A 57,006-nucleotide genomic window follows, 5' to 3' on the forward strand; every position below is an offset into this window, starting at 1 on the left:
ATCCGTCCGTGCCCTTCGAGGAGGTGAAGCGCGCCGCGCGCGATTTTCGCGCTCTGCTGGAGGCGGCGGGGCTCGCGAGCTTCGCGCTGCTCACCGGCGGCAAGGGGCTGCATGTCGTCGCGCCGCTGGATGACGCGCTCGACTGGCCGACCTTCACCGGTTTCGCCAGAGGCGTCGCCAGCCGCCTCGCCGCGGATGATCCGGCGCGCTTCACCGCAATGGCGACCAAGGCGCGGCGCCACGGCCGCATCTATATCGATTATCGACGCAATGATCGCGGCGCGAGCGCGGTGGCGCCTTTCTCGCCGCGCGCGCGGGAGACGCCTTCCGTGGCGACGCCCGTCTCCTGGGACGAGCTCGGCCGCATCGAGCGCGCCGACTTCTATTGCCTCGACAAGGTGGAGCGCCGCCTCGCCGCGCTGCGCGCCGATCCCTGGGCCGGCTATTTCGATCTGCGACAAGGCGTCTCGCCGGCGGCGCTGCGCATGTTCGCCGGAGCGCGAGTATAATTGTGAAGTTCCGCTATTCGGGAAGGCCGGCGCATGGAGACGACCGAATTGTTCCGCCGCCTGACGGTGGCGCTGGCGATCGGGCTTTTGATCGGCCTAGAGCGCGGCTGGCAGGCGCGCGAGGACGAGGAGGGCGAGCGCGCCGCGGGCTTTCGCACCCATGCGCTGGCGGCTTTGCTCGGCGCCGTCTGGGGCGCGATCTGCAATCAGACCGGCATTGGCGGCGCCGTCTCGCTCGGCCTCGCCTTCATGGCTTTCGCTGGCGCGATCGTCTTGTTTCGCTATCGCGAGATCGTCCATGACGAGACCTTCGGCGCGACCACGGTCGTCGCGGCGATGCTGGCCTTCGCGCTCGGCGCTTTCGCCGTCGTCGGCGATGTCGAGGCCGCGGCCGCGGCGGGCGTCGCCACTGCGGGATTGCTGGCGCTGAAATCCGTGAGCCATGGCTGGCTGCGGCGCCTCAGCTGGGAGGAGCTGCGCTCCGGCCTGACGCTCGCCGCCATGACGGTCATTCTGCTGCCGCTGCTGCCGGACCGCGCCGTCGATCCGTGGAATTCGGTCAATCCGCATGAGATCTGGCTGCTGACCGTGCTGATCGCGGTCATCAACTTCCTCGGCTATGTGGCGATGAAGGCGGCCGGCGGCGCCGGCGGCGTGGCGCTGACGGGGATAGCCGGCGGCCTCGTCTCTTCCACCGCGACGACGATGACGTTGGCGCGCCTCTCGCGCGAGCAGCGGGATGCGGCGCCGCTCTTCGCCGCCGGCGCTCTTTTCGCCAACGCCACAATGGCGCTCCGCGTGCTAGCGGTCGTCGCGCTGATCGACATCGAGCTCCTCGGCGTTCTCGCGCCGCCTTTCGCAGCCGGCGGCGTCGTCATGCTCGCCTTCGCGCTCTTCTTCATGCGCCGCGCCGTCGCCTCTTCGACCGATGTGAGCCATGCGTCGCAGAACCCTCTCGATCTCGGCGCGGTGCTCCAATTCGGCGCGCTGCTCACAGTCGTCGCGATACTGGCGCGTCTCGCCACCCGAATGGCGGGCGGGGCCGGCGCGCTGGCTGTCGCGGCGATCTCCGGCGTCGTCGATGTCGACGCCATAACATTGTCCGTCGCGCGGCTCGATCGCGCGACGCTCGCGCTCGATATCGCTGCGGCGTCGATCGGCCTCGCCGTCGCCGTCAACACGCTCTCCAAGGCGGCGCTGACATGGTGGATCGGCGGCGCCGGCCTCGGCTTTCGCGTCATGGCCGCTTCCGCGCTCGCGCTCGCCTGCGGCCTCGCGGTCGCGCTGCTCGCGCGCTGAAAAGCGCGGAACCTTCGCCGGCCCCGCAAGTTTCCAGGGAAAACACGGAGTCGAACGATGAAGATCAAGGACATCATGACGCGCGAGGTCTGTCTCGTCGAGCCCGATCAGACGATCCGCGACGCCGCCAAACGAATGGCCGATCTCGACATCGGCCTTTTGCCGGTCGGCGAGAACGATCGTCTCGTCGGCATGATCAGCGATCGCGACATCGCCTTGCGCGCCATCGCGGCCGGCAAGAGCGCGGAGACGAAGATACGCGACGTCATGACCAGAGACGTTCGCTATTGCTATGAGGATCACGACGTCGAGGACGTCGCGCAGAACATGGCCGAGCAGCAGCTGCGTCGGCTGCCCGTGCTCGATCGTGGCAAGCGCCTCGTCGGCATCGTCTCGCTCGCCGATCTCGCAATGGATCGCGACGCCGGCCTCAGCGGCGCGACATTGCGCGGCGTCTCCCAGCCCGGCGGCCACCATTGCCAGAGCGCGCGCGCCGCCTGAGCGGCGAGAAAAGCAAATCCGCCTATTGGTCGGCCGAGGTCGGGCGCAAGAGCAATGCGCTGGACCTCGAGCCCGACGTCTTCACGCAGGACGATCCCCGCGCCATAGCGCGCTCGCTGAAGCGCTCGGCGGAAAAGAGCCAGCGCCGCAAGAGCGCGCCCTTCCGCTCGGCGATGTCCATGCTGACTTTCTACATCAATCGCGCCGGCCGCGGCCTGCCGGCGGAGCGCCGCCGCATATTGGAAAAGGCCAAGACAGAGCTGCGCCGGCTCTTCGGCCGCGTCTGAAGCGTCGCCGCATTATCGCCACGCCCGCGCTGTTAAACACATTGTAGAAAAACTTCATACACGAAACGGCAAATCTATTGCTGGCCCGCGCAGCCGCCTCTAGCCTGCCGGATCGAGCGCAACAGCGTTGGAATTGAATCCATGACGGATATTCTCCAGGACGCCGGCGACATTCTCGCTTATCGCTCCTCGTCGCAATCTCGCGCGCAATCGACGCGTCTGCGCCTGCGGGAGCTCGATGGCTTGCGCGGCTGGGCGGCTTTCTCCGTTCTGCTGTTCCATTCCATCTGGCAGACCTTCGGCGAGAATTTTCCGATGTTGCGCAATGGCTGGACGGCGGGGCTCATCGACGGCCCGCTCGACGTCAGCGTCTTCTTCGTCGTCTCCGGCGCCGCGCTCAGCGCGCCCTTTTTCTCGGGCGGCGGCGGCGACTATATTCTCTCGGCGGCGCTACGCCGCTACATCCGCCTGACGACGCCGATCGTCGCGACCGTGCTCCTGCTCGTCGCCGCGGAGCGCTGCGGTTTCGTGCGGCTCGGCGAGGCCGCGCAATTCGCGCCGGGCCTCACCGCCATCGCCGGCGAGACCGGGCTGAGCTTCGCGCAGGCGTTGAAATGGTCGCTCAGCAATGTCTACACCAAGCCCTCCGAATGGGGGCCGGTGCTGCCCTTTCTCTGGACCATGCCTTGGGAGATGGTCGGCTCGCTGGCGCTGTTCGTGCTGCTCGCCTGCTATCCGTCCATGAAGCGGCCGGAGCGCTCGATCGCCATCGGCGCGTCATTCCTGATGCTGCTGTTTCCCTATCTCGCGGCGTTTCTCTTCGGCGCGCTGATCGGCAAGGCGAAGCTCATCGGCGCGCTCACCGCGCCGGCGCCGGGGCGTCTGGCTCTGCTCGATTCGTCGCCGGCAAAAATAATCGCGGCCGCGACCCTCTATGCGCTCGCCTGCTGGACCATGACGGCCGGCGCCGTGTCACATGTCCACGTCATCCTCGCCGTCGCGATCGTCGCTCTGGCGCTGCGCTGGCGCGGTCCGTCGCGCTTCCTCTCCGAAAGCGTCGTCTCGCGCTTTCTCGCGAAAATCTCTTTTTCGCTCTATCTCGTCCATTATGTGGTGATCGTGACAGCGAGTTCCGCGGCGATCACGCTTATCGGCGACAGGCTCTCACTGCCGCTCGCTCTGGCGATTTCGGCGGCGACGATCCTGCTCTCGATCGTCGCGGCCATGCTCTTCGCGCCGGTCGAGCGCTTCGCCCATGCGGCGAGCCGGCGCTTCGCCGTGCTGGTTCTGGGGTGATGCGGCTCAGCCGGGAAACGGGCCGAGCGCGGCTCTGATCTTCTCCGCCTGCGCCTTCAGCTTCTCGCCATCGGCCATGGTTCCCGGCGGGCGCAGCGCGACGCCCTCGAAGCGCGGCAGAATATGGAAATGCAGGTGGAAGATCACCTGTCCGCCGGCGCTCTCGTTGAACTGCTGCAAGGTGAGGCCATCGGCGCCGAAGGCGTCCTTGGCCGCCTTGGCGACATGCTGAACGCGCGGAATGAGCGCCGCGAGCGCCGCAGGGTCGATGTCCAGCAGATTGCGTGCGGGAACCTTGGGGATCACCAGCACATGGCCCTCGGCGCGCGGCATGATGTCCATGATCGCCAGCGCCACGTCATCCTCATAGACCTTATGCGCCGGGATTTCTCCGCGCAGGATTTTGGCGAACACATTGTCATTGTCATAGGCTGCGGCCATGGGCTTCTCCCGTCTGAAAATGTCCTGCTGTCCTACGGTTTCCAGGATGATCGAGCCGTGCGGCTTCTCCCTCTCCACGCTTGCGGGGAGAGGGCCGGCTGAAATCGCGCGTCGCTAATCGCCATACTCGAATGGACGCTTGTTCTCGAGGCGGAACCGATGCGCCGGATAGACGCCGATGATCTCCAGCTCCTTGGAGAAGAAGCGCAGCTCGTCGAGCGCGCGGGCGAGCGGCGGCTCCTCGGGATGGCCGTCGACATCGGCGAGGAAGCGCGTCGCCGCGAACTCGCCGTCGACCATATAGCTCTCGAGCTTGGTCATGTTCACGCCGTTGGTGGCGAATCCGCCGAGCGCCTTGTAGAGCGCCGCCGGCACATTGCGCACGCGGAAGACGAAGCTCGTCATCGTCGGTCCATTGCCCGGCGTCGCCCATTTCGCGGTCTTGGACAGAATGACGAAGCGCGTCGTGTTATGCGCGGCGTCCTCGACATTCTCGGCGAGAATGTCGAGACCGTAAATGTCCGCGGCGAGGCGCGGCGCGAGGGCCGCTTTGCTCTTGTCCTTCCACTCGGCGACTTCCCGCGCGGCGCCGGCGGTGTCGCCCGCCGTATGGGCAGTGAGGCCGAGCTCGCGAATGATCCGGCGGCACTGGCCGAGCGCATGCACATGGCTGTAGACGCCGCGCAGCGTCTCGCGCGTCGCGCCGCGCGGCGCCATCAGCTGAAAATGGATCGGCAGAAAATATTCGCCGATGATGTAGAGCCCGGCGTTGGGCAGGAAATGATGGATATCCGCCACGCGGCCGGCGATCGAATTCTCTATCGGGATCATGCCCAGCGCCGCGACGCCTTCGGTCACCGCCGCGAATGCGTCCTCGAAGCTGGCGCAGGGCAGGGGCTCGCAGTCGGGGTAGGCGTCCCGGCAGGCGATGTCGGAATTGGCGCCGGGCTCGCCCTGATAGGCGATTTTCGGCCGCTCGCTCATCGACGGCTCCGTTCGTCTTTGTCCTGCGCCGCGCGCAGTCGTTGCAGATCGGCGCTGGTATCCACCCCACGGGCGGCTTTGTCCAGGATCATGGCGTCGATGCGCATCCCGGCCTCCAGCGCCCTCAGCTGCTCCAGCCGCTCGCGCAGCTCGAGCGGGGAGGGCGGCAAAGCGATGAAGCGCGCCAGCGCCGTCCGGCGAAAAGCGTAGACGCCGATATGATGATAGTCCGGCCCCTCGCCATGCGGGGCCGGGGCGCGGGTGAAATAGAGCGCGCGCATCCGCCGCGGCGTGATCTCGGCGCCGATCAGCTTGACGACATTGGGGTCGTCGCGCTCGCCAGCCGCGGCCGGAGCCGCGAGAGTCGCGATATCGACCGAAGGGTCCGCCATCGGCGCCAGCGCGGCCGCCAGCGCGTCTGGATCGATGTCCGGCTGGTCGCCCTGCAAATTGACGATGACGTCATGGGCGCCTTCGGGATCGAGCGTCGGGAGCGCCTCGCCTATGCGGTCGCTGCCGCAGGCGTGGTCGCCGCGCGTAACGGCCACGCGCCCGCCGGCCGCCGAGACGACGCGCGCGATCTCGTCCGAATCCGTCGCCACCGCGACCGGGCCGATGGCGGCGGCGAGCGCCTTCTCCAGCACATGCAGGATCATCGGACGGCCCGCGATGGGCGCCAGCGCCTTGCCCGGAAGGCGCGAGGAGCCCATCCGGGCGGGAATCACGACGAGCGGGCGGCTCAATAAGCGTTCTGGTCTTCGCCGACCCAGCCCTTGTCGGATCGCACGAAATGGAGCGTGCCCTCGGCCTTCAGCACCTCGCCTTTCTGGAAGCTCTGGCTCGCCGCCAGGCCGAGATAGGCGCAGCGTCCGCGCTCGCGCTCATTCGAGCAATCGGCCTCATAGGCCTCCGGGAACTGCACCTCGGCCTCATAGAGGAATTCGTAAGCCTCGGCGCTCGGCGTCTTCAACGCGCGGCCGTCGATCTTCTTGAAGGAGATCAGCTTGCCGTTGACGCCCTGCTTGGAGAGCAGATTGCGCAGCACCTTGGCGCCGACGGCGTCATTGGGCTCGCGGCCGCCGCTGCAGGCGGCCAGCGCCAGCGCCGCCGCGCCGGCGAGCGCCAATCCGAGACCTCGAAACTTCATCGATTTTCCTCCCGCGCCGCTGACGGCGCTTCTGCTTGGCGGCGGATGGCGCATCCATTCCGACGGCCCCCGGCCGGGTGGGTTTGCCACAAAGCTCGATCCCGAGCAAAGGCGTCGTGGAAGGCGGCGCTGGCCAAGCGCGGGGCGGTGTCGGGGCTATTCCGTAATAGGCTGTTTTTATGGGCGTATTTTGAAACTTGTAGAAAATTTTGCCAGATGGTTGCATTTTTATGCAGCTGAGCTAACCTCAGCCATGCCAAAACGTGGTGCGCGTCAGGCAGCGTCGGGGGCAAAGAAGAAAAAGAACCCAAGGCGTGCTTTTGCGTTGGATGCGTATCGGCAGACAACTTCGAATACCCTGCGGAGTGCTCAGGTCCGCCGCATCTCCTGGGTCCGTGGGGTTGGCCGGCTGGCGTTGGTTGGAGTGGCCTCCTTAAAGCCAGCGCCAGTCGGCCGCCTTCGTTTCGGGGGAAACGAAGGCGGCCGCAGCCGGCAGGCGTGACGATCGAGGAATAATCTTCTCTCCGCCTGAAACGAAACGAGCCCGGAACGGAGAAATCCGTTTCCGGGCTCGTTTCGTTTCGGAAGCGTCCGAAAGTTTCGGGCGTCTTCGAGCTTCAAAGCCGCGGCGGCGGTCTCGCCCGGCGGCGGAAGAGGCGGGCTGGCCCGCCTCGCCTCACTTGATCTTGGTTTCCTTGAACTCGACATGCTTGCGCACGACGGGATCGTATTTCTTGAACACGAGCTTCTCGGTCTTGGTGCGGGCGTTCTTCTTCGTCACATAGAAGGTGCCCGTGTCGGCCGTCGAGAGAAGCTTGATCTTTATCATGGCGGATTTGGCCATTGCCGTCAGTCCTGAACTGGTGAGGGGACACTCTCGCTCCGGTCCCGATCCTCACGAACCCGGCGGCGAATTGGCCGGCACCATAAGGACGCAGGCGCCTTTGTCAAGGCGGGCGGCGGCGCGCGATCTCGCCAAATTCACTCGTTATGGGGCATTTCGGTTCATATTCGGCGATAATTTCGGCTTCGGAGACGCAAATGCCCGATATTTCGATTTCGACCGAAGCGCTGGACAAGCTCTTCCGAACCTTCGACGCGCTGGTCGGGGTCGGGCGCGCCGACTCCGGCGGCGCCATTCCCGCCCTTCTTTGGGCGAGTCGCTGCTATTCGACGACGGCCGCTGGCGAGACCATCGAGCATGGCGCGGGATTCCATATGCATTGCGCCGAGTCGGACGATGATCGGATGGTGTTCGTCGAAACCGTGCGGGGGCGTGTCGGCGTCGGTCCGGCGCGCTTGTTCGGACAGGGCGTCCATCACATTTTCTTCATCGATGGGCGCTTCGGATGGCTTTCGGAATGATCACCGCCCCGGACAGCCGCCGCCCGCGCGCCAGCGTCTCAGGCAGGCGCTGTCCTGCCGCTGCGTGAGCGGGACGAACCATTGCGCCTGCTGGCCGGCGATCAGCTGGCTCTGATCGATCCAGGTCCCGACCGCCGGAATCTCCGTCTGATGGCGCACATCCGCAGCGCCCGGCGCGGCGGTGAGCGTCGGTGTGGAGACGACAGGCTCCGGCCCATAGATTCCGGCCGCAGTGGCGTCGCCCGCGCGGCGGCCGCCGCTCACCAGCCACAGCTGATTCTGCTTGGCGGCGGCATAGGGGAAGAAATCCGCGCGGCCGGTCGGCGGATCGGCGACGCTGAACAGCGCCGAATCGATCTCGACCTTCAGCGGTGACGGCGCGCCGGCCGGGGCGGCGAGAATGTCTGTCCGCTGGACGGCGTAGAGCGCGCCCAGCTCCGGCGTCGCCAGCTCCTCCGCCGTGGCGAGGCCGATGCGGCCGAGCGGCGTCTCTATGACGGCGATCTCGTCGCCCGGCGTCACCCATCCGCTCGGCGCGGGATGCGTCGCGCGGTAGCGGCCGAGAATGGCGCCGTCCGGTCCGGCGAGCGCGACCGTATGAAAGACGCGCTCGCCGGCGCGCTCGGGATAGCTCCCCGCCACATAGGCTTTGCGGGCGCGGGCGAGGGCGCCGAGGGCGCGCTCGAACGGGCCGTCTCGCTCTTCGGCGCGGGATTTTATCTCCTCCGCCGGCAGGCCGGAGGGGAGAGCGGACAGCTCGGGAAGCACCGTCAGCGCGCCTTTCGGCGGCTTCGTCCGGTCCATCAGCGACGGTCCCTCCGGCCATTGCGCCGCGATCAGCGTCGCCTTGCGCCGCGTCTTTGTGGCGTTGGCGTCGTCGGGGCTGCGGTGCAGCGCCAGCCAGGGCGCATAGAGCTGCGGCCGGCGCAGGGCGAGCCGCTCGGCGCGGGGCGCATCGGCGTCCGTCGGCGCGATCTCAGCGCTATAGACGCCGTGAAGCCCCGGCGGCAGCTCCTCCGGCGGAACGACGGGCGCCTGAACGAGCTTATGGCCTTGCGGCGACCAAATGCTCGAGCCGCCATTGTAATAGAGCCGGCCGCCGGTGAGCGGATTGGTCTCGACGCCGCTGCGGGTAGCCGCGATGACGAAGACGCCGTTCTGCGCGCTCATATATTGGACGTTGGAGACGGTCGAGTGATCGCCCTTGGATTGCGCGGCGGGCGTTCCCGGCATCACGCGATCGGAGACGGAATGCCAGGCGATGATCTGCGCGCCCCGCAGCGCCGCGAGCCGCGCATATTGCCAATAAGTGTCGTCATAGCAGATCAGCAGCGCGATGCGGCCGATCGGAGTGTCGAAGACCGGCACGCCCGTATCGCCGGGCGCGAAGACTTTCTGATCCTGCGGATTGAGCCCGTTCTTGCGATATTTGCCGATTATGCCCTGCGGCCCCAGCAGCACGGCGGCGTTATAGGCGAGGCCGGTCTCGGCGTCGCGCTCTGCGATGCCGACGCTCATATAGAGTCCCGTTCTCGCCAGCACGGGAAGCAGCGCTTTCGTCGTGTCGCCGGGGATGGTGTCGAGATAGGGCGCGATCTGCGAGGGATCGCTGAACAAATAGCCGCTGATCGCGGTCTCCGGGAAAACCGCGAAGCCGACGCCCTGCCGCGCGACCTCCTCCGCCGCATCGGCGAGACGACGAATATTGGCGTCGAGCGAGCCCCAGGCGGGAATGAAATCCACCGCCGCGACCTTGACGGTGCGCGCGGGCGGCGTCTGCGCGGCGGCGGCGCCCGCGCAGAAGAGAGCGAATAGAATAGCGACGAGATTCCTCCACCTCATGCGCATCCCCGAAGATGTGACCGGCCGCGACGGCTGGTCCTGCGCATGAAATATCGGGCGCTATCGCGCTGCGACCGCTGGCGATCTCGCTCGAGGCGAAATTTTCGTCAGCGGCCCGTCCGCCTTATTTGCGGCGCTTCTGCTTCGCGCGCTCGACGCGGCCGCGGCCAGAGAGGCGGCCGCTCTTCATCGGCGCTCCGCGCCGCGAGCCGCTGGCCACCTCGAAGCGCAGGGCGCCGGCGATCGGCGTCGCCTCGACCAGCCGCGCCTCTATGATGTCGCCGAGGCGAAAGCTCTCGCCCGAGCCGCTGGTCAGCGCATGGCCGGCCTCGTCATAGCGGAAATATTCGCGTCCCAGCGTCGCCGCCGGAATGAATCCGTCCGCGCCCGTGTCGAGCAGCCGCACGAACAGCCCGGCGCGCGTGACGCCGGAAATGCGCGCCGGAAAACGCGCGCCGATCTGCTCGGCGAGATGGGCGGCGATGAGACGATCGATGGTCTCGCGCTCCGCCGCCATGGCGCGCCGCTCGGCGCCGGAGATGCGCGCGGCGATCTCAGCCAGCTCGCCGGCGGAGATTTCGGGCATGGCGCCGGGGCCGAATTTCAGCGCGCGAATGAGCGCGCGATGCACGACGAGATCTGCATAGCGGCGAATGGGCGAGGTGAAATGCGCATAACGGCGCAGATTGAGGCCGAAATGGCCGTAATTCTCATGCGTATATTCGGCCTGCGCCTGTGTGCGCAGAATGATCTCATTGACGATATTCTCGTGCTCCTTGCCGCGCACGCGCGCGAGGATGACGTTGAAATGCGAGGGCCGCAGCACCTGGCCCTTGGCGAGCTTCACGCCGATCGTCGCGAGAAACTCGGAGAGCGCCGCCACCTTCTCGCGCGAGGGCTCGTCATGGGCGCGATAGATGAGCTGCTGCCGGTTCTCCTCGAGGACTTCCGCCGCCGCCACATTGGCGAGGATCATGAACTCCTCGATCAAGCGGTGCGTCGAGAGGCGCGGCGGCACGACGATACGATCGACCGTGCCGTCCGCCTTCAGCAGGATTTTGCGCTCGGGCAGCTCCAGCTCCAGCGGGGCGCGCAATTCACGCGCCTGATCCGCTGATTTATAGGCGCGAAACAGCGGCTCCAGCACGCGGTCCATCAGCGGCGCGCATATCTCGTCCGGGCGTCCGTCGAGCGCCTCCTGCGCCTGCGCATAATTGAGCTTGGCCTTGGAGCGCATCATCACGCGATGAAACGTGTGGCCGAGCTTATGGCCCTTGTCGCTGATGCGCATGCGCACGGCGAGCGCCGGCCGATCCTCGTTCGGCTTCAGCGAGCAGAGGTCGTTGGAGATGCGCTCCGGCAGCATGGGCACGACGCGATCGGGGAAATAGACCGAATTGCCGCGCTCCAGCGCGTCCTTGTCGAGCGCCGAATGCGGGCGAACGTAATAGGCGACATCGGCGATGGCGACGGTGACGATATGCCCGCCGGGATTGTCGGACGCGGTGTCCGGCTCGGCGAAGACGGCGTCGTCATGGTCCTTGGCGTCGGGCGGATCGATGGTGACGAGCGGCAGCTCGCGCCAATCCTCGCGATGCGCCTCGAGCCGCGCGGGCAGAGCGGAGGCGGCCTCCGCCACGGCCTCGGCGCGGAACTCGTCGGGAACGCCATGGACGCGTAGAGCGATCATGCTGATCGCCTTCTCGGTGGCGAGCGAGCCGAGCGTCTCGCGCACGCGGGCGCGCGGCGCGCCGAGCCGCGTCTTGCCGATGAGATCGACGGAGACGAGATCGCCGTCCTTGGCCTCGCCGCGATCCTCCGCCGCTATGACCATCTCGCGTCCGGCCTGCTTCTTCTCGACGGGCTCGATATGCGCCACGCCATTGGCGGCGACGCGCAGCACGCCGACGATGCGCGCCCGGGCCTTGGACAAGAGCTTCACCACACGCCCGGCGTAGGGCGGATCATTCGGGCCGGCGTCGCGGTCCGGCTCGGCGCGCACCAGAGCGCGGTCGCCGACGCCGGGCAGGGGCTCGCCGGGCTTGGGCCGACGCGGCGCCGAGATGCGGATGCGCGGCGGCGCGCCGAGCTCGTCGGAATCCCATTCCGCCGGCGCGGCGATCAGCTCGCCGTCGCGGTCGCGGCCCACAATGTCGGCCAGCACCACGGCGGGCAGCGCGCCAAGCTTGGCCAGCCTCTTGCCGCGCCGCTCCACCGCGCCCTCGGCTTCCAGCTCGGCCAATATTCGCTTCAGCCCGATTCGATCGGCGCCTTTGACGCCGAAAGCGCGCGCGATCTCGCGCTTGCCGATTTTTCCCGCATTGCCGGCGCGGCTCATCGCCTCGCGCTCTCGCGCGATGAAGGCGAGAATGTCCTCGCGGGAGGGAAGGGCGGCGGGAGGCGCGCCGAGGTCGCGGATTTTTTTCGTCAAAGTCGATCTCGAAGGCCGCGGAATTGTCCGGGCGGCCGGCGCCGGCATGTCGTCATATACACTCCAATAGGCCCCGCGTCGCCGAAAGCGCGTCGAGCGTCGCCGCCTCCATTCGGCTCCGTTTACGCTTTCTCGAGGTTATCGAACGTCAATTGCAATCATTCGGTTCGGTTTAGAGCCGAATGAGAAATTTGCCGTAAGCGTAGCCAATCTGATTTCCACACGAACCTCGAGAGTTTCAAATGCGGCCAATATGGACGTCGGGGCGGTCGGCTCTCGCCTTCTCGCGCGATCAGCGCGGCAATGTCGCCATCGTGCTCGGTCTGACCTTCGTGCCGGTGGTCATGATGATCGGCGCCGGCATCGATTACGGCCGCATCGCCGCGGCGCGCGGCTCGCTGCAGCAGGCGGCGGATGCGGCCGTGCTCGCGGTCGCCAAAGGCATTGTCAGCTCCACCACGGACCAGCAGGCGCGCAGCCAGGCGCAGGTCTATCTCACCACCAATTATCGCAACGCCACGGCGACAGTGACGTCGGCGTCCATCGCCACCGATCGGCTGTCGCTCTGCATCTCGGCGCAGGCGCAGGTCGCGACCACGATCATGCACATCACCGGGCAGGCCTCCATGTCGACGCAGGTGACCTCCTGCGCCGCGCTGCAAGGCGGCGTCAGCCCGACCGACACCTACGAGATATCGCTGGTGCTGGACAATTCCGGCTCCATGACCCGCAGCACCAGCGGCACGACGAAGATTCAAGCGCTGCAATCGGCCGCGACCAGCTTCGTCAACACAATGTTCACCAAGGCGCCGAACCGCGTGAAATTCGCCATCACGCCCTTCGCCGCGGCGGTCGTCGCCGTCGATCCGACCAGCGTCTCGACGCGCAATGTGGCCTGGGTCGACAAGAAAGGGGCCAATTCTCAACATTGGATCGCCTTCGGCGGGCAGACGGCGGCGACGGCTGCGGGATTCAGCAGCCGCTTCGATATCTTCACCAAGCTCAAGGCGATCAATTCATATTGGGATTGGGGCGGATGCTTCGAGCAGCCGGTGTATCCGCTGAATGTCTTCGACACGACGCCCAATCCTTCGGATCCCGAGACGCTCTTCGTTCCCTATCTCGCGCCCGATGAGCCGGATGCGGGATATGATAACGACTATATCGATGACGACGGCTCGGTGACGACGACGACGCGAACGACCACCAGCAAGGGCAAGGGCAAGAAGACGACGACGACCACCACCACCTGCTCGGATGTGGCGAGCGGCGACTGGAACGAGCTCACCCATGTCTGCAAATACAATGTCGCGGCCGCCGCGGGCGGCGGCGACGGGCCGAACAGCTATTGCCCGGATTATACGACGCAGACCGTCATGCAGCTGACCTCGACGCAGTCCACAGTGACGTCGAAGATCAGCAACCTCGTCGCCAATGGCAACACCAATCTCCATGAAGGCTTCATGTGGGGCTGGCGCACGATATCGCCCAGCCAGCCTTTCGCCAGCGGACGCCCCTATTCTGTGGCCAATAATCACAAGGTCATCGTGTTCATGACCGACGGCTTCAACAATTGGGCGAGCGCGCCGGGAACCGTCACCGGCTCCGATTATGAGGCGGCGGGCTACTACAGCTACAACGGTGTGAAGAACAAGCGCTTTCCCGACGGATCGAAGGGCAATGGCGTCGATTATCAGACCGCTCTCAACGCCGCTTCCGGCAGCTGGTCGGATTATCACGACAAATCGCGCGAGATGCAGGACGAGCTGACGCTCGAGGCCTGCACCAACGCCAAGGCGGCGGGCATAGAGATCTTCACTATCGGCTTCTCGATCCCGAACGACCCGATCGACGACGAGGGCCTGACGCTGCTGAAGAATTGCGCGACCAACAAGGATCACTATTTCGCCGCGACCGATGCGGCGAGCCTCAACCTCGCCTTCTCGACGATCGGCACAGGGCTCGGCTCGCTCAGGCTGACGCAGTGAGATCGGCGCGGCCGCCGTTTCGGCGGCCGCCTCCCGCTCACTTCCCCGAGGCGGCCTTTTTCGTGGGCTTCTTGGCCGGCGCCTTGGCGGCGGCGGCTTTTTTCGCCGGTTTCGAATCCGCGAAGGGAACCTCGTCGCTCTCTTCTATGTCCTTCTTGGCGGCGGCTTTTTTCGCTGGAGCCTTGGAGGCGGGGGCTTTGGCCTTGGCGGCGGGGGCCTTTTTGGCCGGCGCCTTCTTGGCCTTCACCGGGCCGCCCTTCTCCTCGATCAGGCGGATCGCCTCTTCCAGCGTCACATCCTCCGGGCTCATATTCTTCGGCAGAGTGGCGTTGACCTTGCCGAGATTCACATAAGGCCCATAGCGGCCGTCGCGCAGCGTGATCGCGCCGCCTTGCGGATGCTCGCCGAGCACGCGGCCGCCGCCCGAGGGCGCGCCATTGGCCTTGGCGGCCAAAAGATCGACCGCCTGCTGCACCGTCAGGCTCTCGGGATCGGTTCCCTTGGGAAGAGTGGCGTTGACCTTGCCCCAATTCACATAGGGGCCGAAGCGCCCGCTCTTCACCGAGATCGCGCCGCCCTGCGGATGGTCGCCGAGGGCGCGGCCGGGGTCGGAGGCGCGGCCGAAGCGCGATCCGCCGCCGCCGCTCTCCTTGGTGACGATGAGATCGATGGCGCGATTGCCGCCGATCGTCAGAATATCGTCGTCGCGGCCGATATTGGCGTAGGTCTTCCCGTGCTGGACGTAAGGCCCGAAGCGGCCGATGCCGGCGACGATCGGCTCGCCGCTCTCGGGATGCTTGGCCACCTCGCGCGGCAGCGACAGCAACCGGATCGCCTGCTCGAGGGTCAGCTCGTCGGGCTTAATGCTCTTGGGGATGGAGGAGCGCTTGGGCTTCTCGCCGTCCTCGGTCGCCTCGCCCTCCTGCACATAGTCGCCGAAGCGCCCGCCGCGCAGCGTGATCTCGGCGCCGCTCTCCGGGTCCTGGCCCAGCACCTTCACGCCTGGACGCGCCCCCTCGGCGGCCTCGCCGGTGGGCGGCGAGAGCGTGCGGGTGAAGCGGCATTCGGGATAGTTGGAGCAGCCGATGAAGGCGCCGTATTTGCCAAGCTTCAGCGACAATTGGCCGGCGCTGCAGGCCGGGCAGGCGCGCGGATCGGAGCCGTCGGGCTTGGCCGGGAAAATATGCGGCCCCAAGAGATCATTGAGGCTGTCGAGCACCTGAGTGGTGCGCAGCTCCTTGGTGCCGTCGACGGCGCCGGAGAAATCGGCCCAGAAGTCGCGCAGCACCTCTTTCCAGTCGATCTCATTATTGGAGACCTTGTCGAGCTTCTCCTCGAGGCCGGCGGTGAAGTCGAACTCCACATAGCGGGTGAAGAAGCTCTCCAGAAAGGCCGTCACGATGCGGCCCTTGTCCTCGGGGACGAGGCGTTTCTTGTCGAGCCGCACATAGTCGCGCTCGCGCAGCACGGCCAGAGTCGAGGCGTAGGTGGAGGGGCGGCCGATGCCGAGCTCCTCCATGCGCTTGACCAGAGTGGCCTCCGTGTAGCGCGGCGGCGGCTCGGTGAAATGCTGGCTGGCCTCGATCTTCTCGCGCGTCGCCGGCTCGTCGGCGGCCATCGTCGGCAGGCGGCCGCCATCCTCGTCCTGATCGTCGTCGCGGCCTTCCTGATAGAGCTCGAGAAAGCCCGAGAAGCGCACCACCTGGCCGGAGGCGCGCAGCTCGAGGCTCCGCTTGCCGACGAGCGCGTCGATATCGACCGTGGTGCGCTCCAGCTCGGCGGATTCCATCTGGCTGGCGATGGTGCGCGTCCAGATCAGCTCATAGAGCTTGGCCTGCTCCGGCTCCAAATGCTTGGCGACATGCTTGGGCAGGCGCGAGAGGTCGGTCGGGCGGATCGCCTCATGCGCTTCCTGCGCGTTCTTGGCCTTCACCGTATATTTGCGCGGAACCTTGGGCACGAAGCGATCGCCATATTCCTTGGCGATCACATTGCGCGCCGAGGCGATGGCCTCCGGCGCCATGTCGACGCCGTCGGTTCGCATATAGGTGATGAGGCCGGCGGTCTCGCCGCCTATGTCGACGCCCTCATAGAGGCGCTGGGCGATGCGCATGGTCTGCGCCGGGGCGAGGCCGAGCTTGCGCGAGGCTTCCTGCTGCAGCGTCGATGTGGTGAAGGGGGCGTAAGGGTGCCGCTTGACCGGTTTCGCCTCCACCGAGCGAATGGTGAAGGCGGCGGTCTCCAGCGCCTTTTTGAAATCCTCGGCCTCCTGGCCGGAGCCGATGTCGAGGCGCGTGATCTTCTTGCCGTCGGCGCCCGAGAGGCGGGCGGTGAAGGGCTCGCCGGCCTTGGTTTTGAGATGCGCGACCAGCGACCAATATTCGCGGGTAACGAATTTCTCGATTTCGAGCTCGCGGTCGCAGACGAGGCGCAGCGCCACCGATTGCACGCGGCCGGCCGAGCGCGCCCCCGGCAATTTGCGCCACAGCACCGGGGAGAGCGTGAAGCCGACGAGATAATCCAGCGCCCGGCGGGCGAGATAGGCGTCGACCAACGCCTGGTCGATCTCACGCGGATGCGCCATCGCGTGCTTGATCGCGTCCTTGGTGACGGCGTTGAAGACGACGCGCTCGACGCGCTTGCCGCCGAGCGCCTTCTTCTTCTTCAATATGTCGAGCAGATGCCAGGAGATGGCCTCGCCCTCGCGATCCGGGTCGGTGGCGAGGATGACCGTGTCGGCGCTCTTCACGGCGTCGGCGATGGCGGAAATGCGCTTCGCCGATTTGGCGTCGCTCTCCCATTTCATGGCGAAATCTTCGGCCGGATCGACGGAGCCGTCCTTGGGAGGCAGGTCGCGCACATGGCCGTAGCAGGCGATCACATTGAAATCGCGGCCGAGATATTTGTTGATCGTCTGGGCCTTGGCGGCCGATTCGACGATGACGACGTTCATCGAGCAGTCCTTCAGAAATCCGGTCGCGGGCGGCTCGCCTCATGGCTTCGCCGGGGGAGCCCGGCCCGCGTCGGGGCGCGAACATGGGCAAAAGGGGGGCGTCCTGTCAAATTGGGGCTGAGACGCCCCTCCAGCTTCCTCTACAGGCGCCGACATGGGCTCGAGCATGCGGCAACGCACATTTTCGTCCCGATTGGAGCGCTATGCAGGGGCGAATGCGGGGCGAAGCGGCTATAATCGGGGCGCGAGACGGCGCAGCCGAGGTCGCGTCCGGCCCCGAATGATTTTCTTGGACGGAAAGAATTCGCCATGGCCCGATCGAAATTCACCTCGGACGATCTCGGCGCGGCGCTGGAGGCAGGCGTCCTAGACGCCGACGCCCATCGGCGGCTCGCGCAATTCCTCGCCGAGCGCGGAAGCGCGGGGGAGGGGGCGCCGCGCTTCGATGTCGTCAATGTGCTCTGGTATATGGGCGCGCTCATCGTCATGGGCGCGATGAGCCTGTTCAGCACCACCGCCTTCGGCCTCTGGGGGCCGCGCGCGCTGATGATCACCTCGCTGGCCTATGGCGTCGGCTTCGCTGCGGCGGGCGGCTGGCTGTGGCGTCGGCGCGGGCTGCGCACGCCCGCCGGCCTGCTGGTGACATGCGCTGTCTCCATGGCGCCGCTCTTCGTCTTCGCGCTCCAGCTCCTCGGCGGGCATGATCCGACAGAAGCCGTCCCCTATCACGACTTTTATGTCTGGGTGCGCGCGAGCTGGCTGCCCATGGAGCTGGGGACGATCGCCGCGGCGGCGCTGGCGCTCGCGTTTTTTCCTTTTCCTTTCCTCACCATGATTATCGCCTTCGCTTTGTGGTTCATGTCGATGGATCTGACGCCTTGGCTGGTCGGCAAGGAGTCCTTCACCTTCGAGCAGCGCGCCAATGTGAGCCTCGCTTTCGGCGCGCTGGTCATCGCCGCCGCCTGGCTCGTCGATCTCGTGCGCTGGCGGGGCGGAGATTTCGCCTTTTGGCTGCATCTATCCGGGCTCCTCGCCTTTTGGGGCGGGCTGACCGCGCAGCACAGCGGCGACGAGATCGGCAAGGCGCTCTATTGCGCGATCAATCTCGGCCTTCTGCTGCTGTCGCTCGTGCTGATGCGCCGCGCCTACGCCGTCTTCGGCGCTTTCGGCGTGACGCTCTATCTCGGCCATCTGGCGTCCGAGGTGTTCAAGGACTCGATTCTTTTTCCTTTCGCCCTCTCGGGCATAGGAGTCGCCGTCATCGCCGCCGGCCTGCTGTTTCATCGCCACGGGCCGCGGCTCGGCGCGGCGATCGGCTCCGCTCTGCCCGAATTCGTGAGGGGATTGCGGCCCGCCCATGCGCGGGAAGGCGCTCGATGACGCGAGGCCGGCATCGGCGATTGCGCTTCGCCGGCGGCCAGTCTATATGGAGGTCATCCCCCGCATGGTAATCCGTAAAAATCGCGGCTTCGGCCCCGCGGCGCGGGATCGGCTTATCTGGCGCATCTGAAGGAGAATCGATCGATGAGCACCGCTCCGCTCATGCCCAAGGCGACCGCCGTCTGGCTCGTCGAGAACACGTCGCTCGCCTTCGACCAGATCGCCGATTTCTGCAAGCTGCACCCGCTCGAGGTGAAGGGCATCGCCGATGGCGAGGTCGCGGCCGGCATTCGCGGGCTCGATCCCATCACCTCCGGCCAGCTGACCCGCGAGGAGATCGGCCGCGGCGAGCGCGACCCGGCCCATCGGCTGTCGCTGTCCGTCTCCAAGGTCAAGGTGCCGGAGGTCAAGCGTCAACGCGGGCCGCGCTATACGCCGCTGTCGCGCCGCCAGGACCGGCCCAATGCGATTCTGTGGCTGGTGCGCAACCATCCCGAGCTGAAGGACGCGCAGGTCATGCGCCTCGTCGGCACCACCAAGAGCACGCTGAAGGCGGTGCGCGAGCGCACCCATTGGAATTCCGCGGCGCTCGCGCCGATGGATCCCGTGACCTTGGGCCTGTGCTCGCAGATCGATCTCGATTTCGAGGTCAATCGCGCCGCCAAGGATCGTCCCGCCGCGCTCGAGGAGCAGGGCCAGACGCTGCAGCCGGCCGAGATCACCACCGCGCCCTATCACGAGCCGACGACGACCGAGGATGTGTTCGGCAAGCGCCCGGCCGCGCCGCCTGTCGAGGAGGAAGATCATTTTGACGCCGACCGCGTGTTCGGCCGGATGAAGAACCTCGATTTCGACGATTGAGGAGGGGCGCGACAATCTGGCGCATTTACCGCAGGCGGCGGCCTGTGCTTATGTGCGGACAGGTTCAGCCCCAGCCGGCGCGCGGACGAGCGTTCTGAGGGTCGGCCAAAAAAGTAACGCCAGCGACTGGCGGTCGCCGGCGTTACGTTAGGACGATTGGTCAGGAAGCCCGCGGACAGAGATTCCCGGCTTTTCGCCCGGTCAGGGGGAGACTAGAGCAGTTCGGCTTATTTGAAGTAGAAGCCGAGGATGCCGCCGGCGAGAGCGCCGACAACAGCGGCGGAAAGCGTGTTCGCGACGCCGCCGAGGCCAGCAGCGCCGAGGCCGCCGAGCAGAAGGGCGCCGACGCCCGCGAAGATGTAGACGGTGGTGTTGATCTCGAAGTCTTTTTCAGCCATCGATGTCACTCCTCTGGTTTCCGGAACGTCCCGCCTTATCGTTCATGCGGTGGCGGGTGCGCTCTTGCCCTTCTCTACGGGGCTGTCTTTTCGACGATGGTCAGCCTAACATAACCTTGTCGACTGTCCAGCGCGCTCGGAGCGCGGATTTCCAGTTTTTGCGGCCTTTTTTCCCTCATCGAAGCAAATCAAGCGCTTGGCGCTTGGCCTTCTGATACGGCCAAAATCTCGAAAAATGGCGCAGCGACACGATGCGGCTTGGAATGTCAACGCTCGCGCGCTTATATCCGCTCGCATGACAGCCGAATCCCCTTCTCGTGACTTTCGCTCGCGGCTGCGCGCCTTCGACGCGCTGCGGCCGCTTTTTCCCTATGCCTATCGCTACAAGGGTCGAATCGCGCTCGCGCTGATCGCTCTCGGCGTGGCGGCGGTCTCCACGCTCACTCTGCCGCTCGCCGTGCGCGGCATGATCGATCACGGGTTTTCCTCTGACGATCCTTCGGCCGTGAACGCCTATTTCGGCGCGATGGTAGGCGTCGTCGCGATTCTCGCGCTCGCTTCGGGCACGCGCTATTATCTGGTGATGACGCTCGGCGAGCGAATCGTCGCCGATCTGCGCGACGATTTTTTTCGCCATCTCACCTCGCTCGACGCCGGCTTCTACGACCGGACCAAGACCGGGGAGCTGACCTCGCGCCTCACCGCCGACACGACGCAGCTCAAATCCGTGTTCGGCTCCTCCGTGTCGATCGCCTTGCGCAATCTCTTCATGTTCGCCGGCGCGATCGTGATGATGGTGCTGACGAGCCCGAAGCTCACCGGCGTCGCGCTGGCGGCCATTCCCTGCATCGTGCTGCCGCTCATCGCCTCCGGGCGGGTGATGCGACGGCGCTCGCGCCATGCGCAGGACCGGCTGGCCGCGGCCAGCGCCTACGCCACGGAGAATCTCGCGGCCGTGCGCACCATGCAGGCCTGCAATGCGCAGCAAGCAGCGGCCGAGCGATTCGGCGCCGCTGCGGAAGGCGCCTATACGGCCGCGCGCGACGCCACGCAGACGCGGGCCATCGTCACTTCGGTGACGATCTTTCTGGCCTTTGGCAGCGTCGTCGCAATGTTGTGGCTCGGCGCGCAGGATGTGCTGGCAGGCCGCATCACCACCGGCGTTCTCTCGCAATTCGTGCTCTACGCCGTGCTGGCGGCGAGCTCGCTCGGAGAATTGTCGCAGGTCTGGAGCGAGGTGTCCGCCGCCGCCGGCGCCGCGGGCCGCATCGGCGAGATTCTCGCGATAGCGCCCGCCGTCGCCGCGCCCGCCGATCCGCTCCATCTGCCGAAGCCCGTGCGCGGTCGGATCGCCTTCGACGATGTCGGCTTCTCCTATCCTGCGGGTTCTGGACGGGCGGCCTTGGATGGCCTCAGCTTTTCCGTCGCGCCGGGCGAGCGCATCGCCATCGTCGGCCCATCCGGCGCCGGCAAATCCACCGTGTTCCAGCTGCTCGAGCGCTTCTACGACGTCTCCTCGGGCGCGATCACGATCGACGGCGTCGATCTTCGCGCGCTCGATCCGATCGAGCTGCGCAGCGTCATCGCGCTCGCGCCGCAGGACCCCATCGTCTTCGGCATGAGCGTCGCCGAGAACATCGCCTATGGCCGCGAGGGCGTCTCGCGCAGCGCGATCATCGAGGCGGCGAAGCGCGCGCAGGCGGCGCAATTCATCGAGGCGCTGCCGCAGGGCTATGACACGCAGATCGGCGAGCGCGGCGTCACGCTCTCCGGCGGCCAGCGCCAGCGCCTCGCCATAGCGCGCGCCATTCTCGCCGATGCGCCGATCCTGCTGCTCGACGAGGCGACCTCGGCGCTCGACGCCGAGAATGAGGCGCTGGTGAAAGAGGCGCTGCATGATGTGATGCGCGGCCGCACCACGCTCGTCATCGCCCATCGGCTGGCCACAGTGCTCGAGGCCACCCGCATTCTGGTGATGAGCGAAGGCCGCATCGTGGAGCAGGGGACGCATGCGAGCCTCGTCGCCGCGGGGGGCCTCTATGCGCGGCTGGCGCGGCTGCAATTCGACACGGGCGCGGAAGCGGCGGCGCTGGAGATGGCCTGACTTTCCCGTCCGCGGGCGGCTTCGATCGAGTTTTCCACCGCGGGCGCTCGTCGATTTTGCCTTCCGTCATATTGGTGCTATGAGCACGCGCCAACCCGGAAGACGGCCCAAGTCGCCGTCTTTTCGTCGTCCGGCCTCGAGCATGGCCGGTTTTTGCGCCCCCGAGGGAGTTGGCTTCATGACATCATACGCACGACCGCCGTTGCACGAGGCTCTGACCTTCGACGATGTGTTGCTGCGTCCGAGCCATTCGCTGGTCATGCCGTCGCAGGTCGACATATCGACGCGGCTGACGCGCGACATAACGCTCAACCTGCCGATCATCTCCTCCGCCATGGACACGGTGACGGAGGCGCGCCTCGCCATCGCCATGGCGCAGGCCGGCGGATTGGGCGTCATCCACCAGAACCTCACCCCCGCCGCCCAGGCCGCCGAGGTGCGCAAGGTCAAGCGCTATGAGAGCGGCATGGTGGTCGATCCGATCACCATCTATCCCGACGAGACGCTCGCCGATGCGCTGTCGCTGATGGCGCGCTATGGCATTTCCGGCATTCCGGTGGTCGAGCGCGGCCATGGCGAGAGGCCCGGAAAGCTGGTCGGCATTCTCACCAATCGCGACGTGCGCTTCGCCGACAATATGCGCGAGCCGGTCGCCGAGCTGATGACCAAGCAGCTCATCACCGTGCGCGAGGGCGTCGATCAGGAGGAGGCGCGCCGCCTGCTGCATCACCACCGTATCGAGAAATTGCTCGTCGTCGACGAGGACTACCACTGCGTCGGCCTCGTCACGGTGAAGGACATAGAGAAGGCGACGCTGCATCCCCATGCGGCCAAGGACGCCGAGGGGCGGCTGCGCGTCGCCGCCGCCGCCACGGTCGGCGATCGCGGCTATGAGCGCGCGCTGCAATTGATCGACGCGGGCGTCGATCTCATCGTCATCGACACGGCCCATGGCCATTCGCAGGCGGTGCTCGATCAGGTCGCCCGCATCAAGAAATTCTCCAACAAAGTCTCTATCGTCGCCGGCAATATTGCGACGCGCGAGGCGACCAAGGCGCTGATCGACGCCGGCGCCGACGCCGTGAAGGTCGGCATCGGCCCCGGCTCCATCTGCACGACGCGAATCGTGGCGGGCGTCGGCGTGCCGCAGCTCACCGCGATCATGGACGCCGCCGAGGAGGCCTTCAAAGCCGGCGTGCCGGTCATCGCCGATGGCGGCGTCAAATATTCCGGCGATCTCGCCAAGGCCATCGCCGCCGGCGCCTCGGTGGTGATGATCGGCTCGCTGCTCGCCGGCGCCGAGGAGGCTCCGGGCGAGGTGTTTCTCTATCAGGGCCGCTCCTTCAAATCCTACCGCGGCATGGGCTCCGTCGGCGCGATGGAGGCCGGCTCCGCCGCCCGCTATTTCCAGCAGGATGTGAAAGAGAGCCTGAAGCTGGTGCCGGAGGGCATAGAAGGTCGGGTGCCGTATCGCGGGCCGGTCGCGCCGATCCTCTATCAGCTCGCCGGCGGCTTGCGCGCCGCTATGGGCTATGTCGGCGCGCCGACGATCCCCGAGTTCCAGACCAAGGCGGAATTCGTGCGCATCACCAACGCCGGCCTGCGCGAGAGCCATGTCCATGACGTGACGATCACGCGCGAGAGCCCGAACTATCCGACGGGCGGCGCCTGAGATGCGCGCGCTCATCCTCGGCGCGGGGGCCGTCGGCGGCTATTATGGCGGACGGCTCGTCGAGGCGGGCGCGGATGTGACTTTTTTCGTGCGCGAGGCGCGGGCGCGGCTCCTCGCCGAGCACGGGCTGCGGATCGAGAGCGCGCTCGGCGGCGCGCGGCTCGATGTCAGAACGGCATGCGATCGACAGGCGCTCACGCCTTTCGATCTCGTGATCCTCTCCTGCAAGGCCTATGACCTCGACGATGCGCTGGAGACGATCGCCGGCGCCGTCGGACCGCAGACGGGCGTGCTGCCGCTGCTCAACGGGCTGGTCCATCTCGATCGCATAGCGGCGCGATTTCCGCGGGCGACAGTCTTCGGCGGCGTGGCGCGCATCAGCGCGACGCTCGGCGGCGATGGAATCGTGCGGCATTTCGGCGTGCTGAACCGCATCGATTTCGGCGCCCGCGACGGCGGCGCGGATGCTCGCCTCGAGGCGTTGCGCGACTTTTTCGCGCGGACGCCCGTCGATGCGCGGTATACCGCCGAGATAGAGCAGGAGCTGTGGGACAAATTCGTGTTTCTGGCGACGCTCGCCGGAATCACCACGCTCATGCGCGCGAGCGTCGGGACCGTGCTGGCGACGCCCGCCGGCGAAAGTCTGATCCTGCGCCTGCTCGCCGAATGCGAAGATATCGCGCGCGCCGAGGGCCATGCGCCGGCGCCGGAGAAATTCGCCGATTTCCGCGCCGAGCTGACGCGGCCGGGCTCGCCGCTCAAAGCCTCCATGCTGCGAGACATGGAGCGGGGCGGCTCGACGGAGGGCGAGCATATTCTCGGCGACATGCTGGCGCGAGCGCAGCGCGCCGGCGTCGCGGCGCCGGTGCTGGAGATCGCCGCCACCAATGTGCGCGCCTATGAGGCGAGCCGAGCGTCCGCCGGCTGACGGCACAAATTTCGCGTAAATCTCGGCCTGTTCGGCGAAAGGCGCCGCAGACCGGGGAATTGAGACATATGAGCGATCCGAGCGCGAGCCTCGCCAAGGCGGAAGAACAGGTGATCGCCGCCGCGCGGCGCAATTTCGACAGCTTCTTCCGTTGGGTCGCCTTCCTCGACGAGTCGATCAAAAAGGATATCGGGCCGAAATTCGGCGTCGAGCTGGCGCTGAAGGCGAGCGCCGTCGAGCAGAAGGTGATGGGCCTGCTCTTCGTCTCGCGCCCGCTGAAGGAGCCGCTGCCGCTGCCCTTCGAGATCGAGGGAACCTCGATCCGCTTCGGCCATCCGAAATTCGAGCGCGACGACGAGGCCACCGGCGAGAAGACGACGCGTTACGACGTCTCCACCATAGACGATGTGAACCGCATTCTGGGCGATGTGGTGCAGGACTTCATCGGCTGATCTGGGCCGGCGGGGGCCGGCCGGCCGCTCGATGGCATGTCGATTGCTATCTAATTCTGAGACAAGCAATCACGCGGGTCCTGGTTCTTTCGCCGGGATCCCGGCCTTTTGTCGGAGATCGGACATGCTGCCGCAAGTCGTCCTGGTCGATGGCGTCCCCAGATGCGTTATTCGCCCGACCGATCAAAAAGCGCTCGACCGCTTCGTGCGCAATAGCAGGAAATGGCTCCAGGCCGGCAACGCCGAAGCCAAATGCACCTACCGCCCGGCCGATGACACGGAGAGGGCCGTGTGGACGGACGCGTTCGAGCTGCACAAGGCCGCCGGCTCGGATGAGGAGAGCTTTTTCGGCATTCCCCTCGTCGGCGCCGCGGCATTGGCGGCGGCGCCGTCCGAATAGCGGGATTCCGACGATCTGATCGGTTCGCGTGGCGCTCGTCACATTCCTCGTCCCCGTTTGCCGTCGTTTGCAGGGAGAAGGAATGCGGCGAGCCGTGCGAACCGATCAGCCAGAAATCATAAGAGTTGCGCGACGCCGATATCCGCTCGATCGCCTCCTGCGGGGAAATCATCTAGAGAGAGATCGAACGGTCCGCGCAGCGCGAGACGAGCATGACTCGCCCGATCTATTAAGAGGGCGAGCTGGAGCATAGACGAGTGAGGCGTGGCGGTCGCTGTGTCGGCCATTTAGTCTCGAACCGGCTCATGCTACTGATCACTCGTAGCAGCTCAGGGCTTTCGGTTCATGTCCTTCTACAGATTCATTGCTCGCGCGGCGATGGGCACGGCGCTGTGTCTCGCCGCAGTCTTTCTCGGCGACCAAGTGATCGAGCGTCAGGCTTGCGCGGCTACTGGACAGCAGGCGTCGCAATTGCTCGACGCTTGCTCTCGCGTTCTTCTCGTCGGCGGTTTGGAAGCTTGGCCTTATATCAACCGTAGCATCGCATTTTTGCGTCTGCGCGAATTCGAGCGGGCGCTCGCGGACGCGCAGCGCGCGGTGGCGCTCGGCGGCGGTTATGAAGCCTATGTCGGCCTCGGCAATGTCCGTGCAAGTCTCGGAGACTTTCCTTCAGCGATAGCGGCGGCGACGAAAGCCATAGAAATCGACCCGAAGTCGAGCGTTGCTTTCTATAATCGTGCGAGCTACCGCTATTTGTCCGGGAGTCAGGCCTCGGCTCTCGCCGATTACGGCGCTGCAATCGCCGCGAGCGCGAACTACGACCCGCACATGCGAGGGGCGTCATTCAACCAGGCGGTCGATATGGGGCAACATGGCCCCGTCATTGCGGATATCAAGGTCGATCCACGGCTCGGGCTGGCCAGATACAATCGGAGCGTGATTTTTTTCGAACTTGGAGAATTCGTGCGCGCGATCGAAGACCTCGATGAAGTGATCAAGCTCAATGATCGATTTTCGCCAGCTCTTTCGTTGCGTGGCCGGGCCCACTTGAAAAAGGGGAATCTCGATATGGCGATCGGCGACTTCACCGAACTCGCCAAATCGACTCCCGCCGCAGGATATTTGTGGCGCGGTCGCGTTTTCGCGAAAAAAGGCGACTGGGATCGCGCGATCGCCGACTACGACCAAAGCGCGGCGGTCGAGGCGACCGCGGAAATCTTCGCATTGCGAGCGACGGCCTATTTGGAAAAACACGCGTTTGATCAGGCGATTATCGACTTCGGTGCGGCGCTGGAGAGGGAACCGAATCGCTTCGGCGCTCGTCTCGACCGAGGCGTCGCTCTCTATCGAAAAGGCGATTTCGCGCGCGCGATCGAAGATTTCGACAAGGCTCTGGAAATCGACCCGAAAAGCGCCGACGCGCTATACGATCGAGGATTGGCGCATGAGCGCCTGCGCCGAGCCGGGCGTGCGTTCGCTGATTACAGCGCGGCTCTCGCGCTCGATCGATCTTTGACCGGGGCCGAGGAAGGAATGCGTCGAACCCGTTCTCGACCTTGAGCTTTCGCTCGCGCGACCGAGAGGATGCGTTATTCGTCGCATTCTGCTAAACCCCCGGCCGCAATCGCCCTCGGCCCGGACATTCGATGAACATCTTCTCCGACTTCCACGTCGCCATCGCCGCCATTCTCGATTCGATCAAGGCCTCCGGCCGCCTGCCGGAGACGCTGGATTATTCGCGTTTCGTCGTGGAGCCGCCCAAGGACGCCACCCATGGCGATCTCGCCACCAATGCGGCCATGGTCTTCGCCAAGGAGGCCAAGGCCAATTTCGCCAATCCGCGCCAGCTCGCGGTGGAGATCGCGGCGGCGCTCGCCGATCTGCCCAATGTGGCCGAGGCCGAGGTGGCGGGGCCGGGCTTCATCAACATCCGCCTGAAGCCGAGCCTCTACGCCGACGTGCTGCGCGCCGTGCTGAACGACTGCGAAGCCTATGGAAGGCCGCAGGGCAGGGGAGCGCTCGCGGGCAAGATCAATGTCGAATATGTCTCGGCCAATCCGACCGGGCCGATGCATGTCGGCCATGGCCGCGGCGCGGTGTTCGGCGATGCGCTGGCCAATCTTCTGGCCTTCGCCGGCGCAGAGGTCACGCGCGAATATTACATCAATGACGCCGGCGCGCAGGTCGATGTTCTCGCCCGCTCGGCCTTCCTGCGCTATCGCGAGGCGCTCGGCGAGACGATCACTATTCCCGAGGGGCTCTATCCGGGCGATTATCTCAAAAGCGCCGGTGAAGCCATTGCGAAGCAATATGGCCGCGAGCTCTTGGACAAGAGCGAGAGCGAATGGCTGGAGCCGGTCAAGAGCGCGGCCATCGACGCCATGATGGCGATGATCCGCGACGATCTCGCCGCGCTCGACATCACCCATGAAGTCTTCTTCTCCGAGCGCACGCTGCATGAGAAGATCAATGGTCTGTCGCAGATCGACAAGGAGATAAACGAGCTGCGCGCGCGCGGCCTCGTTTATGATGGCCGCCTGCCGCCGCCCAAGGGCCAATTGCCGGATGATTGGGAAGATCGCGAGCAGACCTTGTTCCGCTCCACTGATTTCGGCGACGACGTCGATCGTCCGCTGAAGAAATCCGACGGCTCCAACACTTATTTCGCGGCCGATATCGCCTATCACAAATCCAAGATAGACCGCGGCTTCACGACTCTGGTCGACGTCTGGGGCGCCGATCACGGCGGCTATGTGAAGCGCATGACCGCCGCCGTCGCCGCGCTTTCGGACAATAAGGTCACGCTCGACGTGAAGCTCTGCCAGCTCGTCAAATTGATGCGCAATGGCGAGCCGGTGAAAATGTCGAAGCGCGCCGGCGATTTCGTCACTCTGCGCGAGGTGGTGGACGAAGTCGGCGTCGACGCCGTGCGTTTCATGATGCTCTATCGCAAGAATGACGCGCCGCTCGAATTCGATCTCGCCAAGGTCATCGAGCAGTCGAAGGACAATGCGGTCTTCTATGTGCAATACGCCCATGCGCGCGCCAAATCCGCCGTGCGTCAGGCGCTCGGCGCTTTTCCCGATCTCGACCTCTCGCCCAAGGCGCTCGCCGCCGCGCCGCTCGATCTGCTGCAGGACGAGGGAGAGATCGCGCTCGCCAAGGCGATTGCGCAATATCCGAGGTTGATCGAATCGGCCGCCACGGCGCATGAGCCGCACAGAATCGCCTTCTATCTCTACGATCTCGCCAGCGTCTTTCATTCGCATTGGAACAAAGGCAAAGATCGGCCACAATTACGCTTTGTTAATGCAGATGATAGAAATTCGACCTATGCGCGGATGGCGTTGGTCGTTTCTTTGACTTGCGTCCTGGCGTCGGGTTCGAGACTCCTAGGCGTGAGCGCCCCCGACGAGATGCGGTGATCGCGGCCGGCGCTTTGCATGAGCGTGGCGCGCGCTCGCGTCCGGGAATGGCGACGTTGCGTCCGTCGGGTAGTGAGCAGGAAGGTGCATCATGCGCGAGGCGACGGCCCGAGGGCCTTCCATCGACATCAGCGAATTCGAGCGGCGCCTGCGTGGCGGAGAGCCGCAGGAGAATCAGCCGGGCAGGGGCGAGGCGAAGACCGATCCGCTCGCCGAGCTGGCGCGTCTGCTGCACGGCGATGAAGCGGCCGCCGCGGCCGACCCTTACGGGCGAGTCTTCGCCGACCAGCAGCGCCGGGAGCCGTCCTTGAGCCAGAGAGACAGAGACGTTTTCGATACGGCCGAGCTGCGCGGCGCCTTGCCGCCGGTCTCGCCGTCGCAGAGGTCGCCTTCGCCCATGTCGCCGCCGCCGCTGTCGCCGGCCGCGCAGCAGCAATCGCAGCCCGACGATTATTACGCGGTGCGCTCGCCCGGCGAGGAGGGGCAGTGGGCGCATCAGGATCAGCAGGATTATCTCGACTATGGCGTCGAGGACGAGCCCTATGACGAGCCGCGCGAGCGGAGAGGCTTTTTCGGCGCGCTGCGCGATCGGCTGCGGCCCTGGCATGCGGTGGTCGCGCTCGCCGGCGTCGGCGCGGTGAGCGTCGGCCTCGCCTTGGGCCATCGCGGCGGCGTCGTGGCCCCGCAGGAGCTCGCCACCATCAAGGCGCCGGAAGGTCCGGCCAAGGTGCAGCCCTCCACCGTCGCCGAAGCCGCTGCGCCCCAGCGCGGCGCGGCCGTGCTCGATCGCAATCAGACCGCTCCGGTCAAGAAGGTCGTCTCCAAGCAGGAGCAGCCGGTCGATCCGGCGGCGGCGGTGCGCGTCGTCAAGCTCGGCGACGGACCGGTGGACGCGCCGCATGAGGCCGCCCCGTCCGGCGGCCCCAATAATCCCTATGGCGCCGAGCCGCGGCGGGTGAAGACCGTCTCGGTTCGACCCGACGGCACCGTCATCGATCATGACGCGCCGACGCCGGCGATCGCGCGTCCCGCCAATGTCGCGCCCCCGGCGCGGCCGCCGTCGCTCGCCACCCGGCCGACCGCCGTCGACGCCGCCGCCGAGCCGCCGACCGCGACGCCCAAGGGGCCGGCCAAGCCGGCGACGACGCCCAAGGTCGCGCAGCCGCCGCGCCCCACCAAGCCCGCCGCCCCGGCGGCCGCCGCTGTTCCCGAGCAGACCGCCGCCATAGAAACCGCGCAGCCGGAGGCCGCGACCGGCGGCAATGGCGGCTTCGCTGTGCAATTCGGCGCCGCCGGCTCCGAGGACGAGGCCCGTCGGCTGATGCAGACGGTGAACTCCAAATACAGCGCCCAGCTCGGCGGCAAGCGGCTCGGCTTCCGCCTCGCCAAGGTCGGCGAGAAGAGCGTCTATCGCGTCCGCGCCGCCGGCATGAGCCGCGAGGCCGCGGTCGGCGTCTGCGAGAAGGTCAAGGCCTCCGGCGGCTCCTGCTTCGTCGCCGCCAATTGATGGAGACAGCGGCTCCGTGACGCGCGCTTTCATCTGCGGCTGCGCCGGCCTCGCCCTCTCGCCGGAGGAGAAATCCTTCCTGCGCGAGGCGCAGCCGTGGGGCGCGATCCTGTTCAAGCGCAATGTCGCCTCGCGCGAGCAGGTTTTTGCCCTCACGGCGGAAATTCGCGATGCGCTGGGAACGGACGCCCCCATTCTCGTCGATCAGGAGGGCGGGCGCGTCCAGCGCCTCGGCCCGCCGGTCTGGCGCGCCTATCCCGCCGCCGCCGCCTTCGAGCGGCTGGGGCTCCGCGCCGAGGAGACCGCCGCTCTCGTCCGGCTCGGCGCGCGGCTGATCGCCCATGATCTGCGCGAGGTCGGCATTGACGTCGATTGCCTGCCGGTTCTCGACACGCCCGTGGACGGCTCCCACAATATCATCGGCGACCGCGCCTATAGCCGCGTTCCCACCGAGATCGCGCGGCTCGGCCGCGCCGCGGCGGAGGGTCTGCTCGACGGCGGCGTGCTGCCTGTCATCAAGCATATCCCCGGCCATGGGCGGGCGCGGGCGGACAGCCATCTCGAGCTGCCCGTTGTCGAGGCCTCCCGCGCCGAGCTGGAAGCGCAGGATTTCATTCCCTTCCGCGCCGACGCCGATCTGCCGCTCGGCATGACCGCCCATGTCGTCTATCGGGCCATCGATCCCGAGGCTCCGGGCACGCTCTCCAAGGCCGTCATAGAGGGGATCATTCGCGGCCTCATCGGCTTCGACGGCCTGCTGATGACCGACGATCTCTCGATGAAGGCGCTCTCCGGCGGCTTCCGCGCGCGCGCCGAGGGGGCTGTCGCCGCCGGCTGCGATGTGGTCCTGCATTGCAACGGCGATCTCGCCGAGGCTCGCGCCGTGGCGGAAGGGGCGGGCGATCTCGCCGGCCGGGCGCTGGAGCGGGCGCGCGTCGCCAAGGCGAAAATCGCCGCGCCGAAGGAATTCGATCCTGTGGACGGCGCCCTCCAGCTCGACGCGGCTCTTGCGGCCGGCGTCTGATCGGCCCAATCTCTCGCCTTCCCGATGGGCGGAGGCGTGAGACGACGCCGTGAGGCGAGATGGCGCAGGATTTGGCTTTCGACATTGCCGGAGAACATGAGCGCGCGGAGGCGGAGCCCGCCTTCCTCGTCGATGTCGACGGCTTCGAAGGCCCGCTGGACCTGCTGCTGGAGCTCGCCCGCCGGCAGAAGGTCGATCTCGCGCGCATTTCTATTCTTGCGCTGGCCGAGCAATATCTCGCCTTCGTCGAGGAGGCGCGGCGCGTCCGGCTGGAGCTCGCCGCCGATTATCTGGTGATGGCCGCCTGGCTCGCCTATCTGAAATCGCGCCTGCTGCTGCCGGAGCAGCCCAAGACGGGCGAGGAGCCCTCCGCGGCGGAGCTGGCCGCGGCGCTCGCCGATCGCCTGCGCCGGCTGGAGGCGATCCGCGCGGCCTCCGACAAGCTTCAGGAGCGCGCGCGGCTCGGCCGCGACATGTTCCTGCGCGGCGGGCCGGAGGGCATAGAGACCAAGACGAACTCGACCTTCACGGCAAGCCTCTATGATCTTCTGTCGGCCTACGCCCGCCAGCGGCAGAAGCAGGCGATCTCCAAGGTCACTCTGCGCCAGCGCAACGTCTGGTCGTTGGCCGAGGCGCGCGAGACGCTGGAGCGGCTCGCCGGAATCGCGGCCCAATGGACTGCGCTCGACGATTATCTGCTGGATTATTGTGTGGATATTCAAACCGCGCGCACCGTTCGCGCCTCGTCTTTTTCCGCTTCGCTGGAAATGGTGCGGGAAGGGCGGTTCGACATTCGCCAGGACCGCGCCTTCGCGCCGATCTGGCTGCGTCGGCGCGATACGGAACTGGACCGCGAGCCTTCGGGCTCTTTGAGCGAAGCCTCGGAGCCGTGAGCCAAAAGGGCTCATGATCCAAAGGCGAGGGAGAGAAATTTGGCGCGAGCCTTGCGACCCGTCGAGCTGTTCCAGGACGACGCCGCCCCCGATGAAGAGGCGGCGGCGCTGCGCGAGGCCTCGCGCATCGCCGAGGCGCTGCTTTTTGCGGCCAGCGAGCCGCTCGAGGAGACGGAGATCGCCCGCCGCCTGCCGGACGGTATGGACGTCGAGGCGGTGCTGACCAGGCTGAAGCAGGATTACGCCGACCGCGGCGTCACGCTGACGCGCGCCGGCCGCAAATGGTTCTTCCGCACCGCCGCCGATCTCGGCTGGGTGCTGGCGCGCGAGCAGGTGGAGCAGAAGAAGCTCTCCCGCGCCGCGCTGGAGACGCTCGCCATCGTCGCCTATCACCAGCCGGTGACGCGCGCCGAGATCGAGGACATAAGAGGCGTCGCCGTCGCCAAAGGCACGCTGGACGTGCTGCTGGAGACGGGCTGGATTCGCCTGCGCGGCCGTCGCCGCGCGCCGGGGCGTCCGCTCACCTATGGCACGACCGACAGCTTTCTCATGCAATTCGGCCTCGAGCAGATCGGCGATCTGCCCGGCCTCGACGAGCTGAAGGGCGCCGGCCTCTTCGACGGCCGCCTGCCCAAGGGCTTCGACGTGCCGCAGCCGACCGACGACGCCACGCTCAAGGAGGACGAGGATCCGCTGGAGGGCGACGCCGAGGCGGCGCTCGAGATGGATTTTCTGCAGGAGCCCGACGCGCCGGAGGAGCCGGAGCCGATCGAGGACTAGGGCGCTCTCGCCCCGTCTCGCGCGGGTCCGCCGAAATCCTACCTGAAGCGTCGGAGAATTCGCTCATCCAACTTGTTTTTGCGCGTCCGGCGTCCTAGGTTCCGAGAAGTTTCGGCCGGCCTCGCCGGTCCACGAAAGACGAGTGGGAGGTTCGCGCCATGGGCGGTCTGTCGATCTGGCATTGGATTATCGTCGGCGGCGTGGCCTTCATATTGTTCGGCGGCCGCTTCAAGATTTCCGACGTGATGGGCGACGTCGCCAAGGGCATAAAGGCCTTCAAGAAGGGCCTCGCCGAAGACGAGACCGAGGCCAAGGCCGAGGAGCCGGCGAAATCGCTGGAGCATCAGCCGCTCGCGAGCCAGACCACGCTGCACGCCGACAAGCCGGCCGAAGCGAAAAAGGCCTGACGCCACCCTTGTTTCGCCTGCCGCAGGCAGGCTCTCGAGAAGACCATGTTCGATCTCGATCCCGGAAAGCTGATCGTCATCGGCATCGTTGCGCTCGTCGCGATTCCGACCAAGGATCTGCCGCGCGTGTTGCGCCAGATCGGCCAGATCACCGGGCGCATGCGTCGCATGGCGTCCGAGTTCCAAGGCCAGTTCATGGATGCGATGCGCGAGGCCGATCTCGCCGAGGTTCAGAAAAATTTGAAGAGCGAGGTCGATTCGGCCTTTACGGGCGTCGGCGATGTCGCCTTCGATCCGCTCAAGCAGGCCCGCGAGCAGATCGTCGGCGCGATCGAAGGCCCGCCCGCTCCGCCGCAAGAGGGTGAGGCCAAGGCGGCCGAGAGCGACGTCGCCGCCGAGAGCGTCACGGCCGAGAGTCATGCGGCCGCGCCGGCGCCCGCCGTCGAAGCGCAGGCCGAGGTCCACGCCTCCAGCGAGCCGGCCGCGAGCGAGAGGGCGACCGCGAGCGGGGCCGAGACGACGCCCGAAAGCCAGCCGATATGACCGACGCCGATATCGACGCCACCAAGGCGCCGCTCCTCGAGCATCTGATGGAGCTGCGCGAGCGGCTCATCCGCGCGCTGATGGCGTTTCTGGGCGCCTTCATCCTGGCCTTCTTCTTCGCCAAGGACATTTATAATCTGCTGGTGGTCCCCTATACGATCGCCGTGGGTCCAGATGCGACGCTCATCTATACCGCGCCGCAGGAGTATTTCTTCACGCAGATCAAGGTGGCGATGTTCGCCGCCGCTTTCGTCTCCTGTCCGATCGTGTTCGGGCAAGTCTATGCTTTCGTCGCGCCCGGCCTCTACAAGCACGAGCGGGCCGCCTTTCGGCCCTATCTCTTCGCCACGCCCATTTTTTTCGCGCTCGGCGCATTGGTCGTCTATTTTCTCGTCATGCCCAATCTGCTGCATTTCTTCATCTCGATGCAGCAGGCCAACGAGCCCGGCAAGGCGAGGATCGAGCTGCTGCCGCGCGTCTCCGAATATCTCTCGCTGATCATGACGCTGGTGCTCGCCTTCGGCGTCGTCTTCCAGCTGCCGGTGGTGCTGACGCTGCTCGGTCAGATCGGCATCGTCTCCTCGCAATTCCTGGCCGAGAAGCGCCGCTATGCGATCGTCCTCGTCTTCATCGTGGCGGCGGTGCTGACGCCGCCGGACGTGTTCAGCCAGTTGGCGCTCGCGATACCGGGGCTGCTGCTCTACGAGGCGTCGATCATTTCCGTGCGCTGGATCGAGAAGAAGCGGGCGGCGGCCGAGGAACAGCAAGCCGCGGGTTGACCCTTCGTTCCGCTCGAGGGACAAGGGCCCTCATCCGACCCTCGCTGACGCGAGGGCCACCTTCTCCCGCAAGCGGGAGAAGGAATCGCGCCCCTGTTTCGCGCAACGTTGGCCGCTCCCTTCTCCCACTTGTGGGAGAAGGTGGCCCGGCGTAGCCGGGTCGGATGAGGGCACGCACCAGTCGGCGGATCGATTCTCATGCATGACATCAAATTCATTCGCGATAATGCGGAAGCTTTCGACAATGGCCGCCGCCGCCGCAATCTCCCGCCTTTGTCGGAAAGCCTCTTCGCGCTCGACGACGCCCGCCGCGCGGCGATCGCGGCCTTGCAGGCGGCGCAGGAGCGTCGCAACGCGGCCTCCAAGGAAATCGGCCTCGCCATGCGCGAGAAGGACGCCGCCCGCGCCGAGGCGCTGAAGGCGGAAGTCGCGAAGCTCAAGGAAGACTTCCCGCAGCTCGAGCAGGCCGAGCGCGAGGCGAGCGCCGCGCTCGACGAAGCGCTGTTGAAGATTCCCAACACGCCGCTCGAGCAAGTGCCGGAAGGCAAGGACGAGCACGACAATGTCGAGGTTCTGCTCTGGGGCGAGCCGCGCAAATTCGACTTTCCGCCGAAAGAGCATTTCGACATTGGCGAAGGCCTGAAGCTCATGGATTTCGAGAGCGCGGCGAAGCTTTCTGGCGCGCGCTTCGTCGTGAACAAAGGCGGGGTCGCTCGGCTGGAGCGCGCGCTCGCGCAATTCATGCTCGATCTGCATACGGATCAGCACGGCTATACCGAGGTCGCGCCGCCGCTGCTGGTGCGCGACGAGGCGATGGTCGGCACGGCGCAACTGCCGAAGTTTAGAGATGACCAGTTTAGCGCAGTGACTCATCATGCATTGCGACTCAACGAGATCGAACGCCTAGTCGCTAGATGGTTGCCGGAACTGGAACACACATTTCTAACGCAGATGGCCAACGCGGATGAACCCGCGCTGGCGTTTTTGATGGGGGGGCTAACAGACAAGTTCGAGGCGTTACAAAATTATGTTTCTAGTCTCAGCCAAGAAGCAAAAGAGATTAGGGAAAATCATCCTTCCATTTCCAAAAATCTTTGGCTCATCCCCACCGCCGAAGTCCCGCTCACCAATCTCGTCCGCGAATCCATCCTCGACGAATCGCAGCTGCCCCTGCGCTTCACCGCCGGCACTTATTGCTTCCGCGCCGAGGCGGGCGCGGCGGGGCGCGACACGCGCGGCATGATTCGGCAGCATCAGTTCTACAAGGTCGAGCTCGTCTCCATCACCACGCCCGAGCAATCGCTCGAGGAGCATGAGCGCATGACCGGCTGCGCCGAGAAAGTGCTGCAGCTGCTCGAGCTGCCCTATCGCAAGGTGACGCTCTGCACCGGCGACATGGGCTTCGCCTCGCAGAAAACCTATGACCTCGAGGTGTGGCTGCCGGGGCAGGGGAAATATCGCGAGATTTCCTCCTGCTCGGTCTGCGGCGATTTCCAGGCCCGGCGCATGAACGCGCGCTACCGTCCCGCCGAGGGCAAGGCGACGCGCTTCGTGCATACGCTCAACGGCTCCGGCGTCGCCGTCGGCCGCGCTTTGGTCGCGGTGCTGGAGAATTATCAGGAGGCGGACGGCTCCGTCACAGTGCCGACGGTCCTGCGCCCCTATATGGGTGGGCTGGAGCGAATCGCCGCGGCGCGGTAGCTGGGGCGTGACCCTTCTCCCGCGTGCGGGAGAAGGTGGCCCTCGCGTTAGCGAGGGTCGGATGAGGGTCCCTTCGCTTTGCGCATCGCTTCGTGTCCTTCGACTCACTGAAGGCATGGACCCTCATCCGACCCCGCTTCGCGGGGCCACCTTCTCCCACGAGTGGGAGAAGGACTTGCGCCCGCCGATTGCTATAGTCCTTCGAGAATGAGTGACGATGCGCATCCTCATCACCAATGACGACGGAATCCACGGCGCCGGCCTCGCGCTGGCCGAGCGCGTCGCGCGCAGCCTCACCGACGATGTCTTCGTCGTCGCGCCGGAGAGCGAGCAATCGGGCGTCGCGCATTCGCTCTCCATCAATGATCCGCTGCGTCTGCGTGAAATCTCCTCGCGGCATTTCGCCGTCAAAGGCACGCCGACCGATTGCGTCATCATGGGCGTGCGCAAGCTGCTCGCCGACAGACCGCCGAATCTCATTCTCTCCGGCGTCAATTCGGGCCAGAATCTCGCCGAGGACGTCAGCTATTCCGGCACCATCGCCGGCGCCATAGAGGGCACGCTGCTCGGCATTCCGTCCATCGCGCTGTCGCAGGTCTATGATTTCTTCGCCGGGCGGCGGCACATCCACTGGGATTGCGCCGAGACGCATGCGGCGGACGTCATTCGCAAGCTGGTCGCGGCCGGCATTCCGCCGGGCGTGCTGATGAATGTCAATTTCCCCAATTGCACGCCGCAAGAGGTGAAGGGCGTCGCCGTCACCATGCAGGGCCAGCGCTCCAATGATCTGATGCATATAGAGGATCGCAAGGACGGTCGCGGCATTCCCTATTATTGGATATGCTTTCGGCGCGGCAATTTCACGCCGGGGCCGGGCACCGACCTCGAGGCGGTGGAGGCGAATAAGATTTCGGTGACGCCCCTGCGCCTCGACTTCACCGACCATCCGACCTTGACGCGGCTCTCCGCCGCTTTCGAATAGGAGCCAAATGGAGGAGCGCGCGGACGAGGGACCATCGATCGAGGCTCGCGCGGCGCTTCTTCTGCAATTGCGGCGCGCCGGCGTGCGCGACCTCGCCATCATGCGCGCCTTCGAGACGATTCCGCGCGAGCTCTTCGCCCCGCATCGCTTCCGCGATCTCGCCGCCCGCGACATGTCGCTGCCGATCGGCTGCGGCCAGATCATGCCGGCCGCCGCCGCTCTCGCGCGCAGGCTCGAGGCGCTGCGAATCGAGCCGCATCATCGCGTGCTGGAAGTCGGGACGGGCTCCGGCTTCGGCGCGGCGGTGCTGTCGCGGCTCGCGCGCGAGGTGGTGACGATCGAGCGTTACGAGACCTTGGCGATAGAGGCGCGGCGACGCCTCGCCGAGCTCGGCTGCGCCAATGTCGAGGCGCTGTTCGGCGACGGGCTCGCCGCCGATGAGACGCGCGGATATTTCGACCGCATCATTCTCCATATGTCTTTTCGCGAGCAGCCGCCGCATGCGGTCATGGCCGCGCTCGCGCCTGGCGGGGCGGCGATCTTCGGACGCTATGCGCCGCCGGCTTCCGAGGATGCGCAGCCGTCGGAGCGGCTCTCGCTCTCGCATCGCGACGGCGAGGCGCTGTGGACGACGAGCGATCTTTGGCCCTGCCGGCTCGGCGCGGCGCTCAATGGGCGCGCGAAAGCTCTGTGAAGGCTCGAAATTTACCTAAAATCCGCGTCGCGTCGCTGAACCCGCATTCATCTTAAACGCTCCCTTAACCGGGCTGTGGCTAAATGACCACAGTGAGGATAGCGTTCGAGTGTAGGTCGCGTCATGGCAATTGAGCGTCGTGTTTTTCTGTCGCGAGTCGCAAAGCGGCTCATGTTCGCCGCCGGCGCCGCCGGCCTGCTCGCCGGTTGTTCCGACGCTTCCCGTTTCTCCGATCCTTTCACCAATCCTTTCCAGGATTCCGCGCCGACGAGCCGCGTCGATCGCGCCCCGACGGGCACGATCTCGCAGCCCGTGCGCCGCAGCGTCGTCGAGCGCCAGCCGCTCGCCCCGCCGCCGGCCGTGAGCCAGCCCGCGCCCGTCGCCGCCGCTCCTGCGCCGGCTCGGGCCGCTGCGCCGGCGCCTGCGCCCGCCCGCGTGGCCGGCGCCTATAATCATTGGAGCGCCGAGGGCGGCACGCCCGTGGTCGTCGCCGACGGCGAATCGGCCGGCGTGATCGCGACCCGCTATGGCGTACCGCTGGACGCGCTGCTGCGCGTCAATGGCTATGGCAAGCCGGCGGAGTTGCATTCCGGCTCGCGGCTGGTGATCCCGATCTATCGCGCTTCCGCCGCTCCGGCGGCGCCCGTGGCCGCCGCGCCGGCTCCGGCGCCCGTCCATGTCGCCGCGCAGCCGAAGCCCTTGCCGCAGCCTGCGGCCAAGACGGCGGATGTGCGCGATCGCAAGACGGAGAAGAAGGCCGCCGCTCCCGTCGAGCCGAAGAGGAAGACCTCCAGCGTCGAGGCCGAGCAGGAGCCCGCGCGCCCCGTCGTGGCCGAGCGCCCGCATGCCGCGCCTGTCCGCCAGGCGCAGGTCGAGGCGAAGCCGGCCAAGGCGGCTCCGGTCAAGCAGGCCGAGGCGCAGCCCGTGCGGCTCGCGCCCAAGCAGATGGTCGCTCAGGCGCCCGCGCTGAAGGCGACGCCCGCGCAAAAGCCGCAGGCCGAGGCGCATCCGGCCCGCGCGCAGCTCGCGCAGCGGACCAAGGAGCCCGAGCCCGTAAAGGCGAAGCCGGAGCCGCAGCGCAAGCTCGCTCAGGCCGAGCCCGCGCGCAAGGCGGAGCCCGAGGTCCGCGCCGAGAAGATCGCCAAGAAAAAGCCCGAGCCGGCTCAGCCGAAGGAGATCGCCCGCGCGCCGCAGGCCGAGAAGCCGCAGCGTTTCGCCGAAGCCGCGCCGGCCCCGCAGCCGCAGGCTCTGCGCAATATCGACAAGACGCCGACCGCCTCGATCCCGCCGCAGGCGCAGCCGGCCGAGGAGAAATCCGCCCCCGCGGCGGCCTCCGCCGATGCGCGGCCGGAGTTCCGCTGGCCGGCGCGCGGCCGCATCATCCAGGGCTTCAGCTCGGGCGGCAATGACGGCATCAACATTTCCGTGCCGGAAGGCACGCAGGTGAAGGCGGCCGAGGGCGGCGTCGTCGCCTATGCCGGCAGCGAGCTCAAAGGCTATGGCAATCTGGTGCTGATCCGCCATCCCAACGGCTTCGTCTCGGCCTATGCCCATAATGGCGAGCTCGATGTGAAGCGCGGCGATCAGGTGAAGCGCGGCCAGACGATCGCCAAATCCGGCCAGTCGGGCAATGTCGGCTCGCCGCAGCTGCATTTCGAGCTACGCAAAGGCTCGACCCCGGTCGATCCGACCGGCTATCTCGCCGGGCTGTGAGCTAAAGGAATCTCGGGCGTTCGCGAGACACTTGCGCCGGAGTGGGGCGACGGGCGGCACGACGCGCCCGTCGCCCGTTTTCTTTTCCGACGGGAGCCTCTATAGGGACGTGAGGGTTGGGCGATAGGGGAAAATTCGGCAGTGAAACGTCTCATCTCTCTCGCGGCGGCAGCTTTTTTCGTCACGCCGGCGCTCGCTATCGATCCCACCGGAATTCCCGTCTGCGACGTATTCTTGAAGCGCTATGAGGAATGCACGGTCGAGCTGCCGCGCGCCAATATCCACGCCGCGCAGAAGGAGCTGCTCGAGGGCGCGATGAGCCTGCGCGCCAACGCCTCCAATCCCGAGCTGCGCCCGACATTGGAGAAGTTCTGCGCCGACACTTTCGAGGCGATGAAGACCTCGAGCGACATCAAGGCCTGCATGTCGAAGTGAGCCGCCGCTCAATGGATCGGTATGGTGATCGCATTGCGCAGGGCGGATTCGGCGGCAAAATAGCCGTAGCATTCCGCCGTGTGCAGAGCGGTCCAATTGTTGACGGTGAGAAAATTCGCCTTGGTGTCATAGGTGTGGTCGCCGATGCGGTCCGGGCTCTTCACCCCGGGGCCGACGAAATGCGCCAGCTCGTGAATGATCGTCTCGAGCATGAAATTATCGGTCTTCGTCAATAGCTGCCCGACCGGAAAGAAGATCGTGTCCTCGCGCAGATTCTTGGCGCCCTTGTAATTGTCGTCGCCGGAGAGGCGTGGCCTGCCGTCCGGGCGGCGCGCCTGCCAGCCGCCGTAAAAAGTATAGGCGACATAATCGAGCGCGGCGAGCGTGCCGTCGGCGGGATCAGGCTGGAAATAGCCGACGCCCCAGCCGAACATCGGCGCCTGCAGCAGCGAATGGGTGATGACGGTGGTCATCGAATCATAGAGCCGCTTGGCGCGTTGCAATTGCGCCAACTTCGTCGTCGTCGGCTCCTTGTGTGTATGGAAATATTTGTCGAACAGTGCGAGCTGCCCTCTGCCGATGTCGTGCAGGGAGGGCAAGGGATCGTTGCGCCCCGCCGGCGAGCGACGCAAATATTCCGAAGCCATGTCGATATTGAGCTGCGCCATGGAAATCCAATGGCGCGCGCGCGGCAGCAGCGAGCCGATTCGCTCGACGAATTGCGCGTTCTGGTGCGCCGTGGCCTTGGGCGGCGGCGCCTTGGGGCCGGCCTTGGCGGGGGCGGATTGACCGCCGCTCTGGCCGCTCAGCGCATGAATGGTCGGCCCGTCGGGATCGACTCTTCCGTCCGACCAGCCGAGCTGGCGCTTCTGATATTTCTCGATCGCCGCGATGGTGATCGGCCCGACAACGCCATCGACGTCGAGCTTCAATATCGGCCCGCCATCGGCCGGGCAGACGCCATTGAGCGCCGATTGAATCGTTCGCACGTCTTCAGACAGATTGCGGCCGCCGCGGCCGACAGAACCGCCGATCGAAAAGCCCGGCGCGGGCGGCGGATCGCAGCTGGAGCAGCCGCCATTCGACAATTTCATGAGAATTTGCTGGGCCATGGGTCAATTCCCCTCGAGGAGCGCTGAATCGAAATCGGGAGCGGCGCAGACGCAGAGGTCACATTAGCAGGCGGATTTTCGCCTCCTGTGCGCGCGCTCACAGTCGATGCGGCGGCGCCTCCGCGGCGATGCGCCTGCGGACATCTGCGGATGCGCCCTAGCGCCCAGCCCTCGGCGCGCCAGATATGATGGTCATGCGTTCCCTCTGCCTGCGCTGGCTGCCGAATTTCATCACCATCGGGCGTCTCGTGCTGACGCCGGCCGCGATCGACATGATCGTCGGCGATCATTGGCGCGCCGCTTTCGCGATCTTCGTTCTCGCCGGCGCGTCGGACGCGCTCGACGGCTGGCTGGCGAAGACCTTCGATCTGCGCACCGAGCTCGGCGCCGTGCTCGACCCCGTCGCCGACAAGGCTCTGATCGTCTCCATCTATGCGACGCTGGCGATCAAGGGCGTGCTGCCGGCTTGGCTCGCCCTGCTGGTGATCTCGCGCGATGTGATGATCGTCGGAGCCGTGTTCGTCTCCTGGCTGCTCGCTCGCCCCATGGACCTTCGTCCCTTGCCGGTCTCCAAGGCCACGACGGCGGCGCAGCTGCTGCTCGCGGCCATTGTGCTCGCGGGCGAGGCCTTCGCCATTTCGCTCCATGGCGTGGACAGCCTCCTAATGGCCGCGGTCGCGGCATTGACCGTCGCTTCCGCCAGCGTCTATCTCTGGCGCTGGGTCAAGCTCATGGGACCAGACGATGTCGGAGCGTGAGATGGGGGAGGCGCGCGTTTCGAACGCGCTGGACCGGCGGCTCGCCTTCTGGACGGCGACGATTCTTCTCGTCTTCGCGCTGTTCTATTTTCTGAGCGCGGTGCTGGCGCCTTTTCTGGCGGGGCTCGCGCTCGGCTATCTGCTCGATCCGGTCGCCGATCGGCTGCAGACGCTCGGCCTCTCGCGCCTCGGCGCCTCTTTCGTCATTTTGACTGTGTTCGTCGTGCTGGCGGCGGCGATCGTGCTGCTGATCGCGCCGGTGCTCACCCGGCAATTCAGCGAGTTCCTCGAGAGCCTGCCCGGCTATCTCACCACTCTGCAAGGGCTGCTCACGCATGTCAGCCGCGAGGCCACCGGCGATTTCATGCGCAGCGTCTATGAGAAGCTCGGCCTGCCGGTCTCCGACGCCTCGCTCGACACGCAGAAATATGTGAACGACCTCGCCAGCGAGGCGGCGCGCATGGGCGCCGCTTTCCTGAAATCGCTGGTTTCCGGCGGCGCGGCGCTCGTCAATATGGTCTCGCTGGTGGTGATCACGCCGGTCGTCGCCTTCTACATTCTGCTCGACTGGGACGATATGGTCGCGACGCTCGATCAGCTGACGCCGCCGCGCTATCGCGACGATGTGCGCGCCATCGCGCGCGACATAGACCGAGCGCTGGCCGGCTTTCTGCGCGGCCAGGCGCTCGTCTGCCTGTTTCTGGGCCTGTGGTACAGCATCGGCCTGTCGCTCATCGGCTTGAATTTCGGCTTCCTCATCGGCGTCAGCGCCGGCGTGCTCAGCTTCGTGCCCTATGTCGGCTCGATCACCGCTTTCGTCCTGTCGATCATCGTCGCTCTGGTGCAGGGCTGGCCGGATTGGCGGCTGCTGGCCATGGCTGTGGCGGTCGTCTCCACGGGCCTCTTCCTCGATGGCAATGTGCTGTCGCCGCGCCTCGTCGGCGGCTCCATCGGCGTTCATCCCGTGTGGCTGATGTTCGCTCTGCTCGCGGCGGGATCGCTGTTCGGCTTCACCGGACTGCTGCTGGCGGCGCCGGTGGCGGCGGCGCTCGGCGTCATTCTGCGCTTCGCCGTGCGGCGCTATCGTCAGAGCGCGCTGTTTCTCGGTCCGGCCGCGGCGGGGGAGAGCTGAGCCCATGCCGGAAGGCGATTCTCGCCGCGGGCCCGCCCAGCTCTTCTTCGATCTGGCCGGCGAGCCGCGCTATGGCGAGGCGGATTTTCTGATCTCCCCCGCCAATCGCGCGGCCTATGAGATGATCTCGCGCTGGCCGGACTGGCCCGACAGCGCGCTGCTGCTCATCGGCCCGCCGGGATCTGGCAAGACCCATCTCGGCGCCATTTTCGCGCGTCGCAACGACGCCGTTCTCGTTTCTCCGACCGAGATTCCCGAGCCCGGCCGGCTCGCCGGCGCCGCGGCGATGCTCGACGGGCTGGAGGCGGTGACGGATGAGACAGCCTTGTTTCATTTGATGAATTTTCTACGGGAAAGCGGCGGGTCGCTGCTCGTCACCTCGCGGCGGCCTCCGTCTGCGCTGCAAATCGCGCTTCCCGACCTATTGTCGCGTTTACGTCGTGCGCCGGTCGTAGAAATCGGCGCGCCGGACGATTCTCTGATTCGCGCCGTGCTGGAAAAGCTGTTCCGCGACCGTCAGCTGGCGGTCGAGGCGACGCTGGTCGACTATGTCGCGCTTCGGCTCGAGCGCTCGCTCGAGGCGGCTCGCGCCTTTGTGCGCATGCTCGACGAGGAGGCGCTGGCGCGCGGCCGTCCGGTCACGCGCGCGCTCGCGGGCGAGCTTCTCCAGCTCATCGACGCCTCGCGCGGCGCGTGAGGGCTTTCGGATGGCGGAAAATCTGTCAGAATCGCGCCGGCGGGCGAGAGGTGGAAAAAGCATGACGAAGCACATCCAGGACAATCTCGAGGCCGAGCGCACCGGGGCCGACATTCCCGTCATGGACCAGCCGGGCGAGATTCTGGAGCGTCCCGAGGAGCTCGCCGCTCTGCCGCAGCGCTTCATCAATCGCGAATTGTCCTGGCTCGAGTTCAACCGCCGCGTTCTCGAGGAGGCGTCCAATCGCAATCATCCGCTGCTGGAGCAGCTGCGCTTCCTCTCCATCTCCGCCAATAATCTCGACGAGTTCTTCATGGTGCGCGTCGCCGGCCTGCGCGGCCAGGTGCGCACCGGCGTCGCCACTCTTTCGCAGGACGGGCTGACGCCGGCCGAGCAGCTGGTGAAGATCAACGAGCGCGTGGCGCTGCTCACCACGGCGCAGACGCGGCGCTGGCGCGAGCTGCGCCGCGAGATCGAGGATGTCGGCATCGTCATCGTGGAGCCGGGGCATCTCTCCAAGGGCGACCGCGAATGGCTGGAAGACCATTTTCTCTCGCGCGTCTTTCCGGTGCTGACGCCGCTCGCCATCGATCCGGCGCATCCTTTCCCCTTCATCCCTAATCTCGGCTTCACCCTCGCGCTGGAGCTGGTGCGTCCGGGGGATCGCAAGACGCTCCATGCGCTGGTGCGCCTGCCGCCCAAGATCGAGCGCTTCGTGCGTCTGCCGAGCGCGGGCGGGCAGGGGCGCGAGCGCTTCATGCTGCTCGAGACCTTGATCGCCATCAATGCGCAAAAGCTCTTCCCCGGCTATCAGCTCAAAGGGCAGGGCATTTTCCGCCTCATTCGCGACAGCGATCTCGAGGTGGAGGAGGAGGCCGAAGATCTGGTCCGCCTGTTCGAGACGGCGCTGAAGCGTCGTCGCCGCGGCTCGGTCATTCGCCTCGAGGTCGCCTCGGACATGCCGGAGGCGCTGCGCGCCCTCGTCGCCGAGGAACTCGATGTCGGCGATGACGAGATTTTCGTGCTCGATGGAATGCTGGCGCTGAACGATCTCTCGGAGGTGGTCGCGCTCGATCGGCCCGATCTCAAGTTCAAGCCCTACACGCCGCGCTTCCCCGAGCGCGTGCGCGACAATGGCGGCGATTGCTTCCTCGCCATCAAGCAGAAGGACCTCGCGGTCCATCACCCTTACGAATCCTTCGACGTCGTCGTGCAATTCCTGCAGCAGGCGGCGCGCGATCCCAATGTGGTCGCGATCAAGCAGACGCTCTATCGCACCTCCTCCAACAGTCCCATCGTGCGCGCGCTGGTGGAGGCGGCGGAGGCCGGAAAGTCGGTGACGGCGCTGGTCGAGCTGAAGGCGCGCTTCGACGAGGAGGCCAACATCCGCTGGGCGCGCGATCTCGAGCGCGCCGGCGCGCAGGTCGTGTTCGGCTTCATCGAGCTGAAGACGCATGGCAAGCTGTCGATGGTGGTGCGGCGCGAGGGCGGCGGCATCGTCACTTATTGCCATGTCGGCACGGGCAATTATCATCCGGTGACGGCGCGCGTTTATACCGACATCTCGCTCTTCACCGCCGATCCGGCGATCGGCCGTGACGTCTCTCGCATCTTCAATTTCATCACCGGCTATGCGGAGCCCGCGGGGCTCGAGCGCATGGCGGTGTCGCCTATCTCGCTCAAGACGCGGCTGCTCGAGCATATCGAGCAGGAGATCGGCTTCGCCAAGGCCGGCAAGCCCGCGGCGATCTGGGGCAAATGCAACGCTCTCGTCGATCCCGAGATCATCGACGCGCTCTATCACGCCTCGCAGGCGGGCGTGTCGATCGAGTTCGTCGTGCGCGGCATCTGCTGCCTGCGGCCGGGCGTGCCGGGCCTTTCCGACAATATCCGCGTGAAATCGATCGTCGGGCGTTTCCTCGAGCATGCGCGCGTCTATTGCTTCGGCGGCGGCCATGCGCTGCCGCACGCCAAGGCCCATGTCTATATCTCCTCGGCCGATCTCATGCCGCGCAACCTCGACCGCCGCGTCGAGGTGCTGATGCCGATCACCAATCCGACGGTGCATCAGCAGATTCTCGATCAGATCATGCTGGCCAATCTCATCGACAATGAGCAGAGCTATCGAGTCTTGCCGGATGGCTCTTCGTTACGCATAACTCCCCCCGAGGGCGAAGAGCGGTTCAACGCCCATAAATACTTCATGACCAACCCGAGTCTCTCTGGCCGTGGCAAGTCTCTCAAGGAATGGCGCCCGCGTTCGCTCCTCAAGCCGCGTGAGGACTGACGCGGCGGAGGTCGAGGCGGCGCGTGCGGAAGAAACGCAGCGGCCTGTCGCGATCGTCGACATCGGCTCCAATTCGGTGCGTCTCGTCGCCTATTCGGCGTTGGGGCGCGCGCTGACGCCGATCTTCAACGACAAGGCCATGTGCGGCCTCGGGCGCGGCGTCGTCACAACGGGTCGCCTGCCCGATGACGCGATTCGCAAGGCGCTCGCGGCGCTGCGGCGCTTTCGCTCGCTCTGTGAGATCATGGAGATCGGCGACATAGAGGTGATCGCGACCGCGGCCGCGCGCGACGCCGTCAATGGCGCCGCCTTCCTCGCCGCCGCGCAGGAGGCGATCGGCCGCGAAATTTCGCTGCTGTCCGGCCGCCGCGAGGCCGAGCTTTCGGCGCTCGGCGTGATCTCCGCCATCCACGAGCCGGACGGAGTGGTCGGCGATCTCGGCGGCGGCTCGCTCGAGCTCATCGATCTGCAAGACGGCGAGATGGGCGAGGGGGTGACGCTGCCGCTCGGCGGCCTCGCGCTGATGGACGCCGCCAGCCGCTCGACCCGCCAGGCGTCGCGCATCGCCCGCAAGGCGATCGACGAGGCGCTGCCGCTGCAGCGGCTCAAGGGGCGGACCTTCTACGCCGTCGGCGGCACATGGCGCGCGCTGGCGCGGCTGCACATGCGCCAGCGCAATTATCCGCTCGACATGATGCATAATTACCGCATCCCGACCAGCGACGCGGCGGAATTCGCCAGTCTGCTGGAGCGCGTCGACAGCGAGGCGCTGGCCGATATCGCCGCGGTATCGGCGGCGCGCCGTCCGCTGCTCGCCTATGGCGCGATCGTGCTCGACGAGGTGATTCGCAAGGCGCGGCCCAAGGAGATCGTCATCTCCGCCGCCGGCGTGCGCGAGGGCCTGCTCTATGAGCGCCTGTCGCCGCAGCAGCGCGCGGCCGATCCGCTGGTCGCCGCCGCGCGTGAATTGGAACGCGCCATGGCGCGCGCGCCCGGCTATGGCGATGATCTCATCGCTTGGACCGACGCGCTGTTTTCCTCCTCCGGCCTGCAGGAGACCGAGGATGAGGCGCGGCTGCGCCACACGGCCTGCTTTCTGTCGGATGTGAGCTGGCGCGCTCATCCCGATTATCGCGCCAATCAGGCGATGAATGTGATCGCCAATTCCGCCTTCGTGGCCGTCGATCATCCGGGCCGCGCCTTTTTGGCGCTGGTGGCGGTGCTGCGCCACGCCGGGCCGGACAGCGAGGGCGCTCTGCCGGTGCGCGGCCTGCTGTCGCCGCGCTTGCTGGAGCGCGCCCGCGTGCTCTCGGCGGCGCTGCGGGTCGCTTATCTGCTGACGGCGGCCATGCCCGGCGTCTTGCCGCGCACGCCGCTGGTCACGGATGAGGGGAGGCTGATTCTATCGCTGCCGATGGAATTCGCCGATCTCGTCAGCGAGCGGCTGGCCAGCCGCTCCAAGGCGCTCGGCCGTCTCATCGGGGCCGAGGCGGTCATAGAGGCCGCCGCCCCCGTCCTCTGACGGAGGCGGCGCCCTTCATCAATAGGCCGCGCGGGGCGCGACGCGCTCGCTCGTGCTCACCGTGACGGCGCCGGCGTCGGCCGAGCAGGAGAAGCGCAGCGTCTTGGCGACGGCGGTGTCGAGATTGGCGGACGACCCGCTGGAGATCGGCACAATGAAGCGCGTCGTCGCCGTGCTGGCGTTGGCGGCCTCGAGCGTCGGCGCGTCGAAGACGATCACCGTCAGCCGGCAGGCGCCGTCGCCGCCGACGAAATAGCTCAGCACATGTTTCTGGCCCGCGTCGAAGCTGGCCGCGGCGAGCGGCCTCAGCGTCACGGGCGCAGCCGCCGCGCCATAGGGCTCGGCGTGCAGGGCCACGCCCGCCGTGAGGCTCAGCACAGCGGCGAGGGCCAGAGCGAAGATGCGTTTGCCTGCAGTCATCATGGTCTTGTCCTTCCTCGAAATCAGCGGCGGCGCTGGAAAGCGCCTCCTGCGACCGCCGCTCCTCGACCGCGCCGAAGCCGCGTCGAGCTCGCGTTGCGTCGCAACATGATCGTATGTTGCGCCGCAGCAGCAAAAATTCAAGGCGCGGTTTGTCGCAGGGCTGCTTCTATAGAAGCATTCGATTTGGCAATGAATTCAGCTCTAAAGATGAGTTGTGCGTCGCAAAATGGATGGGTTCGTACGGGCTGGATGGGTTGGCAAAGAGCCACCCATCCCTATCCGTCAGAATAGGGATGGGAATGGGTGAAAGAATGGGGAGTCTGCCTACCCTTAGGCGGGCTTCAGCGCGCGGCGCTCTCGTCCAGCTCTTGCCAGTCGAGGGTGACGACCCGGCCTTTTTCGACCGCGAGGGCCAGACGTCCAGCCTTCAGCTGCAGGGCTTTGTCGCCGAAGATCGCCCGCCGCCAGCCGGAGAGGGCGGGGACGTCCGCCCCATCGTCGGCGGCAATGGCCTCGAGGTCTTCGACGGTGGCGATCATCTTGGTGGCGACGCCCGTCTCTTCGGCGACCTGCCGCAGCAGCACCTTGAGCAGCTCGACCGTGGCGCCGCTGGAGCTGCCGCGCTTCTCCCGCTCTATGCGCGGCAGCGTCGCGGGGTCGCGCGCCAGCGCTCTTTCCACGGCGGCGACGATTTCCGCCCCCGAGCGGGAGCGCTCGAGCCCGCGCGGGAAGGCGCGCAAATTGCCGAGCGCCTCCTGCGTGCGCGGGGCGGCGAGGGCGATCTCGATCAGCATATCGTCCTTGAGCACGCGTGAGCGCGGCACGTCGCGGCCCTGCGCCTCGGCCTCGCGCCAAGCGGCGAGCTCCATCAGCACGGCGAGGTCGCGCGGCTTGCGCACGCGATGCCGCAGCCGCTCCCAGGCGTTCTCCGGGCTCTGCTCATAGGTTTCCGGCGTCGTCAGCGTGCGCATCTCGTCGACGAGCCAGTCGAGCCGGTTGGAGCGCTCGAGCCGCGCGCGCAAATGCGTGTAGATCTGCCGCAAATGCGTGACGTCGGCGATGGCGTAGTCGATCTGCGCCGTGGACAAGGGCCGCTTCGACCAATCGGTGAAGCGGGAGGATTTGTCGAGGCTCTCCTTGGCGATGGCTTTCACCAGCTCGACATAGGAGACCTGATCGCCGAAGCCGCAGACCATGGCCGCGACCTGTGTGTCGAACAAGGGCGCGGGAATCAGCCGCGCCAGCCGCCAGACGATCTCGAGGTCCTGGCGCGCGGCGTGGAAGACCTTGACCACGCGCTCATTGGCCATCAGCTCGAAAAAGGGCGTGAGGTCGAGCCCCTCGGACAGGGTGTCGACCGCGAAGGCCTCCTCGGGCGAGGCCAGCTGGATGACGCAGACCTTGGGCCAGAAAGTCGTTTCCCTCAAAAACTCCGTGTCGACGGTGACGAACGGATGTCGGGCGAGACGGGCGCAGGCGGCGGCGAGATCTTCGGTAGAGGTCAAGAGGCTCATCGACATGCAGTCTTAGAGTACTTTTTTGTGGTCCTGAAGGGTCTTTGCGCATGTTTTCTCACTCTCGACGCATGTTTTCGACCGATTTTCCCGCTGAACGCCCGAGCCAGCGCTCGGCGCGACGGCCCGCGCGGCGCATGCGAAGGCGGCCAATCTGTTGAGCCGTTTCGGAAAATCATTTATCCGGGCCATTCTGCGCGCCTCGGCCGAGCGGAGCCTGGGGCGGCGCGCGTCTCGATGCGCAGTTTTTCCGATTGCTCTCGAAGCGGCGAAATGAAATCATAGTGAAATAGTCAACTATACGGAGCCCTCGGCCACATGGCGCGCCACGCTTTCGTCTCCACCTCGTTTCGGTCTCCGCTTCGTCTCGCGCTGGCGGCGGCTTTCTCCCTCGTCTGCGTCGCCGCCGAGGCCAAGGGCGACGCCTGGGCGTCCTGCCGCGCCGCCGATCCCGACAAGCGCATAGAAGGCTGCGGCGAGGTCATCGCCCGCGGCGACAAGGAGACCAAGCCGAACCGCGTGGCGGCCTATGTCAATCGTGGCGGCGCCTATCACGCCAAAGGCGATTTCGAGCGCGCGCTCGCGGATTTCGACAAGGCGCTGGAGATCGACCCGTCCTCCTCCGTCGTTCTCGCCGATCGCGCCGCCGCCTATCGCGCCAAGGGCGATTTCGACCACGCCATCGCCGATTACGACAAGCTGGTCGCCGCGCAGCCGAAATCGGCGGCGGCCTATCTCGGCCGCGGCGGCGCCTATCAGGGCAAGGGCGATCTCGACAAGGCGATCGCCGATTACGACAAGACGCTGGAGCTGGACAAGAAATCGGCCGCCGGTCTGGCGGGTCGCGGCCGCGCCTGGCGCGCCAAGGGCGATCTCGACCACGCGCTCGCCGATTTCGACGCGGCGATCAAGCTCGAGCCCAAATCCGCGCAGGCCTATCTCAATCGCGCTGCGCTCTATCAGGGCAAGGGCGATCTCGACCATGCGCTCGCCGATTACGACAAGGCGATCGCCAGCGACGGCAAGCTCGCCATCGCCTATAATAATCGCGGGCTGACGCTGCACGCCAAGGGCGATTTCGACCGCGCCGTCGCCGATTTCGGCAAGGCCGTCGGGCTCGATCCCAAATATGCGCGCGCCTATCTCAACCGCGCCAACGCCTATCGCGGCAAGCATGATCTCGAGCACGCCAAGCCCGATCTCGAGCAGGCGCTGACCCTCGATCCCAATCTCGCTGCGGCGAAAAAAGGGTTGGACGAGGTGACGAAGCAGCTCGCCGCCCGCGCCGCGGCCGCGCCGGCGCAATAAGCCTGCGACGCGCCCTCGTCGTCAGCGCGACGGCGAGGGCGCGTCGTCTATGGCGAGGAAGAGCCGCTCGACGCCCGTCCCGGCGATCGGCGGCGATCGATGTGGAAGGGCGCGGAGTTCGGCGCTCGCCGCCTTTTCGCCGCGCATGATCGCGACCCAGCCGCGTTCGAGCCGCCGAATCGAATTCTCCGCGAGCGGATCGGCGTCCGGCCCCGGCGCGATCCATTGCGTGCCCGGACCGCGATAGGTGGTCACGAGCCGAAAGCGCACGAAATCGACATGGAACAGCCGGCAGGCGTCGTCGGCGATCGTCTCCAGCCTGACTCGCAATTCCTCCGCCCGCGTCGCCTCACGATAGAGACGCGCGAGACGCATGACGTCGCTCGCCAACCATTCCGCGAGCCACTTCGGCGCGAGGCCGGCGTCTCCAAGAGCGTCGATGACAGCGCGCGGCAGGGTCTCCTCGGCGCCGGTCACGCGCAAGCGCAGAGGCTGTGCGAGACTCATCGCATCCAACGCTTCGGCGATCCGCGGCTCCAATTCTCGCGGCAATAGGCAGATGGAGCGGGATTGCATCAGTCGGCGAGCGGAGCTGGACGGCGGCGCGGTCGCCTCGTCACGCAGCATCGGCGCTCTCCCAAGCGGGGAAGGGATCGACGAGCGAGCGATAGGCGGAGGCGTCGAAGCGCTTCGGCTTTTGCGGCCCGACGAGGCAGGCGTCGAGCGCCGCGCGAATCGCGGCCTCGTCCATGCCGATTCCGATGAAGACGAGCTCCTGCCGGCGATCGCCCCAGACCTCGTCCCAATTGCGTTCGAAATGGCGCTTCCAATCGGGGTGGTCGGGCCAGTGCTGCTTCGGCACGGCGATCCACCAATAGCCCATGGCCGTCACGCGGGCGATCGCGCCGGCGATCGAGAATTCGCCGACCCATTTCGGCCGGGTGGCGAGCCAGAAATGCCCCTTGGCGCGCACCAATCCCGGCCAGGTCGCATTGATGAAAGCGTTGAATTTTTCCGGGTGGAACGGACGCCGCGCCCGATAGACGAAGCTCTCTATTCCATATTGCTCCGACTCTGGCGCATGCTCTTCCGGGCTGTAGAGCGCCTTGTGCCATAGCGGATGGCGCTCCGCCTTCTCCTCGTCGAAGAGGCCGGTGTCGAGAATGGCGTCCATCGGCGCCGCGCCGAAATCTGTCTCGACAATGCGCGCGTCAGCGTTCAGCGACTTCACCACTTTGCGCACCAGCGCCAGCCGCTCGTCCGACACCGCCGAGGCCTTGTTGAGGACGATGACGTCGGCGAATTCGATCTGCTCGACGAGGAGATCGACGAGGGTGCGGTCGTCGTCCTCGCCGGCGACCTCGCCGCGGTCGCGCAGAAAGTCGTTCGATCCATAGTCCTGCAGCAGGCTGGCCGCGTCGACGACTGTGACCATCGTGTCGAGCCGCGCGAGATCGGAGAGGCTGGCGCCATTCTCGTCGCGAAAGGAGAAAGTGCTGGCGACCGGCAGCGGCTCGGCGATGCCCGTGCTCTCGATCAGCAGATAATCGAAGCGGCCTTCCTCGCCGAGGCGCCGCACCTCCGCGAGCAGATCGTCGCGCAAGGTGCAGCAGATGCAGCCATTGGTCATTTCGACGAGCTTCTCGTCGGTGCGCGACAGCTCTGCGCCGCCGTCGCGGATGAGGTCGGCGTCGATATTCACCTCGCTCATATCGTTCACGATGACGGCGACGCGCCGGCCCTCGCGATTATTGAGAACGTGATTGAGTAGCGTCGTCTTTCCGGCCCCGAGAAAGCCGGAGAGGACGGTGACGGGGAGGCGAGGGTCGGGGTTCTGGGCCATGGCGCGCCATATGTTATGTTATAACATATAGACGCGTAGCCGAGCGGGATAGCGGCGTCAAGCGGGGGCGAGGGTGAGCCGGGGGGGCGCCTATGTTTCGTCTATGCACGCTTATGCATGCATGTTATATATGAATATTAGCATGTGATTTTAGGAGATTCACATGGACAATAAGCTACTCGACATGTTTGACGAGGGGTACCGAGAAGCAGGCATATCTCCTTCCGTTCGCGCCGAGGCTTTCGATGATTTCCTGACGATGAAGTCGATCGCCGCCAAGCGGACATGGACCTTCGGGAATGGTCTGGGCGCGAACGCCGGCGCGGTTTGCATGGGAGGCCATTCCAAGGAGCTGGTTCGCAATTTGTGCGTCCGCATCGACGCTCTCACCCTCGCGCAACTCGATGCAGTCACAGACGTGATGGAGTGCTCGAAGCAAGAGTTCGTCTTGGAAGCCGTGTCGAGCGCAATAGCAAAGGCTACGACTAATTTGCGCGCGCAAGGCCTCTCTCAGCCATTGGAGCAATCGCTGCGGACTCAATTAGAGAAAGCCGAGTTGAGCTACGAATATTCCGATGACGCCAAAGGTGGAGCGTTGCGCTATCGTGGCGAGCTTATTCTCAATCGTGATTCTCGAAAGCATGAAAACACGGTCAATGCGGTCAGAAATCTGATCGCGAACGGCGAATAAGTCGCGCCAATTCGCTAGAAGGCGTAGTCCGCGTCATGGCGGAGAGCGGACTACGCCGAATGTTCGAGCCCGGCTCGTCGTGGAAGTCTCGAACCGGCTAGGCCTCAGGCGCCGAGTGGTGGGCGAGGGGCGCTACTTCCCCTTCGCGGCCGCCAGCACCTCGGCCGCATGGCCGGGCACTTTCACCTTGCGCCAGATTTTCTCGATCTTGCCGTCCGGGCCGATCAGAAATGTCGAGCGCTCCACGCCCATATATTTGCGGCCATACATGCTCTTCTCCACCCAGACGCCATAGGCGGAGAGCATTTCCTTGCTCTCGTCGGAAGCGAGCGGGAAGGTCAGCTCATATTTGGCGCGGAACTTGTCGTGCTTGGCCGGCGAATCCGGCGAGACGCCGACCAGCGCGGTCTTCGCCTTGGCGAAATCCGCCTTCAAAGCGTTGAATTCGATCGCCTCCTTGGTGCAGCCGGAGGTGTCGTCCTTGGGGTAGAAGTAGAGCGCCAGCTTCTTGCCGGAAAAGCCGGAAAGAGAGAGCGTCTCGCCGCCGGCTCCCGGCAGCTCGAAAGAGGGGGCGGCGTCGCCTTCGCGCAAGCCTGTGGATTTCTTCGCTTCGGTCACCGCGCCTTCCTTTCGTCTCATCCGCCGTTACAATCGGCAGCATGCAGAGGATGGCGCGCTCCGCAAGGGATTCTGGTGAAAATCCCCAGTTGCGCGCCATTCGAGTTGTGATCTTCTCGACGCCGTGCAGATTCGGCGCCGGCGCGCGCGGAGCGGCGCGGTCGAACCGAAGGGCTGGCGCTTGACGCAGAGGATAGACGAGAGTCCGGCGGTCGGAGCGCGGGCGCCGCGCTTTTTATTGGGATTTTTTCAGCGCGGCTCCACGGCGGTCCGGCTGCGCGGCTTTTGCGTGGTGCGTAGCCTTTCCATCGTGGCGGTGACGGCGCTGCTCGTCATCGTGCTCACTGTCGGCGCTTTTTTCGCCGCGCTCGCCCGCGGTCCCATCGCCTCCGACTGGCTCGCTCCCAAGATCGTCGAGGCGCTCGACGATCTCTATGTGCATCGCTACCAATTCGGGATCAGCTCGGTGGCGATCGCCAGCACGGATCACGGCCTCACCTTCACTGTGAACGGCCTCGCCGTGAAGAGCGGCGAGCGCACCATCCTCGCTGCGCCGCGCGCGCAATTGTCGGTGGACCCGCGCGCGCTGCTCATCGGCCGGCTGACGCCGCGCCGGCTGGACGTGCTGGACCTCGAGCTGAGGCTCGAGGTGCTGCCCGACGGCGTGGTGGCGATCTCTGCGCCGGGCGCCGATCCCGTCGCCATACCGCTCGACACGCCATCTCCGGCGGAGCCCGCCGCAGAGGCGCAGGCGGCGCCTGTCGTCCCATCGCTGCGGCAGGCGGCGGGCGCGTTGCGCGCGGTGATGAATTTCATCGTCGATCCCGAGAGTCCGGTCGCCGCGATCGACAAGATCGGCGTCTCCAACGCCCGCCTCGTGATCGACGATCGCACGCTGGAGAAGACGATCGTCTATGACGATCTGACCTTGAGCTTCGACAAGATCGCCGGCGCGCGGCGGCTACGCCTCGGCGCCACCGGCTCCTCCGGCCATGTCGGCGCCGAGGTGGAGGCCAAGGGCGGCATGGGCGAGCGGCGCACGCTGGACGCGCGCCTGCGCAGCCTCTCAATGGAAGAGATCGCGCTGGCGGCGGGAGCGCGCGCTCTGCCCTTCGACACCGACGCGCCTTTGTCGCTCGATCTGCATTTCGCGCTGGCGGACGACGGCCGCGTCATCGAGGCGAGCGGGAAATTCGCCGTCGGCGAAGGCTTCTTCCGCCTCGAGGAGCCGGACGCCGAGCCTTTCATGCTGCAGGAGCTGTCCATCTCCGGCCGCTGGGACATGGAGCGTCGGCTGCTCGCCATAGAGCCGGTCGAGATTCGCACCAGCGTCGCGCGGCTCAGCTTCAAAGGCGCGCTGACGCCCCCGGCGGAAGGAACCGGCGTCGTCGGCCTCTCATTCGATCTCGCGCGGCCGGGCGCCTTTTTGCCGACGCGCCATGGCGAGGCGCCGCTCGTCGTCGAGAACGCCGGCCTCACCGCGACGCTCGATCTCCTCGCCAAGAAATACAAGGTCGAGCGCGTCTATCTCGACGGGCCGGAGGTGCACGCCACGGCCTCCCTCGATGTCGATGGCGCGCAGCCCGATGGAACGCGTCTCAAATATGCGATCCGCGCGACGCAGACGCCGCTGCGCTCCGTGCTGCGCATCTGGCCGACGCAGGTGGCGGCGCCGACGCGCATGTGGATGGACGAGCACATCACCGCCGGCGTGATGCGCAGCGGAACGCTCACCGCCGATCTCGATCAGCAGGCGATGATCGCCGGGCGTTATGAGCGGCCGCCGCCGGACGCCGCCTTGCGCGGCGATTTCGATCTCGACAATGCGACGCTCGTCGACGCCGTTCCGGGCCTGTGGCCGATCAACGGCATGAACGGCCATATCGCGCTCACCGGACGCACAGTGTCCTTCGTCGCTTCTTCCGGCGTTATGGAGAGCGCGCCGGGCCGCAAGCTCGCCATAACGGAAGGCGTGTTTCGCGCGCCCGCGCTCGGCTTCGATCCGGCGCCCGCCTGGATCGAATTGAAGCTCGCCGGCGGCGTGGAGGCGGTCGCCGACATTCTCTCGCTCAAGAGCGTCGCCCCGGCCGCCAGCCTGCCCATGGACGCCAATCAGCTCAAAGGGCAGATCGAGGGCAAGCTGCGCATCGACTTCGAGCTCGGCCTCGCGGCGAAGGAAGAGCATACGCGCATCGCCGTCGACGCCGAGACGACCAATCTCTCCATGGATCGCTTCATCGGCAAGGAGCGGCTCGAGGGCGCGGCGCTGCGGCTCGTCTCGGATCGCGAGGGGCTGCGCGTCACCGGCGCCGGCCGCGTCTTCGGCGCGCCGGTGACGCTCGATCTGCGCCGCGCCGCCGGCGAGAAGGGACAGGCGCAGGCGCAATTGTCCTTCTCGCTCGACGACGCCGCGCGCCTGCGCGCGGGCTATGGATTTGCCGGCGTCTCCGGCGTCGTCGGCGTGCAGGTGCAGACCAGGCTGCCGATCGAAGATTCCGAGTCGCAATTCGAGATCGACTTCTCCAAAGCCGCGCTCGATCATCCCTTGCCGGGCGTGACCAAGCCGCTCGGCAAGCCGGGCCGCGCCAGCTTCACGCTGGTGAAGCGGCCGGACGGCTCGGCGCTCGAGCAATTGCAGGCGGAGGCGGGGCCGCAGCAGTTTTCCGGCGTGGTGGAGCTCGGCCGCGACGGCGTGCTGCGCTCGGCCAAGCTCAGCCAAGCGAAGCTGTCGCCCGGCGACGACATGCGCTTGGAGGTGACGCGCGGCGGCGATGCGCTGAAGCTCGTCGTGCGCGGCGCCAATATCGATGCGCGTCCGCTGCTGCGCTATCTCTCGCAGCCTTCCGCTGAGCCGCAAGGCGCCGCGGCGGCGGGCAAGCCGGCGTCCTCCGACGATTTCGATCTCGATCTCAAATCGCCGATCGTCACCGGACACGGCAAGCAGATTCTCTCCAATGTCGATCTGCGTTTCGAGCGGCGC

Annotated in this window: 51 protein-coding genes (2 of these 51 running past the window's edge); 36 read left to right on the forward strand and 15 right to left on the reverse strand. The window is 66.2% G+C overall.

What is annotated here, in order from left to right; translation table 11 throughout:
- The 5 genes from ligD to ACT53T_RS07155 form a co-directional block, all read left to right on the forward strand.
- Positions 1-509, forward strand: the 3' portion of a protein-coding gene (gene ligD, locus ACT53T_RS07135) for a non-homologous end-joining DNA ligase (RefSeq protein WP_476160691.1). The gene continues 382 nt to the left of window position 1, outside the view; only the last 509 of its 891 coding nucleotides appear in the window; its start codon lies beyond the left edge, outside the window; it ends in the stop codon at positions 507-509.
- Between the two features lie 33 nt (positions 510-542).
- Positions 543-1,808: an MgtC/SapB family protein gene (locus ACT53T_RS07140; protein ID WP_476160692.1), complete on the forward strand. Its 1,266-nt coding sequence runs from the start codon at positions 543-545 to the stop codon at positions 1,806-1,808.
- A 57-nt stretch (positions 1,809-1,865) separates the two neighbouring features.
- Positions 1,866-2,309: a CBS domain-containing protein gene (locus ACT53T_RS07145; RefSeq protein WP_018265485.1), complete on the forward strand. Its 444-nt coding sequence runs from the start codon at positions 1,866-1,868 to the stop codon at positions 2,307-2,309.
- Entirely contained in the window at positions 2,285-2,596 is a 312-nt protein-coding gene (locus ACT53T_RS07150) for a DUF3175 domain-containing protein (protein ID WP_476160693.1), read from the forward strand. The genes ACT53T_RS07145 and ACT53T_RS07150 overlap by 25 nt, the downstream gene beginning before the upstream one ends.
- 141 nt (positions 2,597-2,737) lie before the next feature.
- Positions 2,738-3,892: an acyltransferase family protein gene (locus ACT53T_RS07155; RefSeq protein WP_476160694.1), complete on the forward strand. Its 1,155-nt coding sequence runs from the start codon at positions 2,738-2,740 to the stop codon at positions 3,890-3,892.
- Between the two features lie 6 nt (positions 3,893-3,898).
- Here ACT53T_RS07155 and ACT53T_RS07160 read toward each other — a convergent pair whose 3' ends face one another.
- From ACT53T_RS07160 to rpmG, 5 genes are all read right to left on the reverse strand, one after another.
- Positions 3,899-4,333 (reverse strand): HIT family protein, encoded by a 435-nt coding sequence (locus ACT53T_RS07160; protein WP_161913641.1) that lies wholly within the window; start codon positions 4,331-4,333, stop codon positions 3,899-3,901.
- 114 nt (positions 4,334-4,447) lie between these two features.
- The gene (locus ACT53T_RS07165; protein WP_400767950.1) at positions 4,448-5,317 is read right to left on the reverse strand and encodes a prephenate dehydratase; all 870 of its coding nucleotides are present in this window, start codon (positions 5,315-5,317) and stop codon (positions 4,448-4,450) included.
- Complete coding sequence (locus tag ACT53T_RS07170; RefSeq protein WP_476160695.1) at positions 5,314-6,060, reverse strand: 3-deoxy-manno-octulosonate cytidylyltransferase; 747 nt, start codon at positions 6,058-6,060, stop codon at positions 5,314-5,316. The genes ACT53T_RS07165 and ACT53T_RS07170 overlap by 4 nt, the downstream gene beginning before the upstream one ends.
- Complete coding sequence (locus ACT53T_RS07175) at positions 6,057-6,464, reverse strand: hypothetical protein (RefSeq protein WP_026191320.1); 408 nt, start codon at positions 6,462-6,464, stop codon at positions 6,057-6,059. Before ACT53T_RS07175 ends, ACT53T_RS07170 begins: the two co-directional genes overlap by 4 nt.
- A gap of 676 nt (positions 6,465-7,140) precedes the next feature.
- Positions 7,141-7,308 carry a 50S ribosomal protein L33 gene (gene rpmG, locus ACT53T_RS07180; protein ID WP_003612885.1) on the reverse strand — a complete coding sequence of 56 codons (168 nt, stop codon included), beginning with the start codon at positions 7,306-7,308 and terminating at the stop codon, positions 7,141-7,143.
- 197 nt (positions 7,309-7,505) lie between these two features.
- On the opposite strand from rpmG, the gene ACT53T_RS07185 reads away from it, so the two are divergent.
- A complete protein-coding gene (locus ACT53T_RS07185; protein ID WP_476160696.1) occupies positions 7,506-7,829 on the forward strand; it encodes a hypothetical protein in 324 nt (107 codons plus the stop codon).
- Here the strand turns inward: ACT53T_RS07185 and ACT53T_RS07190 are convergent, their stop codons facing one another.
- Positions 7,830-9,671: a carbon-nitrogen hydrolase family protein gene (locus ACT53T_RS07190; RefSeq protein ID WP_476160697.1), complete on the reverse strand. Its 1,842-nt coding sequence runs from the start codon at positions 9,669-9,671 to the stop codon at positions 7,830-7,832. It abuts the gene before it with no gap.
- 124 nt (positions 9,672-9,795) lie between these two features.
- A complete protein-coding gene (gene rnr, locus ACT53T_RS07195) occupies positions 9,796-12,102 on the reverse strand; it encodes a ribonuclease R (protein ID WP_476160698.1) in 2,307 nt (768 codons plus the stop codon).
- A gap of 242 nt (positions 12,103-12,344) precedes the next feature.
- Between rnr and ACT53T_RS07200 the strand changes: the two genes are divergently transcribed.
- Positions 12,345-14,090: a TadE/TadG family type IV pilus assembly protein gene (locus ACT53T_RS07200; RefSeq protein ID WP_476160699.1), complete on the forward strand. Its 1,746-nt coding sequence runs from the start codon at positions 12,345-12,347 to the stop codon at positions 14,088-14,090.
- Positions 14,091-14,127: 37 nt separating this feature from the next.
- On the opposite strand, the gene topA is transcribed toward ACT53T_RS07200, so the two are convergent.
- Positions 14,128-17,043, reverse strand: coding sequence for a type I DNA topoisomerase (gene topA, locus ACT53T_RS07205; protein WP_476160700.1), 2,916 nt, complete (start codon positions 17,041-17,043; stop codon positions 14,128-14,130).
- Positions 17,044-17,352: 309 nt separating this feature from the next.
- Between topA and ACT53T_RS07210 the strand changes: the two genes are divergently transcribed.
- Together ACT53T_RS07210 and ACT53T_RS07215 are read left to right on the forward strand one after the other, a co-directional pair.
- A complete protein-coding gene (locus tag ACT53T_RS07210) occupies positions 17,353-18,423 on the forward strand; it encodes a hypothetical protein (protein ID WP_476160701.1) in 1,071 nt (356 codons plus the stop codon).
- A 144-nt stretch (positions 18,424-18,567) separates the two neighbouring features.
- Positions 18,568-19,284 carry a DUF1013 domain-containing protein gene (locus ACT53T_RS07215; RefSeq protein ID WP_018265472.1) on the forward strand — a complete coding sequence of 239 codons (717 nt, stop codon included), beginning with the start codon at positions 18,568-18,570 and terminating at the stop codon, positions 19,282-19,284.
- A gap of 227 nt (positions 19,285-19,511) precedes the next feature.
- Here ACT53T_RS07215 and ACT53T_RS07220 read toward each other — a convergent pair whose 3' ends face one another.
- A complete protein-coding gene (locus ACT53T_RS07220) occupies positions 19,512-19,682 on the reverse strand; it encodes a hypothetical protein (protein WP_018265471.1) in 171 nt (56 codons plus the stop codon).
- Positions 19,683-19,977: 295 nt separating this feature from the next.
- On the opposite strand from ACT53T_RS07220, the gene ACT53T_RS07225 reads away from it, so the two are divergent.
- The 19 genes from ACT53T_RS07225 (at position 19,978) to ACT53T_RS07315 (ending at position 40,121) form a co-directional block, all read left to right on the forward strand.
- Positions 19,978-21,786, forward strand: a complete 1,809-nt coding sequence (locus ACT53T_RS07225; RefSeq protein WP_476160702.1) for an ABC transporter transmembrane domain-containing protein — start codon at positions 19,978-19,980, stop codon at positions 21,784-21,786.
- Between the two features lie 178 nt (positions 21,787-21,964).
- Positions 21,965-23,458: an IMP dehydrogenase gene (guaB, locus tag ACT53T_RS07230; protein ID WP_161913651.1), complete on the forward strand. Its 1,494-nt coding sequence runs from the start codon at positions 21,965-21,967 to the stop codon at positions 23,456-23,458.
- 1 nt (position 23,459) lies between these two features.
- Positions 23,460-24,386 (forward strand): ketopantoate reductase family protein, encoded by a 927-nt coding sequence (locus tag ACT53T_RS07235; protein WP_476160703.1) that lies wholly within the window; start codon positions 23,460-23,462, stop codon positions 24,384-24,386.
- 68 nt (positions 24,387-24,454) lie between these two features.
- Positions 24,455-24,838 carry a hypothetical protein gene (locus tag ACT53T_RS07240; protein ID WP_476160704.1) on the forward strand — a complete coding sequence of 128 codons (384 nt, stop codon included), beginning with the start codon at positions 24,455-24,457 and terminating at the stop codon, positions 24,836-24,838.
- Between the two features lie 124 nt (positions 24,839-24,962).
- Positions 24,963-25,238, forward strand: coding sequence for a hypothetical protein (locus ACT53T_RS07245; RefSeq protein WP_018265466.1), 276 nt, complete (start codon positions 24,963-24,965; stop codon positions 25,236-25,238).
- A 345-nt stretch (positions 25,239-25,583) separates the two neighbouring features.
- On the forward strand, positions 25,584-26,798 hold the full coding sequence (locus ACT53T_RS07250) for a tetratricopeptide repeat protein (protein WP_476160705.1): 1,215 nt from the start codon (positions 25,584-25,586) through the stop codon (positions 26,796-26,798).
- 86 nt (positions 26,799-26,884) lie between these two features.
- On the forward strand, positions 26,885-28,663 hold the full coding sequence (gene argS / locus ACT53T_RS07255; protein WP_476160706.1) for an arginine--tRNA ligase: 1,779 nt from the start codon (positions 26,885-26,887) through the stop codon (positions 28,661-28,663).
- Between the two features lie 91 nt (positions 28,664-28,754).
- Complete coding sequence (locus ACT53T_RS07260; protein ID WP_476160707.1) at positions 28,755-30,170, forward strand: SPOR domain-containing protein; 1,416 nt, start codon at positions 28,755-28,757, stop codon at positions 30,168-30,170.
- A gap of 16 nt (positions 30,171-30,186) precedes the next feature.
- On the forward strand, positions 30,187-31,194 hold the full coding sequence (gene nagZ, locus ACT53T_RS07265; RefSeq protein WP_476160708.1) for a beta-N-acetylhexosaminidase: 1,008 nt from the start codon (positions 30,187-30,189) through the stop codon (positions 31,192-31,194).
- 59 nt (positions 31,195-31,253) lie between these two features.
- Entirely contained in the window at positions 31,254-32,087 is an 834-nt protein-coding gene (locus tag ACT53T_RS07270) for a segregation and condensation protein A (protein ID WP_036287349.1), read from the forward strand.
- Positions 32,088-32,126: 39 nt separating this feature from the next.
- Positions 32,127-32,867 (forward strand): SMC-Scp complex subunit ScpB, encoded by a 741-nt coding sequence (gene scpB, locus ACT53T_RS07275; RefSeq protein ID WP_476160709.1) that lies wholly within the window; start codon positions 32,127-32,129, stop codon positions 32,865-32,867.
- 158 nt (positions 32,868-33,025) lie between these two features.
- Complete coding sequence (locus ACT53T_RS07280; RefSeq protein ID WP_400767923.1) at positions 33,026-33,274, forward strand: twin-arginine translocase TatA/TatE family subunit; 249 nt, start codon at positions 33,026-33,028, stop codon at positions 33,272-33,274.
- 45 nt (positions 33,275-33,319) lie between these two features.
- Positions 33,320-33,817 carry a Sec-independent protein translocase subunit TatA/TatB gene (locus tag ACT53T_RS07285; RefSeq protein ID WP_476160710.1) on the forward strand — a complete coding sequence of 166 codons (498 nt, stop codon included), beginning with the start codon at positions 33,320-33,322 and terminating at the stop codon, positions 33,815-33,817.
- Entirely contained in the window at positions 33,814-34,596 is a 783-nt protein-coding gene (tatC, locus tag ACT53T_RS07290; RefSeq protein ID WP_476160711.1) for a twin-arginine translocase subunit TatC, read from the forward strand. The genes ACT53T_RS07285 and tatC overlap by 4 nt, the downstream gene beginning before the upstream one ends.
- A 198-nt stretch (positions 34,597-34,794) precedes the next feature.
- The gene (gene serS, locus ACT53T_RS07295; RefSeq protein ID WP_476160712.1) at positions 34,795-36,297 is read left to right on the forward strand and encodes a serine--tRNA ligase; all 1,503 of its coding nucleotides are present in this window, start codon (positions 34,795-34,797) and stop codon (positions 36,295-36,297) included.
- 217 nt (positions 36,298-36,514) lie between these two features.
- The gene (gene surE / locus ACT53T_RS07300; RefSeq protein ID WP_476160829.1) at positions 36,515-37,279 is read left to right on the forward strand and encodes a 5'/3'-nucleotidase SurE; all 765 of its coding nucleotides are present in this window, start codon (positions 36,515-36,517) and stop codon (positions 37,277-37,279) included.
- Between the two features lie 7 nt (positions 37,280-37,286).
- Positions 37,287-37,973, forward strand: a complete 687-nt coding sequence (locus ACT53T_RS07305) for a protein-L-isoaspartate O-methyltransferase family protein (RefSeq protein WP_476160713.1) — start codon at positions 37,287-37,289, stop codon at positions 37,971-37,973.
- A 171-nt stretch (positions 37,974-38,144) separates the two neighbouring features.
- The gene (locus ACT53T_RS07310) at positions 38,145-39,686 is read left to right on the forward strand and encodes a LysM peptidoglycan-binding domain-containing M23 family metallopeptidase (RefSeq protein ID WP_476160714.1); all 1,542 of its coding nucleotides are present in this window, start codon (positions 38,145-38,147) and stop codon (positions 39,684-39,686) included.
- A 141-nt stretch (positions 39,687-39,827) separates the two neighbouring features.
- Complete coding sequence (locus ACT53T_RS07315; RefSeq protein ID WP_400767913.1) at positions 39,828-40,121, forward strand: hypothetical protein; 294 nt, start codon at positions 39,828-39,830, stop codon at positions 40,119-40,121.
- Between the two features lie 8 nt (positions 40,122-40,129).
- Here ACT53T_RS07315 and ACT53T_RS07320 read toward each other — a convergent pair whose 3' ends face one another.
- Positions 40,130-41,233, reverse strand: coding sequence for a peptidoglycan-binding domain-containing protein (locus ACT53T_RS07320; RefSeq protein WP_476160715.1), 1,104 nt, complete (start codon positions 41,231-41,233; stop codon positions 40,130-40,132).
- Between the two features lie 188 nt (positions 41,234-41,421).
- Here ACT53T_RS07320 and ACT53T_RS07325 point away from each other — a divergent pair, with 188 nt between their 5' ends.
- The 5 genes from ACT53T_RS07325 to ppx all read left to right on the forward strand — a co-directional run bounded on the left by ACT53T_RS07325 (position 41,422) and on the right by ppx (position 47,629).
- Positions 41,422-41,991: a CDP-alcohol phosphatidyltransferase family protein gene (locus ACT53T_RS07325; protein ID WP_400770388.1), complete on the forward strand. Its 570-nt coding sequence runs from the start codon at positions 41,422-41,424 to the stop codon at positions 41,989-41,991.
- On the forward strand, positions 41,978-43,123 hold the full coding sequence (locus tag ACT53T_RS07330) for an AI-2E family transporter (RefSeq protein WP_476160716.1): 1,146 nt from the start codon (positions 41,978-41,980) through the stop codon (positions 43,121-43,123). Before ACT53T_RS07325 ends, ACT53T_RS07330 begins: the two co-directional genes overlap by 14 nt.
- A gap of 4 nt (positions 43,124-43,127) precedes the next feature.
- The gene (locus tag ACT53T_RS07335; protein WP_476160717.1) at positions 43,128-43,820 is read left to right on the forward strand and encodes a P-loop NTPase family protein; all 693 of its coding nucleotides are present in this window, start codon (positions 43,128-43,130) and stop codon (positions 43,818-43,820) included.
- Between the two features lie 61 nt (positions 43,821-43,881).
- Positions 43,882-46,107: an RNA degradosome polyphosphate kinase gene (locus ACT53T_RS07340; protein ID WP_400767906.1), complete on the forward strand. Its 2,226-nt coding sequence runs from the start codon at positions 43,882-43,884 to the stop codon at positions 46,105-46,107.
- On the forward strand, positions 46,097-47,629 hold the full coding sequence (ppx, locus tag ACT53T_RS07345; protein WP_476160718.1) for an exopolyphosphatase: 1,533 nt from the start codon (positions 46,097-46,099) through the stop codon (positions 47,627-47,629). Before ACT53T_RS07340 ends, ppx begins: the two co-directional genes overlap by 11 nt.
- Before the next feature lie 18 nt (positions 47,630-47,647).
- Here the strand turns inward: ppx and ACT53T_RS07350 are convergent, their stop codons facing one another.
- Complete coding sequence (locus ACT53T_RS07350; protein WP_476160719.1) at positions 47,648-48,052, reverse strand: hypothetical protein; 405 nt, start codon at positions 48,050-48,052, stop codon at positions 47,648-47,650.
- Between the two features lie 341 nt (positions 48,053-48,393).
- Complete coding sequence (rnd, locus tag ACT53T_RS07355; RefSeq protein WP_400767901.1) at positions 48,394-49,566, reverse strand: ribonuclease D; 1,173 nt, start codon at positions 49,564-49,566, stop codon at positions 48,394-48,396.
- Between the two features lie 318 nt (positions 49,567-49,884).
- Between rnd and ACT53T_RS07360 the strand changes: the two genes are divergently transcribed.
- Positions 49,885-50,874 (forward strand): tetratricopeptide repeat protein, encoded by a 990-nt coding sequence (locus ACT53T_RS07360; protein ID WP_476160720.1) that lies wholly within the window; start codon positions 49,885-49,887, stop codon positions 50,872-50,874.
- 21 nt (positions 50,875-50,895) lie between these two features.
- Here ACT53T_RS07360 and ACT53T_RS07365 read toward each other — a convergent pair whose 3' ends face one another.
- Together ACT53T_RS07365 and zigA are read right to left on the reverse strand one after the other, a co-directional pair.
- A complete protein-coding gene (locus tag ACT53T_RS07365) occupies positions 50,896-51,501 on the reverse strand; it encodes a DUF1826 domain-containing protein (protein ID WP_476160721.1) in 606 nt (201 codons plus the stop codon).
- The gene (gene zigA, locus ACT53T_RS07370) at positions 51,491-52,717 is read right to left on the reverse strand and encodes a zinc metallochaperone GTPase ZigA (RefSeq protein ID WP_476160722.1); all 1,227 of its coding nucleotides are present in this window, start codon (positions 52,715-52,717) and stop codon (positions 51,491-51,493) included. The genes ACT53T_RS07365 and zigA overlap by 11 nt, the downstream gene beginning before the upstream one ends.
- A gap of 163 nt (positions 52,718-52,880) precedes the next feature.
- On the opposite strand from zigA, the gene ACT53T_RS07375 reads away from it, so the two are divergent.
- Complete coding sequence (locus ACT53T_RS07375) at positions 52,881-53,408, forward strand: hypothetical protein (protein ID WP_476160723.1); 528 nt, start codon at positions 52,881-52,883, stop codon at positions 53,406-53,408.
- A gap of 132 nt (positions 53,409-53,540) precedes the next feature.
- Here the strand turns inward: ACT53T_RS07375 and ACT53T_RS07380 are convergent, their stop codons facing one another.
- On the reverse strand, positions 53,541-54,047 hold the full coding sequence (locus ACT53T_RS07380; protein WP_476160724.1) for a peroxiredoxin: 507 nt from the start codon (positions 54,045-54,047) through the stop codon (positions 53,541-53,543).
- 160 nt (positions 54,048-54,207) lie between these two features.
- Between ACT53T_RS07380 and ACT53T_RS07385 the strand changes: the two genes are divergently transcribed.
- Positions 54,208-57,006 carry the 5' portion of an AsmA-like C-terminal region-containing protein gene (locus tag ACT53T_RS07385; RefSeq protein WP_476160725.1) on the forward strand. 717 nt of this gene lie beyond the right edge of the window, so 2,799 of the gene's 3,516 nt are visible here — the first part of the coding sequence; the start codon lies at positions 54,208-54,210; the stop codon falls past the right edge of the window.

Source organism: Methylosinus sp. DMC45, assembly GCF_056313885.1.

Bases quoted from the DNA above. Each gene is read 5' to 3' on its own strand.
- ACT53T_RS07250 (WP_476160705.1), top strand. From the start codon at position 25,584: ATGTCCTTCTACAGATTCATTGCTCGCGCGGCGATGGGCACGGCGCTG.
- ACT53T_RS07200 (WP_476160699.1), top strand. From the start codon at position 12,345: ATGCGGCCAATATGGACGTCGGGGCGGTCGGCTCTCGCCTTCTCGCGC.
- ACT53T_RS07305 (WP_476160713.1), top strand. From the start codon at position 37,287: ATGGAGGAGCGCGCGGACGAGGGACCATCGATCGAGGCTCGCGCGGCG.
- serS (WP_476160712.1), top strand. From the start codon at position 34,795: ATGCATGACATCAAATTCATTCGCGATAATGCGGAAGCTTTCGACAAT.
- ACT53T_RS07140 (WP_476160692.1), top strand. From the start codon at position 543: ATGGAGACGACCGAATTGTTCCGCCGCCTGACGGTGGCGCTGGCGATC.
- tatC (WP_476160711.1), top strand. From the start codon at position 33,814: ATGACCGACGCCGATATCGACGCCACCAAGGCGCCGCTCCTCGAGCAT.
- ACT53T_RS07365 (WP_476160721.1), bottom strand. From the start codon at position 51,501: ATGCTGCGTGACGAGGCGACCGCGCCGCCGTCCAGCTCCGCTCGCCGA.
- ACT53T_RS07185 (WP_476160696.1), top strand. From the start codon at position 7,506: ATGCCCGATATTTCGATTTCGACCGAAGCGCTGGACAAGCTCTTCCGA.
- ACT53T_RS07225 (WP_476160702.1), top strand. From the start codon at position 19,978: ATGACAGCCGAATCCCCTTCTCGTGACTTTCGCTCGCGGCTGCGCGCC.
- argS (WP_476160706.1), top strand. From the start codon at position 26,885: ATGAACATCTTCTCCGACTTCCACGTCGCCATCGCCGCCATTCTCGAT.
- zigA (WP_476160722.1), bottom strand. From the start codon at position 52,717: ATGGCCCAGAACCCCGACCCTCGCCTCCCCGTCACCGTCCTCTCCGGC.
- ACT53T_RS07360 (WP_476160720.1), top strand. From the start codon at position 49,885: ATGGCGCGCCACGCTTTCGTCTCCACCTCGTTTCGGTCTCCGCTTCGT.
- ACT53T_RS07235 (WP_476160703.1), top strand. From the start codon at position 23,460: ATGCGCGCGCTCATCCTCGGCGCGGGGGCCGTCGGCGGCTATTATGGC.
- rnd (WP_400767901.1), bottom strand. From the start codon at position 49,566: ATGAGCCTCTTGACCTCTACCGAAGATCTCGCCGCCGCCTGCGCCCGT.
- ACT53T_RS07380 (WP_476160724.1), bottom strand. From the start codon at position 54,047: ATGAGACGAAAGGAAGGCGCGGTGACCGAAGCGAAGAAATCCACAGGC.
- surE (WP_476160829.1), top strand. From the start codon at position 36,515: ATGCGCATCCTCATCACCAATGACGACGGAATCCACGGCGCCGGCCTC.
- ACT53T_RS07280 (WP_400767923.1), top strand. From the start codon at position 33,026: ATGGGCGGTCTGTCGATCTGGCATTGGATTATCGTCGGCGGCGTGGCC.
- ACT53T_RS07190 (WP_476160697.1), bottom strand. From the start codon at position 9,671: ATGAGGTGGAGGAATCTCGTCGCTATTCTATTCGCTCTCTTCTGCGCG.
- ACT53T_RS07375 (WP_476160723.1), top strand. From the start codon at position 52,881: ATGGACAATAAGCTACTCGACATGTTTGACGAGGGGTACCGAGAAGCA.
- ACT53T_RS07310 (WP_476160714.1), top strand. From the start codon at position 38,145: ATGTTCGCCGCCGGCGCCGCCGGCCTGCTCGCCGGTTGTTCCGACGCT.
- ACT53T_RS07350 (WP_476160719.1), bottom strand. From the start codon at position 48,052: ATGATGACTGCAGGCAAACGCATCTTCGCTCTGGCCCTCGCCGCTGTG.
- ACT53T_RS07320 (WP_476160715.1), bottom strand. From the start codon at position 41,233: ATGGCCCAGCAAATTCTCATGAAATTGTCGAATGGCGGCTGCTCCAGC.
- guaB (WP_161913651.1), top strand. From the start codon at position 21,965: ATGACATCATACGCACGACCGCCGTTGCACGAGGCTCTGACCTTCGAC.
- ACT53T_RS07155 (WP_476160694.1), top strand. From the start codon at position 2,738: ATGACGGATATTCTCCAGGACGCCGGCGACATTCTCGCTTATCGCTCC.
- ACT53T_RS07330 (WP_476160716.1), top strand. From the start codon at position 41,978: ATGTCGGAGCGTGAGATGGGGGAGGCGCGCGTTTCGAACGCGCTGGAC.
- ACT53T_RS07340 (WP_400767906.1), top strand. From the start codon at position 43,882: ATGACGAAGCACATCCAGGACAATCTCGAGGCCGAGCGCACCGGGGCC.
- ACT53T_RS07240 (WP_476160704.1), top strand. From the start codon at position 24,455: ATGAGCGATCCGAGCGCGAGCCTCGCCAAGGCGGAAGAACAGGTGATC.
- ACT53T_RS07325 (WP_400770388.1), top strand. From the start codon at position 41,422: ATGGTCATGCGTTCCCTCTGCCTGCGCTGGCTGCCGAATTTCATCACC.
- ACT53T_RS07285 (WP_476160710.1), top strand. From the start codon at position 33,320: ATGTTCGATCTCGATCCCGGAAAGCTGATCGTCATCGGCATCGTTGCG.
- ACT53T_RS07175 (WP_026191320.1), bottom strand. From the start codon at position 6,464: ATGAAGTTTCGAGGTCTCGGATTGGCGCTCGCCGGCGCGGCGGCGCTG.
- ACT53T_RS07210 (WP_476160701.1), top strand. From the start codon at position 17,353: ATGGCCCGATCGAAATTCACCTCGGACGATCTCGGCGCGGCGCTGGAG.
- ACT53T_RS07260 (WP_476160707.1), top strand. From the start codon at position 28,755: ATGCGCGAGGCGACGGCCCGAGGGCCTTCCATCGACATCAGCGAATTC.
- ACT53T_RS07245 (WP_018265466.1), top strand. From the start codon at position 24,963: ATGCTGCCGCAAGTCGTCCTGGTCGATGGCGTCCCCAGATGCGTTATT.
- ACT53T_RS07215 (WP_018265472.1), top strand. From the start codon at position 18,568: ATGAGCACCGCTCCGCTCATGCCCAAGGCGACCGCCGTCTGGCTCGTC.
- ACT53T_RS07220 (WP_018265471.1), bottom strand. From the start codon at position 19,682: ATGGCTGAAAAAGACTTCGAGATCAACACCACCGTCTACATCTTCGCG.
- ACT53T_RS07270 (WP_036287349.1), top strand. From the start codon at position 31,254: ATGGCGCAGGATTTGGCTTTCGACATTGCCGGAGAACATGAGCGCGCG.
- topA (WP_476160700.1), bottom strand. From the start codon at position 17,043: ATGAACGTCGTCATCGTCGAATCGGCCGCCAAGGCCCAGACGATCAAC.
- ACT53T_RS07160 (WP_161913641.1), bottom strand. From the start codon at position 4,333: ATGGCCGCAGCCTATGACAATGACAATGTGTTCGCCAAAATCCTGCGC.
- ACT53T_RS07145 (WP_018265485.1), top strand. From the start codon at position 1,866: ATGAAGATCAAGGACATCATGACGCGCGAGGTCTGTCTCGTCGAGCCC.
- ACT53T_RS07165 (WP_400767950.1), bottom strand. From the start codon at position 5,317: ATGAGCGAGCGGCCGAAAATCGCCTATCAGGGCGAGCCCGGCGCCAAT.
- rpmG (WP_003612885.1), bottom strand. From the start codon at position 7,308: ATGGCCAAATCCGCCATGATAAAGATCAAGCTTCTCTCGACGGCCGAC.
- ACT53T_RS07335 (WP_476160717.1), top strand. From the start codon at position 43,128: ATGCCGGAAGGCGATTCTCGCCGCGGGCCCGCCCAGCTCTTCTTCGAT.